The 57,671-nt window shown below is 58.9% G+C and carries 49 protein-coding genes, 2 tRNA genes and 1 other RNA gene (2 of these 52 cut by a window edge); 21 read left to right on the forward strand and 31 right to left on the reverse strand.

The window, feature by feature from the left end:
• From KVG88_RS10190 to rlmE, 8 genes are all read right to left on the reverse strand, one after another.
• Positions 1–19, reverse strand: a tRNA-Met gene (locus tag KVG88_RS10190) (it extends 58 nt beyond the left edge of the window).
• Between the two features lie 97 nt (positions 20–116).
• Positions 117–202 (reverse strand) — tRNA-Leu (locus KVG88_RS10195).
• Between the two features lie 22 nt (positions 203–224).
• Positions 225–608 carry a preprotein translocase subunit SecG gene (secG, locus tag KVG88_RS10200; protein WP_017336473.1) on the reverse strand — a complete coding sequence of 128 codons (384 nt, stop codon included), beginning with the start codon at positions 606–608 and terminating at the stop codon, positions 225–227.
• A gap of 4 nt (positions 609–612) precedes the next feature.
• Positions 613–1,368 carry a triose-phosphate isomerase gene (gene tpiA / locus KVG88_RS10205; RefSeq protein ID WP_217871251.1) on the reverse strand — a complete coding sequence of 252 codons (756 nt, stop codon included), beginning with the start codon at positions 1,366–1,368 and terminating at the stop codon, positions 613–615.
• Positions 1,369–1,434: 66 nt separating this feature from the next.
• Entirely contained in the window at positions 1,435–2,772 is a 1,338-nt protein-coding gene (glmM, locus tag KVG88_RS10210) for a phosphoglucosamine mutase (protein WP_150703938.1), read from the reverse strand.
• 16 nt (positions 2,773–2,788) lie between these two features.
• Positions 2,789–3,640: a dihydropteroate synthase gene (gene folP / locus KVG88_RS10215; RefSeq protein ID WP_217871252.1), complete on the reverse strand. Its 852-nt coding sequence runs from the start codon at positions 3,638–3,640 to the stop codon at positions 2,789–2,791.
• Positions 3,641–3,648: 8 nt separating this feature from the next.
• On the reverse strand, positions 3,649–5,559 hold the full coding sequence (ftsH, locus tag KVG88_RS10220; protein WP_217871253.1) for an ATP-dependent zinc metalloprotease FtsH: 1,911 nt from the start codon (positions 5,557–5,559) through the stop codon (positions 3,649–3,651).
• Positions 5,560–5,761: 202 nt separating this feature from the next.
• The gene (gene rlmE, locus KVG88_RS10225; RefSeq protein WP_150703935.1) at positions 5,762–6,391 is read right to left on the reverse strand and encodes a 23S rRNA (uridine(2552)-2'-O)-methyltransferase RlmE; all 630 of its coding nucleotides are present in this window, start codon (positions 6,389–6,391) and stop codon (positions 5,762–5,764) included.
• Positions 6,392–6,492: 101 nt separating this feature from the next.
• Here rlmE and KVG88_RS10230 point away from each other — a divergent pair, with 101 nt between their 5' ends.
• On the forward strand, positions 6,493–6,801 hold the full coding sequence (locus KVG88_RS10230; RefSeq protein WP_007942889.1) for a YhbY family RNA-binding protein: 309 nt from the start codon (positions 6,493–6,495) through the stop codon (positions 6,799–6,801).
• A gap of 9 nt (positions 6,802–6,810) precedes the next feature.
• On the opposite strand, the gene KVG88_RS10235 is transcribed toward KVG88_RS10230, so the two are convergent.
• From KVG88_RS10235 to grpE, 8 genes are all read right to left on the reverse strand, one after another.
• A complete protein-coding gene (locus KVG88_RS10235; protein WP_150703934.1) occupies positions 6,811–7,215 on the reverse strand; it encodes an MFS transporter in 405 nt (134 codons plus the stop codon).
• 28 nt (positions 7,216–7,243) lie between these two features.
• Positions 7,244–7,720 carry a transcription elongation factor GreA gene (gene greA / locus KVG88_RS10240; RefSeq protein WP_056728592.1) on the reverse strand — a complete coding sequence of 159 codons (477 nt, stop codon included), beginning with the start codon at positions 7,718–7,720 and terminating at the stop codon, positions 7,244–7,246.
• A 2-nt stretch (positions 7,721–7,722) separates the two neighbouring features.
• Positions 7,723–10,944, reverse strand: coding sequence for a carbamoyl-phosphate synthase large subunit (carB, locus tag KVG88_RS10245; RefSeq protein ID WP_217871254.1), 3,222 nt, complete (start codon positions 10,942–10,944; stop codon positions 7,723–7,725).
• Between the two features lie 118 nt (positions 10,945–11,062).
• The gene (carA, locus tag KVG88_RS10250) at positions 11,063–12,199 is read right to left on the reverse strand and encodes a glutamine-hydrolyzing carbamoyl-phosphate synthase small subunit (protein WP_150703932.1); all 1,137 of its coding nucleotides are present in this window, start codon (positions 12,197–12,199) and stop codon (positions 11,063–11,065) included.
• A gap of 259 nt (positions 12,200–12,458) precedes the next feature.
• Positions 12,459–13,262, reverse strand: coding sequence for a 4-hydroxy-tetrahydrodipicolinate reductase (gene dapB / locus KVG88_RS10255; RefSeq protein ID WP_217871255.1), 804 nt, complete (start codon positions 13,260–13,262; stop codon positions 12,459–12,461).
• A gap of 10 nt (positions 13,263–13,272) precedes the next feature.
• Positions 13,273–14,397 (reverse strand): molecular chaperone DnaJ, encoded by a 1,125-nt coding sequence (dnaJ, locus tag KVG88_RS10260; protein ID WP_150703930.1) that lies wholly within the window; start codon positions 14,395–14,397, stop codon positions 13,273–13,275.
• Positions 14,398–14,695: 298 nt separating this feature from the next.
• Positions 14,696–16,612: a molecular chaperone DnaK gene (dnaK, locus tag KVG88_RS10265; protein ID WP_150703929.1), complete on the reverse strand. Its 1,917-nt coding sequence runs from the start codon at positions 16,610–16,612 to the stop codon at positions 14,696–14,698.
• A gap of 102 nt (positions 16,613–16,714) precedes the next feature.
• Positions 16,715–17,281, reverse strand: a complete 567-nt coding sequence (gene grpE, locus KVG88_RS10270) for a nucleotide exchange factor GrpE (protein WP_150703928.1) — start codon at positions 17,279–17,281, stop codon at positions 16,715–16,717.
• Between the two features lie 240 nt (positions 17,282–17,521).
• On the opposite strand from grpE, the gene recN reads away from it, so the two are divergent.
• Entirely contained in the window at positions 17,522–19,195 is a 1,674-nt protein-coding gene (gene recN, locus KVG88_RS10275) for a DNA repair protein RecN (protein WP_217871256.1), read from the forward strand.
• A 73-nt stretch (positions 19,196–19,268) separates the two neighbouring features.
• On the opposite strand, the gene fur is transcribed toward recN, so the two are convergent.
• Complete coding sequence (gene fur / locus KVG88_RS10280; RefSeq protein ID WP_003197684.1) at positions 19,269–19,673, reverse strand: ferric iron uptake transcriptional regulator; 405 nt, start codon at positions 19,671–19,673, stop codon at positions 19,269–19,271.
• Positions 19,674–19,770: 97 nt separating this feature from the next.
• Between fur and KVG88_RS10285 the strand changes: the two genes are divergently transcribed.
• Entirely contained in the window at positions 19,771–20,298 is a 528-nt protein-coding gene (locus tag KVG88_RS10285) for an outer membrane protein assembly factor BamE (protein ID WP_217871257.1), read from the forward strand.
• A gap of 61 nt (positions 20,299–20,359) precedes the next feature.
• Here KVG88_RS10285 and KVG88_RS10290 read toward each other — a convergent pair whose 3' ends face one another.
• The 3 genes from KVG88_RS10290 to KVG88_RS10300 are packed head-to-tail and all read right to left on the reverse strand — an operon-like array spanning position 20,360 to position 22,512.
• Complete coding sequence (locus KVG88_RS10290) at positions 20,360–20,674, reverse strand: RnfH family protein (protein ID WP_217871258.1); 315 nt, start codon at positions 20,672–20,674, stop codon at positions 20,360–20,362.
• Positions 20,667–21,101, reverse strand: coding sequence for a type II toxin-antitoxin system RatA family toxin (locus KVG88_RS10295; RefSeq protein ID WP_150703924.1), 435 nt, complete (start codon positions 21,099–21,101; stop codon positions 20,667–20,669). Before KVG88_RS10295 ends, KVG88_RS10290 begins: the two co-directional genes overlap by 8 nt.
• Before the next feature lie 7 nt (positions 21,102–21,108).
• Positions 21,109–22,512, reverse strand: coding sequence for a sodium-dependent transporter (locus tag KVG88_RS10300; RefSeq protein ID WP_217871259.1), 1,404 nt, complete (start codon positions 22,510–22,512; stop codon positions 21,109–21,111).
• A gap of 118 nt (positions 22,513–22,630) precedes the next feature.
• On the opposite strand from KVG88_RS10300, the gene smpB reads away from it, so the two are divergent.
• Entirely contained in the window at positions 22,631–23,113 is a 483-nt protein-coding gene (gene smpB, locus KVG88_RS10305; protein WP_007933497.1) for an SsrA-binding protein SmpB, read from the forward strand.
• A gap of 119 nt (positions 23,114–23,232) precedes the next feature.
• Here the strand turns inward: smpB and KVG88_RS10310 are convergent, their stop codons facing one another.
• Positions 23,233–24,000, reverse strand: a complete 768-nt coding sequence (locus KVG88_RS10310; protein ID WP_150731769.1) for an FCD domain-containing protein — start codon at positions 23,998–24,000, stop codon at positions 23,233–23,235.
• A 262-nt stretch (positions 24,001–24,262) separates the two neighbouring features.
• Here KVG88_RS10310 and KVG88_RS10315 point away from each other — a divergent pair, with 262 nt between their 5' ends.
• The 7 genes from KVG88_RS10315 to ssrA all read left to right on the forward strand — a co-directional run bounded on the left by KVG88_RS10315 (position 24,263) and on the right by ssrA (position 32,822).
• A complete protein-coding gene (locus KVG88_RS10315) occupies positions 24,263–25,957 on the forward strand; it encodes a lactate permease LctP family transporter (protein ID WP_150703922.1) in 1,695 nt (564 codons plus the stop codon).
• 151 nt (positions 25,958–26,108) lie between these two features.
• Positions 26,109–26,933, forward strand: coding sequence for a (Fe-S)-binding protein (locus KVG88_RS10320; RefSeq protein ID WP_150703921.1), 825 nt, complete (start codon positions 26,109–26,111; stop codon positions 26,931–26,933).
• Positions 26,930–28,384 (forward strand): LutB/LldF family L-lactate oxidation iron-sulfur protein, encoded by a 1,455-nt coding sequence (locus tag KVG88_RS10325; RefSeq protein WP_217871260.1) that lies wholly within the window; start codon positions 26,930–26,932, stop codon positions 28,382–28,384. Before KVG88_RS10320 ends, KVG88_RS10325 begins: the two co-directional genes overlap by 4 nt.
• On the forward strand, positions 28,384–29,055 hold the full coding sequence (locus KVG88_RS10330; RefSeq protein ID WP_217871261.1) for a LutC/YkgG family protein: 672 nt from the start codon (positions 28,384–28,386) through the stop codon (positions 29,053–29,055). The genes KVG88_RS10325 and KVG88_RS10330 overlap by 1 nt, the downstream gene beginning before the upstream one ends.
• Complete coding sequence (locus KVG88_RS10335) at positions 29,052–31,862, forward strand: FAD-binding and (Fe-S)-binding domain-containing protein (protein ID WP_217871262.1); 2,811 nt, start codon at positions 29,052–29,054, stop codon at positions 31,860–31,862. Before KVG88_RS10330 ends, KVG88_RS10335 begins: the two co-directional genes overlap by 4 nt.
• Before the next feature lie 194 nt (positions 31,863–32,056).
• Positions 32,057–32,332, forward strand: coding sequence for a PA2433 domain-containing protein (locus KVG88_RS10340; RefSeq protein WP_150703917.1), 276 nt, complete (start codon positions 32,057–32,059; stop codon positions 32,330–32,332).
• Between the two features lie 95 nt (positions 32,333–32,427).
• Positions 32,428–32,822: a transfer-messenger RNA gene (gene ssrA / locus KVG88_RS10345) on the forward strand.
• Between the two features lie 90 nt (positions 32,823–32,912).
• Here the strand turns inward: ssrA and KVG88_RS10350 are convergent.
• Positions 32,913–34,049, reverse strand: a complete 1,137-nt coding sequence (locus KVG88_RS10350; RefSeq protein ID WP_217871263.1) for an alkene reductase — start codon at positions 34,047–34,049, stop codon at positions 32,913–32,915.
• Between the two features lie 94 nt (positions 34,050–34,143).
• On the opposite strand from KVG88_RS10350, the gene KVG88_RS10355 reads away from it, so the two are divergent.
• The gene (locus KVG88_RS10355; protein WP_217871264.1) at positions 34,144–34,521 is read left to right on the forward strand and encodes a winged helix-turn-helix transcriptional regulator; all 378 of its coding nucleotides are present in this window, start codon (positions 34,144–34,146) and stop codon (positions 34,519–34,521) included.
• 22 nt (positions 34,522–34,543) lie between these two features.
• Here the strand turns inward: KVG88_RS10355 and proC are convergent, their stop codons facing one another.
• The 8 genes from proC to KVG88_RS10395 form a co-directional block, all read right to left on the reverse strand.
• Positions 34,544–35,362, reverse strand: a complete 819-nt coding sequence (gene proC / locus KVG88_RS10360; RefSeq protein ID WP_217871265.1) for a pyrroline-5-carboxylate reductase — start codon at positions 35,360–35,362, stop codon at positions 34,544–34,546.
• Positions 35,363–35,373: 11 nt separating this feature from the next.
• Entirely contained in the window at positions 35,374–36,570 is a 1,197-nt protein-coding gene (rocD, locus tag KVG88_RS10365) for an ornithine--oxo-acid transaminase (protein WP_217871266.1), read from the reverse strand.
• 39 nt (positions 36,571–36,609) lie between these two features.
• The gene (locus KVG88_RS10370; RefSeq protein WP_217871267.1) at positions 36,610–37,728 is read right to left on the reverse strand and encodes a succinylglutamate desuccinylase/aspartoacylase family protein; all 1,119 of its coding nucleotides are present in this window, start codon (positions 37,726–37,728) and stop codon (positions 36,610–36,612) included.
• A gap of 195 nt (positions 37,729–37,923) precedes the next feature.
• Positions 37,924–39,174, reverse strand: coding sequence for an OprD family porin (locus KVG88_RS10375; protein WP_217871268.1), 1,251 nt, complete (start codon positions 39,172–39,174; stop codon positions 37,924–37,926).
• 125 nt (positions 39,175–39,299) lie between these two features.
• The gene (locus KVG88_RS10380) at positions 39,300–40,943 is read right to left on the reverse strand and encodes an ABC transporter ATP-binding protein (RefSeq protein ID WP_217871269.1); all 1,644 of its coding nucleotides are present in this window, start codon (positions 40,941–40,943) and stop codon (positions 39,300–39,302) included.
• A gap of 2 nt (positions 40,944–40,945) precedes the next feature.
• The gene (locus tag KVG88_RS10385; RefSeq protein ID WP_217871270.1) at positions 40,946–41,830 is read right to left on the reverse strand and encodes an ABC transporter permease; all 885 of its coding nucleotides are present in this window, start codon (positions 41,828–41,830) and stop codon (positions 40,946–40,948) included.
• Positions 41,827–42,768: an ABC transporter permease gene (locus KVG88_RS10390; RefSeq protein WP_217871271.1), complete on the reverse strand. Its 942-nt coding sequence runs from the start codon at positions 42,766–42,768 to the stop codon at positions 41,827–41,829. The genes KVG88_RS10385 and KVG88_RS10390 overlap by 4 nt, the downstream gene beginning before the upstream one ends.
• A gap of 2 nt (positions 42,769–42,770) precedes the next feature.
• On the reverse strand, positions 42,771–44,327 hold the full coding sequence (locus tag KVG88_RS10395; RefSeq protein WP_217871272.1) for an ABC transporter substrate-binding protein: 1,557 nt from the start codon (positions 44,325–44,327) through the stop codon (positions 42,771–42,773).
• A gap of 419 nt (positions 44,328–44,746) precedes the next feature.
• Here KVG88_RS10395 and KVG88_RS10400 point away from each other — a divergent pair, with 419 nt between their 5' ends.
• The 7 genes from KVG88_RS10400 (at position 44,747) to KVG88_RS10430 (ending at position 54,417) form a co-directional block, all read left to right on the forward strand.
• On the forward strand, positions 44,747–45,664 hold the full coding sequence (locus KVG88_RS10400; protein WP_217871273.1) for a LysR substrate-binding domain-containing protein: 918 nt from the start codon (positions 44,747–44,749) through the stop codon (positions 45,662–45,664).
• A gap of 53 nt (positions 45,665–45,717) precedes the next feature.
• Entirely contained in the window at positions 45,718–47,190 is a 1,473-nt protein-coding gene (locus KVG88_RS10405) for a serine hydrolase domain-containing protein (RefSeq protein ID WP_217871274.1), read from the forward strand.
• A gap of 34 nt (positions 47,191–47,224) precedes the next feature.
• Positions 47,225–48,115 (forward strand): LysR family transcriptional regulator, encoded by an 891-nt coding sequence (locus tag KVG88_RS10410; protein ID WP_217871275.1) that lies wholly within the window; start codon positions 47,225–47,227, stop codon positions 48,113–48,115.
• 148 nt (positions 48,116–48,263) lie between these two features.
• Complete coding sequence (gene acnA / locus KVG88_RS10415) at positions 48,264–50,942, forward strand: aconitate hydratase AcnA (protein WP_217871276.1); 2,679 nt, start codon at positions 48,264–48,266, stop codon at positions 50,940–50,942.
• Between the two features lie 272 nt (positions 50,943–51,214).
• Entirely contained in the window at positions 51,215–52,267 is a 1,053-nt protein-coding gene (locus KVG88_RS10420; protein WP_217871277.1) for a lactonase family protein, read from the forward strand.
• Positions 52,268–52,328: 61 nt separating this feature from the next.
• Positions 52,329–53,654 (forward strand): MFS transporter, encoded by a 1,326-nt coding sequence (locus KVG88_RS10425; protein WP_217871278.1) that lies wholly within the window; start codon positions 52,329–52,331, stop codon positions 53,652–53,654.
• Between the two features lie 37 nt (positions 53,655–53,691).
• Entirely contained in the window at positions 53,692–54,417 is a 726-nt protein-coding gene (locus KVG88_RS10430) for a transporter substrate-binding domain-containing protein (RefSeq protein ID WP_217871279.1), read from the forward strand.
• Positions 54,418–54,439: 22 nt separating this feature from the next.
• Here the strand turns inward: KVG88_RS10430 and KVG88_RS10435 are convergent, their stop codons facing one another.
• On the reverse strand, positions 54,440–55,357 hold the full coding sequence (locus KVG88_RS10435; protein WP_217871280.1) for a LysR substrate-binding domain-containing protein: 918 nt from the start codon (positions 55,355–55,357) through the stop codon (positions 54,440–54,442).
• A 387-nt stretch (positions 55,358–55,744) separates the two neighbouring features.
• Here KVG88_RS10435 and KVG88_RS10440 point away from each other — a divergent pair, with 387 nt between their 5' ends.
• Entirely contained in the window at positions 55,745–57,067 is a 1,323-nt protein-coding gene (locus tag KVG88_RS10440; protein ID WP_225933912.1) for an epoxide hydrolase family protein, read from the forward strand.
• A 378-nt stretch (positions 57,068–57,445) separates the two neighbouring features.
• On the forward strand, positions 57,446–57,671 hold the start of the coding sequence (locus KVG88_RS10445) for an Ohr family peroxiredoxin (RefSeq protein WP_217871281.1). The gene runs 227 nt beyond the window's last position; only the first 226 of its 453 coding nucleotides appear in the window; it begins with the start codon at positions 57,446–57,448; the stop codon falls past the right edge of the window.

The raw sequence follows: 57,671 nt of genomic DNA on the forward strand, positions 1-57,671 counted from the left end.
CAGACTGCTCCACCCCGCGACAAAGCTGGGGCGGAAGTATACGACCGATCCCCTACAGGGTCAATGTAACCTTCCACCTGCAAGAAAGCCCGCAACAGCGGGCTCTCCTGACTAATTGGTACCGAGAAGGGGACTCGAACCCCTACACCCTATGGGCACAACCACCTCAAGGTTGCGTGTCTACCAATTCCACCACCTCGGCAATACTACGTTTGAAACCCTTCTTACTTTTGCTCTTGAGCTGGAGGCACGTCAGTCGCTGGAGTAGCCGACTTTTGCTCTTGAAGCACCGGGACATCATCAGAAGCCGGTTGCTGCTTTGGAACTTCCAGCACCGCTGGGTTTGGGAGACCTACTTGAGTCAGCTGGTGAGCCTTCTCTTTAGCAAAGTAACCTAACCCCAAGCTGGTTATGAAAAAACCTGCGGCAAGTATAGCAGTAAACTTACTAAGAAAGGTAGAGGAACCTTGGCTTCCGAACACAGTATTTGAAGCACCTGCTCCGAAAGACGCGCCAGCGTCCGCACCTTTACCCTGCTGCAGCAATACGAGAGCAACTACGCCCAATGCACCCAGCAGATGAAAAACGACTACGACTGTTTCCAGCATTTTTTCAGTTTCCCGCGGCGCGACAAATCGCACCGAACTCATCTGCATTCAGGGAAGCCCCACCAATGAGGCCCCCATCGATATCCGGCATGCCGAACAGTTCGACCGCATTGGCCGCCTTCACGCTGCCGCCGTATAGAAGCCGCACACCTTGTGCGACTTCAGAATTCTTTGCCGCCAACTGAGCACGGATGGCTGCGTGCACATCCTGAGCCTGTTGCGGCGAAGCAGTCAGCCCGGTGCCAATGGCCCAGACCGGCTCGTAAGCAATTACTGCATTTGCAAACACACCGACACCCAACTCATCGATGATGCTACCCAGCTGACGCGAGACGACTTCAACAGTCTCCCCCGCTTCGCGCTGCTCGAGGGTTTCCCCTACACACAACACCGGGATCAAGCCACTTGCCTGTGCCGCTGCGAACTTGCGAATCAGCACTGCGTCCAGCTCACCCATAATCTGGCGGCGTTCGGAGTGCCCGACAAGTACCAGGGAACAACCTGCATCCACTAACTGACTTGGCGAGATCTCACCGGTCAGTGCACCTTGCCCGGCTTCCACTGCAGAGTTCTGCGCGCCGACCGAAATCGACTTTCCTTCCAGGCCATCAATCACTTGATTGATATGCAGGAAAGGCGGGAATACCGCGACATCAACACCGCTCGGCAAGGCCAAGTCACGAAGGCCGTTGATCAGCTCAGCGACGCTGGCGCGGGTACCGTGCATCTTCCAGTTACCAGCTACCATAGGGCGACGCATGCTGTACCTCGTCGGTCAAAGTGGGCGCAGATGTTACCCAACACAATCAAGGCTGGCAAGCCGAATTCAGGCAGAAACTTCAGTTACCAGTTTTGCCAGCTCTTCGGCATAACCTCGAACCTGCGTTTCGTCTTCGCCTTCGACCATGACACGCACCAACGGCTCTGTTCCCGACTTGCGCAACAGTACGCGACCACGCCCCGCCATCGCCTGGGTGACACGCTCGCTGGCTTCCTTGACCGACGGATGATCAAGCGGACTTGCGCCACCGCCAAACCGCACATTGATCAACACCTGAGGGCACTTGCGCAGCGCCTGACGCGACTGAGCCAGACTTTCGGAACGTGACTTGAGCGCCATCAGCACCTGCAGCGCGGCAATGATCGCATCACCCGTCGTGGTGTGATTGAAGCAAACGATATGCCCCGAGTTTTCGCCGCCGACCAGCCAATTACGTTCCAGCAGATCAGCGATCACATAACGGTCACCGACGTTGGCACGAACAAATGGAATCGCCAGGTCCGCCAGGGCCAATTCGAGCCCCAGGTTACTCATCAGCGTACCGACCACCCCACCTTGCAGCTTGTCGCGTTCATGCAGGTCACGGGCAATGATGTACAGCAACTCGTCGCCGTCGACGATAGCGCCGGTGTGATCGACCATCAGAACACGGTCACCGTCACCGTCGAACGCAATGCCCAGGTCGGCGTGCTCGGCCAGTACGGCCGCTTGCAGTTGACCCATGTGGGTCGAACCGCAATTTTCATTGATGTTCAAACCGTTGGGCTGCGCCGACAGAACGACGACATCCGCCCCCAGCTCACGGAAAACGCTAGGAGCCACCTTGTAAGTCGCGCCATGAGCACAATCGAGAACGATTTTAAGCCCGGCAAAACTGGTCCCCGTAGGCACACTGCTCTTGCAGAACTCGATATAGCGACCCGAAGCGTCGTTGATGCGCGTGACCTTGCCGATCTTGCTCGACTCAACCACTGTCATTGGCGTGTCCAGCAGCTCTTCAATCATCTGCTCGACTTCATCCGGCAGCTTGGTGCCCTTGCCGGAGAAGAACTTGATGCCGTTGTCGTCATGGGGATTGTGCGACGCACTGATGACGATGCCGGCTTCAGCATGGAAGGTGCGTGTCAGGTAGGCGATGGCCGGCGTCGGCATCGGCCCCAGGAGCATCACATCCGCGCCTGCCGACGTAAGGCCAGCCTCAAGCGCCGACTCAAACATGTAGCCGGAAATCCGCGTGTCTTTGCCGACCAGCACTTTGCAGGCGCCCATTTTGCGGAACGCCATGCCCGCAGCCCAACCGAGTTTGAGCATGAAGTCAGGAGTAATCGGGTATTCACCGACTCGACCACGAATGCCGTCAGTACCAAAGTATTTCCTAGTCATAAGCGCTCCATCATTCTTATTCGGCTGATTCCACTGCGGCGATCATCCTCACCACATCGACTGTTTCGGCTACATCATGGACGCGCAATATACGCGCACCCTTGTGCGAAGCCAGCGCCGCGAGCGCGAGACCGCCATACAGGCGCTCACCGACCGGGCGATTCAACGCCTGCCCTATCATGCTCTTTCGCGAAACCCCAACCAACAGGGGCCGCCCCAAGGCATGCAAAGCATCCATATGCTTGAATAAGCTTAGATTGTGCTGCAAGGTTTTTGCGAAGCCAAAACCCGGATCGAGAATGATTTTCTCAGCGGAAATGCCCACCGAAGCACATTGGGCCATCCGCTCGGCAAGAAACTCGCCCACTTCTTTGGCGACATCCTGGTAATGCGGGTTGTCCTGCATGTCGCCGGGCTCGCCCAGCATATGCATCAGGCAAACCGGCAACCCGGTGGCAGCGGCTGCATCCAGCGCACCATCGCGACGCAACGATCGAACATCGTTGATGAGCCCGGCACCCAACCGCGCGGTTTCACGCATGACGGCAGGGGTAGAGGTATCGACCGAGATAATCACATCAAGCTCGCGGTGAATCCGCTCGACTATCGGCGCGACACGCTCCAGCTCCTCCAGCGGCGAAACCGCCCGGGCGCCTGGCCGAGTCGACTCGCCACCGACGTCGATCAGCGTCGCACCGGCGACCACCATGGCCTCGGCATGGCGCAAGGCCGCATCGAGCTGGCTGTATTGGCCGCCATCAGAGAAAGAATCGGGGGTGACATTGAGAATGCCCATGACATGCGTCTGGGCCAAATCAAGAACCCGGTTGCCGCAAGGCAACCGGGTCGAGGACTGAACAGAAGTCATTTCAAACCTTAAACGTCAGCAGCCGGACCGCCGATTGGTGTTTCCGGACGCTCTTCCTGAACCACTGGAGGCGTGCCCGAAGTACCGGTGCCACCCGACCAGTCACGCGGCTCGCGAGGTGGACGACCTGCCATGATGTCGTCGATCTGATCGGCATCGATCGTCTCGTACTTCATCAGCGCATCAGCCATCGCGTCGAGCTTGTCGCGGTTATCCGTAAGAATCTGCTTGGCCGTGCCGTAGCACTGATCAATGATGCTGCGCACTTCGGAGTCGATCAGCTTGGCTGTCTCGCCGGAGAAGCTTGCACTCTGACCACCGCCGCCGCGACCGAGGAACACTTCACCCTCTTCTTCGGCGTACATCAATGGACCGAGCTTCTCGGAAAGACCCCACTTGGTCACCATGTTCCGCGCAATCTGGCTGGCACGCATGATGTCGTTGGAGGCACCCGTGGTGACGCCATCGAAGCCAAGGGTCATTTCTTCAGCGATACGGCCACCGTACAGCGAGCAGATCTGGCTGATCAAAGCACGCTTGGACAGGCTGTAGCGATCTTCTTCCGGCAGGAACATGGTCACACCCAGTGCACGACCGCGCGGGATGATGGAGACCTTGTACACCGGATCATGCTCAGGCACGACGCGACCAACGATAGCGTGGCCCGCCTCGTGATAAGCGGTGTTCTGCTTCTCTTTCTCGGACATGACCATGGATTTGCGCTCGGCGCCCATCATGATCTTGTCCTTGGCCAACTCAAACTCTTTCATCTCGACGATGCGCTTGCCGGCACGGGCAGCGAACAACGACGCTTCGTTGACCAGGTTGGCCAGGTCAGCACCCGAGAACCCCGGAGTACCACGAGCGATCACCGCTGGAGCGACGTCGTCACCCATTGGCACTTTGCGCATGTGGACTTTCAGAATCTGTTCGCGACCACGGATATCCGGCAGGCCGACCACAACCTGACGGTCGAAACGACCAGGACGCAGCAGCGCCGGGTCCAGTACGTCAGGACGGTTGGTGGCGGCGATCACGATGATGCCGTCATTCATTTCGAAGCCGTCCATCTCCACCAGCAACTGGTTGAGAGTCTGCTCGCGCTCGTCATGACCGCCGCCCATACCGGCACCACGGTGACGTCCGACGGCGTCGATTTCGTCGATGAAGATGATGCATGGCGCGTGCTTCTTGGCCTGTTCGAACATATCGCGAACGCGGCTGGCACCGACACCGACGAACATTTCGACGAAGTCGGAACCGGAAATGGTGAAGAACGGCACCTTGGCTTCGCCGGCAATCGCCTTGGCCAGCAAGGTTTTACCGGTACCCGGTGGACCCACCATCAGCACGCCGCGCGGAATGCGACCGCCCAGACGCTGGAACTTGCCCGGATCCCGCAGGAACTCGACCAGTTCACCGACTTCCTCTTTGGCTTCATCGCAACCAGCGACGTCAGCCAGAGTGGTTTTGACCTGATCTTCAGAGAGCAGGCGAGCCTTGCTCTTGCCGAAGCTCATTGGCCCGCCCTTGCCCCCTGCACCGCCTTGCATCTGGCGCATGAAGAACATGAACACGGCGATGATCACGAGGATCGGGAAGCTGGCGACCAGAAGCTGGGTCCAGATGCTTTGCTGTTCAGGTTGCTTGCCTTCGACCACGACGTGGTTATCCACCAGGTCGCCGATCAGACCGTTGTCCTGGATTGCCGGACGAATGGTCTTGAAGCTGTCGCCATCGTTGCGCTTACCGGTAATGACATAGCCATCAACGGCTACGCGCTCGACCTTGCCATCCTTGACCTGCTGGATGAAGTCGGAATAGTTGAGGGTCTGCGGCTCGTTAGGGCTGGAGAAGTTGTTCATCACCGTCACCAGGACTGCCGCGATGATCAACCACAGGATCAGATTCTTTGCCATATCGTTCAATTAACTACCCTCTGAAGCAAGCGCCGCTGCTGGCGCGCGCTTCGCATGATATTCACCGGCCTAACTTACTACATTACCGACAACTCTGGCAGGCGCCGTCTGTAACCCTTTGTGAAACACTTTCTACACAATATTCGCTTATGCACGCGAGGCGAAATACGAAAAACCTATCACCCCGCAAAAAAATTCCGTTTTATTCACTACTGCCGCGGTAGCCCCAAGCCAGCATGTATTGCTCACGGGAGCTGCCACGTGATGAGTCCGGCTTGATCATTTGGACCTTGTCGAATTTCTGACGAGCGTCCTTCACGTAAGCATCAAACCCCTCACCCTGAAACACCTTGATCACGAAATTACCACCCGGCTTGAGAATCCGAGTCGCCAGATCAAGCGCCAGCTCGCAAAGAAACATGGCTTTCGGCATGTCTACGGCAGGCGTACCACTCATATTGGGGGCCATATCGGAAATCACAAGGTCCACTTGCGAATTACCGACGGCTTCCAGGATTTGAGCCAGCACTTCGTCCTGGGTGAAGTCACCCTGGATGAAAGTCACGTCAGGAATGCTGTCCATTTCGAGGATGTCCGAGGCGATCAGGCGCCCCTGCCCGCCGATCAGTCGACTAGTGACCTGCGACCAGCCACCGGGCGCAGCACCCAGGTCGACAACGCTCATACCAGGACGGATCAGCTTGTATTTCTCCTGGACCTCCAGAAGCTTGTAACTCGCACGCGAGCGGTAGCCATCCTTCTGCGCCTGCTTCACATACGGGTCATTGACATGTCTTTTCAGCCAACCAAGGCTTGTCTTGGAACGCGCCATTGGGCACCTCGATGATAAGGGTCGTGATTAGTTGGGCGGATCCACGAACCCTCGGGTAAAATGGCCGCCATTTTACAGAATCCAGACGAAAGGGTCAGATTATGCCGCTCACTCAAGAGCAGAAGAAACAGTACAAATCCATTGGCCACCATCTGAAACCAGTTCTGATTGTGGCAGACAACGGTTTGACTGAAGGTGTACTAGCAGAACTTGAACGCGCTTTGGCGGATCACGAGCTGATCAAAATCAAGCTCAACATCCTCGATCGCGAATCGCGCCTGGCGTCCATTGCAGAACTGTGCAAGGTCGGTAAAGCGGATCTGGTACAGGTCATCGGCAAGATGGCGCTGATTTACCGCAAGAACTTCAGCGTCAACAAGCAGCTGTCGAACGTTCATCGCTTCAAGTGATGACAAGGGTTACGGGTGTGCTTCGCGCACCCTGCCACTCCATCCCGGCACCGGCTGCAATACCAGAACCAGCCCGGAAAAGCCCAACACCAGATAGCTGAACACCTGCCAACGCACGGCATCCGGCCAGCCAATGCGCACAGCGATGTACATCGCGCACGCATAAAGCGCCATCAACAGCAGTTGCCCACGAATATCGAGCCATAGACTGACAAGGCCCTCGGCCTGTATCAGCACCAAAGCCTGAAAAATCACACACGCTGCGGCAAAGCCGATCACCAGCGCATTCAGCATGCCTGCAATTTCGTCGATCAGCAGCGGTGCCAGACCAATACGCCCCAGCACCGGCAGCAGACCGATATGCAACAGCCACAAGCCGCCAACCCACAACATCTGGGCCAGCTGCCAAAGCATGGCGCCCGCTCGGAGCGGGCGCTTGCCGTTAGATGTGGCGAACTTCGACAATCTCGTACTCGATAACGCCACTTGGCGTTTTCACCGCGACCACATCGCCCTCTTCCTTGCCGATCAAGGCACGAGCCAGGGGCGAGCCGACGGAAATCTTGCCGAGTTTGAAGTCAGCCTCATCCTCACCCACGATGTGGTAAGTGACACTTTCATCAGTCTCGACATTGGCGATTTCGACGGTGGTGCCGAAGATAACCTTGCCAGTGTGAGGAATGGTCGTGACGTCGATGATGACCTGGTTCTGAATCCGGCCTTCGATGTCACGAATCCGCGCCTCGACCATGCCCTGCTGCTCGCGAGCAGCGTGGTATTCGGCGTTTTCCTTCAAGTCACCCAACTCGCGGGCCGTACCGATGTCCTGGCTGAGCTTCGGACGAACGACCTTGGTCAGGTGAGTGTGCTCTTCTTCCAGGGCGCGAGCGCCCTGAACGGTCATTGGGTACTTCGTTATGCTCATGCCTTCAATCCTGCGTGTAGATCCTGCAAGCGACGCACGGTCTTCTCGGGACCGAACTTCAATGCTTCGCAGATCGCTTCGCCAGCAGCAATGGTGGTGGTGCAGTAGATCTTGTGCTGCAGGGCATTGCGACGAATGGAATAGGAGTCAGCAATCGACTGACGACCTTCGGTGGTGTTGATGATCAGGGTGACTTCGTCATTCTTGATCATGTCAACCACGTGCGGACGACCCTCGGTCACCTTGTTCACGCGGCGCACTTTCAGGCCTGCAGCTTCAATCAGCTTGGCAGTACCGGCAGTGGCAACCACTTCGAAGCCCAAGTTGATCAGATCACGGGCCACGCCCGCAACCAGTGGCTTGTCGTCGTCACGTACGCTGATGAACGCAGTACCGCCGGTTGGCAGCACTTCGCTGGCACCCATCTGGGCCTTGGCGAACGCTTCACCGAAGGTATCGCCCACGCCCATCACTTCACCGGTCGACTTCATCTCTGGGCCGAGGATCGGGTCAACGCCAGGGAATTTGGCGAATGGGAACACCGCCTCTTTCACGCTATAGAAGTTCGGAATGATTTCTTTGGTGAAGCCGATTTCCTTCAGGGTTTTACCAGCCATGACGCGAGCTGCGATCATTGCCAGGGAAACACCGATGCACTTGGACACGAACGGCACGGTACGGGAAGCACGCGGGTTGACTTCGATGACGTAGATGTCGTCGCCTTGCAGCGCCAACTGAACGTTCATCAGGCCAATCACGCCCAGTTCCAGGGCCATTTTCTTGACCTGTTCGCGCATCTCGTCCTGGATGTGCGCGGGCAGCGAGTACGGCGGCAGCGAGCACGCGGAGTCACCGGAGTGAACGCCGGCCTGTTCGATGTGCTGCATGATCGCGCCGATCACGACGTCTTTGCCGTCGCAGACCGCATCCACGTCCATCTCGATGGCGCAGTTTAGGAAGTGGTCCAGCAGCACCGGGCTGTCGTTGGACACTTGAACCGCTTCACGCAGGTAGCGCTTGAGTTCTTCTTCTTCGTAAACGATTTCCATCGCACGGCCGCCCAACACGTAGGACGGACGCACCACCAGCGGGTAACCGATCTTGCTGGCGGCACGAATCGCTTCGTCTTCGCTGCGTACGGTGGCGTTTGGTGGCTGACGCAGGTTCAGGCGCTGGACCATCTGCTGGAAACGTTCACGGTCTTCAGCACGGTCGATGGCGTCAGGGCTGGTGCCGATGATCGGCACGCCAGCGGCTTCCAGGGCACGAGCCAGTTTCAGCGGAGTCTGGCCGCCGTACTGGACGATCACGCCTTTTGGCTTCTCGACGCGGACAATTTCCAGTACGTCTTCCAGGGTCACTGGCTCGAAGTACAGGCGATCGGAGGTGTCGTAGTCGGTGGAAACGGTTTCCGGGTTGCAGTTGACCATGATGGTCTCGTACCCGTCATCGCGCAGGGCCAGTGCCGCATGTACGCAGCAGTAGTCGAACTCGATGCCCTGGCCGATGCGGTTCGGACCGCCACCCAGGATCATGATCTTGTCGCGGCCCGACGGCGCGGCTTCGCACTCTTCCTCGTACGTCGAGTACAGGTAAGCAGTGTCAGTAGCGAACTCGGCAGCGCAGGTGTCGACGCGCTTGTAGACCGGGAAGATTTCCAGTTTGTGACGGTGAGCACGCAGGCTCTTCTCGGTCACACCCAGCAACTTGGCCAGGCGCATGTCGGAGAAGCCTTTGCGCTTGAGACGGAACATCAGGTCGCGGTCGATGCTGGTCAGACCCAGGGTCTTGACCTTCTCTTCTTCCTTGATCAGATCTTCCATCTGCACCAGGAACCATGGGTCGATCATGGTCATGCCGAAGATGTCTTCAACGCTCATGCCGGCGCGCATCGCGTCCGCCACGTACCAGATACGCTCGGCGCCCGGCACGGTCAGCTCGCGCTTGAGCACGCTCATGCTTTCCGGGTTGCTCAGGTCAACCTTCTCGTCCAGACCACAAACGCCCACTTCCAGGCCACGCAGAGCTTTCTGCAGGGATTCCTGGAAGGTGCGGCCGATGGCCATGACTTCACCAACCGACTTCATCTGAGTGGTCAGGCGCGCGTCAGCCTTGGCGAACTTCTCGAAAGCGAAGCGCGGCAGCTTGGTGACGACGTAGTCGATGGACGGTTCGAAGGACGCCGGGGTCTTGCCGCCGGTGATGTCGTTCGAGAGCTCGTCGAGGGTGTAGCCCACGGCCAGCTTGGCCGCGACTTTTGCGATCGGGAAACCGGTGGCTTTCGAAGCCAGTGCCGAGGAACGCGATACACGCGGGTTCATCTCGATCACGACCATGCGGCCGGTGTTCGGGCAGATACCGAACTGAACGTTGGAACCGCCGGTTTCCACGCCGATCTCGCGCAGTACCGCCAGGGAGGCGTTACGCAGGATCTGGTATTCCTTGTCGGTCAGGGTCTGTGCAGGAGCCACGGTGATCGAGTCACCGGTGTGCACGCCCATCGGGTCGAAGTTTTCGATGGAGCAGACGATGATGCAGTTGTCCTTTTTATCGCGGACAACCTCCATCTCGTATTCTTTCCAGCCGATCAGCGATTCGTCGATCAGCAGCTCTTTGGTCGGCGACAGGTCCAGACCACGGGCGCAGATTTCTTCGAACTCTTCACGGTTGTAAGCGATACCGCCACCGGTGCCGCCCATGGTGAAGGACGGACGGATGATGCATGGGAAGCCGAGCTTCTCGAGAACCGCATTGGCCTCTTCCATGCTGTGGGCGATACCGGAACGCGGGCACGCCAGGCCGATGGACTTCATCGCCTTGTCGAAACGCGAGCGGTCTTCAGCCTTGTCGATGGTGTCGGCGTTGGCACCGATCATCTCTACGCCGAACTTTTCCAGAACGCCTTCGCGCTCCAGGTCCAGGGCGCAGTTCAGGGCGGTTTGACCACCCATGGTCGGCAGCAGCGCGTCCGGACGCTCTTTCTCGATGATCTTGGCAACGGTCTGCCACTTGATCGGCTCGATGTAGGTGGCGTCGGCCATGGCCGGGTCGGTCATGATGGTGGCCGGGTTGGAGTTCACCAGGATGACGCGGTAGCCCTCTTCGCGCAGGGCTTTACAGGCCTGGGCGCCGGAGTAGTCGAATTCGCAGGCCTGGCCGATTACGATCGGGCCAGCGCCGAGAATCAGGATGCTTTTAATGTCTGTACGTTTTGGCATGGGTTTGTCACTCAAATCCGCAGGTCAGTCGGCAAGCCGTCTTGTTCAATCTGTGAAGCCTTGAGGGGGCCACCGGTGTCGGGACCACCCACAAGCTTTGCTACATCAGGGCGAGCGATCAGCGTCGCTTGGCCATCTCAGTGATGAAGCGATCGAACAATGGCGCTACGTCGTTCGGGCCAGGGCTGGCTTCCGGGTGACCCTGGAAGCTGAAGGCGCTCTTGTCGGTACGTTCGATCCCTTGCAGAGTGCCGTCGAACAGCGACTTGTGGATCGCGCGGACGTTGGCTGGCAGGGTCGCTTCGTCTACCGCAAAACCGTGGTTCTGGCTGGTGATCATGACCACACCGGTATCCAGATCCTGGACCGGGTGGTTGGCACCGTGGTGGCCGTGACCCATTTTCAGGGTCTTGGCGCCGGAGGCCAGGGCCAGCAGTTGGTGACCCAGGCAGATACCGAAAACCGGAATCTCGGTTTCCAGCACTTCCTTGATGGCCTGGATCGCGTAATCGCAAGGCTCCGGATCGCCAGGACCGTTGGACAGGAACACGCCGTCCGGCTTGAGCGCCAGAACGTCGGACGCTGGAGTCTGTGCAGGCACTACGGTCACACGGCAACCGCGCTCGACCAGCATGCGCAGGATGTTCACTTTGACGCCGTAGTCGTAGGCAACGACGTGGTACGGCAGCTCGGAAGCTTCGATGGTCGCGTGGCTGTCGGTTTTCAGATCCCAGACAGTCGAACGCCACTCGTAGGCGTCTTTGGTGCTGACGACTTTGGCCAGGTCCATGCCTTTCAGGCCAGGGAAACCCTGAGCAGCGGCGATGGCGGCTTCTTCGGAAATATTGTCACCGGCCATGATGCAGCCGTTCTGCGCGCCTTTCTCGCGCAGGATGCGCGTCAGGCGGCGGGTGTCGATACCGGCGATGGCCACAACGTTGTTGGCCTTCAGGTAATCGGACAGGGACATGGTGTTACGCCAGTTGCTCGCAACCAGTGGCAGGTCACGAATGACCAGGCCAGCCGACCAGACGCGGTTGGACTCGGCATCTTCCGGGGTAGTACCGGTGTTGCCGATGTGCGGGTAAGTCAGGGTAACGATCTGTTGGGCGTAGGAAGGATCGGTAAGGATTTCCTGATAGCCGGTCATTGCGGTGTTGAACACCACCTCACCAACGGTTTGACCGTCGGCTCCAATGGCTTCGCCGCGAAAAATGCTGCCATCAGCAAGGGCGAGTATGGCTGGCTTAGTCAAGAAGACCTCCCGTAAATAAAGCCTGAAAGGGCGATCGCAGGTTGTAAAAAAGCGGAGTGACGTATGGACACGTCACCCCGCTTCTTCACTGAATTATTCTGCGCGCTTTTAGTGGACACACTAAAGCTGTAGCTTACAGAAAAAGGCTTTTTTGGTCTACCGCCAATGAGCCTTAAAGGCTGGAGAATGCGACAGGACGTCGCTTGGCGGAACAAAACCGGGCTCAAACGCTGAGCGCGAGCCCGATTTCGGGTGCATCTTAACGCAGGTCGAGCACGTCTTGCATGTCATAAAGACCAGGTTCACGCCCGTCCAGCCACAACGCAGCACGTACCGCGCCCTTGGCGAAGGTCATGCGACTGGAAGCCTTGTGCGTGATCTCGACACGCTCGCCATCAGCGGCGAACAGCACGGTGTGATCACCGACGATGTCGCCAGCACGCACCGTCGCGAAACCGATGGTTTCACGATCACGCGCACCGGTTTGGCCTTCACGGCCGTACACCGCCACCTTCTTCAGGTCACGACCCAGCGCATCAGCGATGACTTCGCCCATGCGCACGGCAGTGCCGGACGGCGCATCGACTTTATGTCGATGGTGAGCTTCGGTGATTTCGATGTCGACATCGTCGCCCAGCACGCGAGCAGCGGTGTCGAGCAGCTTCAGGCACAGGTTTACACCCACGCTGAAGTTAGCCGCGAAGACGATCGGAATATCCTTGCCCGCCTCCGTCAGCAACTGCTTCTCTTCAACGCTGAAACCGGTGGTACCGATGATCATCGCCTTGCCGTGCTTACGGCAGAACGCGAGATTCTTCAGGGTCACCGTCGGGTGCGTGAAGTCGATCAGCACGTCGAACTCGTCGACTACACGGCCCAGATCGCCAGACAACGGCACACCGATCCGTCCCAGCGCAGCCAGCTCACCGGCATCGGCGCCGACCAGCGTGCTGTCCGGGCGATCCACCGCCGCCGTCAAACCGGCACCCGGCGTTTGCTGCACGGCTTCGATCAGGGTTTTGCCCATGCGCCCGGCGGCGCCCATCACTGCTATACGTCGCATGCCTGTCTCCTTACAAGTCGCCGAAGAAGCGCTTAACGCCTTCGAACCAGCCAGTGGTTTTCGGTGAGTGGCTGTTGTCGTCCGCCAGGGAACTGCGGAACTCTTCGAGCATTTCGCGCTGACGACGGCTTAGGTTGACCGGAGTCTCGACTGCCACACGGCACATCAGATCACCTGCACCACCGCCACGCACCGGCGCAACACCCTTGCCACGAACACGGAACTGCTTGCCGGTCTGAGTCCCTTCAGGGATTTTCAGCTTGACCCGACCATCAAGGGTCGGAATCTCCAGCTCGCCACCCAGCGCCGCATCGACAAAGCTGATCGGCACTTCGCAGAACAGGTGCTTGCCGTCGCGCTGGAAGATCGAGTGCTCGCGCACATTGATCACTACGTACAGGTCGCCAGTCGGGCCACCTTGAGCGCCCGCCTCGCCTTCGCCGGACAGGCGGATGCGGTCACCGGTATCGACACCGGCCGGCACTTTTACCGACAGGGTCTTGTACTCTTCGACACGACCTTCGCCGTGGCAGGAGTCGCACGGATCAGAAATGATCTTGCCCTGGCCATGGCAGCGCGGGCAGGTTTGCTGCACCGAGAAGAAGCCTTGCTGCATGCGCACCTGGCCGATACCGCCACAGGTTGGGCAAGTGACCGGCGAAGAACCTTTCTTGGCGCCCGAGCCGTCGCATGGCTTGCAGTTGACCAGCGTTGGAACGCGGATATTCACGGTCGTACCGCGCACCGCCTCTTCCAGGTCCAGCTCCAGGGTGTAGCGCAAATCGCTGCCGCGCTGAGCGCCGCCACGAGAACCACCGCGACCGCCACCGAAGAAGTCACTGAAGACATCGCCAAAGATGTCGGAGAAGTTCTGGCCGCCGAAACCGGCACCGCCGCCACCCATGCTTGGGTCGACACCGGCATGGCCGTACTGGTCGTACGCCGCACGCTTGCTGGAATCGGACAGCACTTCGTAGGCCTCGTTGGCCTCCTTGAACATCTCTTCCGACGCTTTGTCATCGGGATTACGGTCCGGGTGGTGCTTCATCGCCAGGCGACGGTAGGCCTTTTTCAGGTCCGCCTCGCTTGTGCCTCGCTCAACACCCAATACTTCGTAATAGTCACGCTTTGCCATAAGTCATTTGCACTCTTGAGGACGTTCGGCAAACCTCTCCTGAACCCTGCCGAACTCGTTGAGCCCCAATACAGGCCCGGACCCAACTCACGTCAATTCAACGATCCTGGTCTTTGTTTCGATCTGGCACTTGCGGCTCGGAAAGCAGGAGCATTCCCGGCCATGCCGCCAGCAAACGAACGCAGTCGCATGCTGTAAAAATTCGCGTATTCCAGACACGCCAACGCGGGAGCAAGCTCCCGCGCGGCGACATCCTACCAGTCACCGCCTGAAGGCAGTCAACCGGGCGACCAACAACTTACTTGTGGTCTTTTACTTCTTCGAACTCAGCATCGACAACATCGTCTGCCTTCTCGGCCGACTCACCTTGCGGTGCCGCGCCTTCAGCTGGCTGAGCCTGTTCGGCGTACATTTTCTGAGCCACTGGCGCGGAGACCTTCGACAGCTCTTCGACCTTGGCTTCGATAGCAGCCTTGTCGTCGCCTTTAACAGCGGTTTCCAGGGCTACTACTGCGGCTTCGATTGCAGTCTTCTCTTCAGCGCTCACTTTGTCGCCAGCATCAGCAACCATTTTGCGCGTCGAGTGAACCAGTGCATCACCCTGGTTACGGGCAGCGGCCAGCTCTTCGAACTTGCGGTCTTCCTCGGCGTTGGCCTCGGCATCACGCACCATGCGCTCGATCTCTTCGTCGGACAGACCGGAGTTGGCCTTGATCACGATCGACTGAGTCTTGCCAGTGGCCTTGTCTTTGGCGCCTACGTGCAGAATGCCGTTGGCGTCGATGTCGAAGGTCACTTCGATTTGTGGCACGCCACGTGGTGCTGGTGGAATCTCGGCCAGGTCGAACTTGCCCAGGGACTTGTTCTGTGCAGCCTGCTTACGCTCACCTTGCAGCACGTGAATGGTCACCGCGCCCTGGTTGTCGTCGGCAGTCGAGAACACTTGCGATTTCTTGGTAGGAATCGTGGTGTTTTTCTCGATCAGCGCAGTCATCACGCCGCCCATGGTTTCGATACCCAGGGTCAGCGGGCTGACGTCGAGCAGCAGAACGTCTTTCACGTCACCGGCCAGTACCGCGCCCTGGATGGCAGCACCCATGGCAACCGCTTCGTCCGGGTTCACGTCTTTACGAGCTTCTTTACCGAAGAACTCGGTCACCAGCTTCTGAACCAGTGGCATACGGGTCTGACCGCCGACCAGGATCACGTCGTTGATCGCGCCAACGTCGATACCGGAGTCTTTCAGCGCAATGCGGCAAGGCTCGATGGTACGTTGAACCAGGTCTTCAACCAGCGCTTCCAGCTTGGCGCGGGAGATCTTCACGTTCAGGTGCTTAGGACCAGTGGCGTCTGCAGTGATGTACGGCAGGTTCACGTCGGTCGACTGAGCGGAAGACAGCTCGATCTTGGCTTTTTCAGCGGCTTCTTTCAGGCGCTGCATGGCCAGCGGATCACCTTTGAGGTTCATGCCGCTTTCTTTCTTGAATTCGTCGACGAGGTAGTCGATCAGACGAATGTCGAAGTCTTCACCGCCCAGGAACGTATCGCCGTTGGTGGCCAATACTTCGAACTGGTGCTCGCCATCAACTTCAGCGATTTCGATCACGGAAACGTCGAAAGTACCACCGCCCAGGTCATAAACGATTACGGTGTGATCGCCCTTGGCCTTGTCCATACCGTAAGCCAGAGCAGCTGCGGTTGGTTCGTTGATGATACGTTTTACGTCCAGGCCCGCGATGCGGCCGGCGTCTTTGGTGGCTTGACGCTGGCTGTCGTTGAAGTAGGCCGGAACGGTGATCACCGCTTCGGTCACTGGCTCGCCGAGGTAGTCTTCGGCGGTTTTCTTCATCTTTTTCAGAATTTCAGCCGAGATTTGTGGCGGCGCCATTTTCTGGCCGTTCACTTCTACCCAAGCGTCGCCGTTGTCAGCCTTGGCGATCTTGTAAGGCACCATCTGGATGTCTTTCTGTACGACTTCTTCTTCGAAGCGACGACCGATCAGACGCTTCACCGCGTACAGGGTGTTGTGCGGATTGGTCACTGCCTGGCGCTTGGCGGACTGGCCAACCAGGATTTCGCCATCGTTGGCGTAAGCGATGATCGACGGCGTGGTACGCGCGCCCTCGGCGTTTTCGATAACTTTAGCTACGCCGTTTTCAAGTACGGAGACGCAGGAGTTGGTAGTCCCCAGGTCGATACCGATAATTTTGCCCATGTTCACTCTCCCGAAACTTTGGATTTGGTTGCCGCAGCAGTGGTGGCTAACTGCGGTAGCACTTAAACGCTTGACTTCTAAATGGGGGCCTTACGGCTAATTTCAAGCCTGCTCGTCAATCGACGGCGAAACCGGTGCCGGTGCCTTGCTGACCACGACCATTGCCGGGCGCAGCAGGCGACCATTGAGCTGGTAGCCCTTCTGGAACACTTTCAGCACGCTGTTCGGCTCGACGTCAGCGCTTTCCTGCATGGCCATTGCCTGATGAAGAACGGCGTTGAACGGTTCGCCATGCGGATCGATCGCTTCCAGCTGATAACGCTTCAGGGTGTCCTGGAACATTTTCAGGGTCAGCTCGATGCCTTCGCGCATTGGACGGATGCTTTCGTCGTCCGGATTGGACAACTCAAGGCCACGTTCCAGGCTGTCGATGATCGGCAGCAGGTCGCCGGCGAATTTTTCCAGCGCAAATTTGTGGGCCTTTTCTACATCCTGCTCGGCGCGACGGCGGACGTTCTGCAGATCGGCGGCTACACGCAAAGCCTGATCCTGCGCACCTGCCAGTTGCTCTTCGAGCACTTGCACACGAGCCGCCAGGTCATCACCCGAAGCCTGAGGAGCCTGATCGGCGTCTTGATTTTGCGTATCCACTGTCTGTTCGTCAGCCATAGAATTCTCCTTTCAATATCGTCCGCGAGCTCGACTCGCGCTTCTGCCCAGCTATATGGGGCCGCAAAATCCGGCTTCAAGGGGCTGGATGTGATTAACCCTACAAAAAGCTGTGCATTGGTATTCCTTGCGGCGCTAACGATTTCGTCGGATCAAGCGAATCAAGCTAAGCGAGGGCATTGTCAGCCAGAAACAAAACACTGTATAAATAACCAGACCTAAAGCCTGGGAGCGGCCTCTATGCTGGTGCACCTGTCCGTACATAACTACGCCATCGTTGAACATCTCGATCTCGAACTCGATCGCGGAATGAGCGTGATCACAGGGGAAACCGGCGCCGGCAAATCGATCATGCTCGACGCCCTGGGCCTGACCTTGGGCGATCGTGCTGACAGCGGCGTGGTGCGTCCCGGCGCAGACAAGGCCGATATCCTGGCAACCTTCGACTTGGCTGATATCCCGGAAGCCAGCACCTGGCTGGCCGAGCGCGACCTAGAGAACGACGGTCCGTGCATCCTGCGCCGGGTCATCACAGCCGAAGGACGTTCGCGCGGCTACATCAATGGCACGCCCTGCCCGCTGGGCGACCTCAAGGCGCTGGGCGAGCTGCTGATCGATATCCACAGCCAGCACGAACACCAATCCCTGCTCAAGACCGACACCCACCGCCGCCTGCTCGACGAGTACGCCGGGGCCACCGATCTTGCCCGACAGGTCCAACTGGCTGCCCAGCGCTGGCGCCAGACTCGCCAGGAGCTCGAACGCCTCTCCAATTCCGGCGATGAGCAACGCGCCCGCCATCAACTGCTCAGCTATCAGCTTGAAGAGCTGGAAAACCTTGGCCTTGGCGACAATGAGCTGGAACAGCTGGAACAGGAACACAAGAACCTGACCAATGCCGAAACCTTGCTGGGCATCTGCCGGCAAGTGGTCGAGCAATGCAGCGAAAGTGATTCCGGTAATGTCCTGAATGCCCTCACCGCCAGCCTCAACCGCCTGTCGAGCGTGAACAACTCGATTGGCGCATTAGGTGAAGCCAGCAGCCTGTTGACCAGTGCGCAGATTCAGGTTGAAGAGGCCGTCGGCGAGCTGAACCGCTTCCTTGATAATTTCGATGCCGACCCGGCGCGGCTTCAATATCTGGAAGAACGTCTCGACGCGATTTACACCATGGCGCGCAAACATCGCATTCAACCGACCGAAGTCGCGGAGATGCAACAGCGCCTGCTGGATGAAATCGAAACCCTGAACGCCAACGACGAATCCATCGAGCGCTTGAGCGACGAACTGGCGTCCTATGCCCGTCACTATCAGGAAAAGGCCAGGGAGCTGAGCGACTTGCGCCACCAGGCATCAAACAGCCTGGCCAGCGCCGTGGAACAGGAAATCCAGCGACTGGGCATGCCCGGTGGCCGTTTCACCATCGAGCTACGCCCGAACAGTGGCGATGAATTGCTGCCCAACGGACTTGAACAGGTTGAACTGCTGGTCAGCGCCAACCCTGGCCAGCCTTTAAAAGCCCTGGCGAAGGTGGCATCGGGCGGTGAGCTGTCGCGGATCAGCCTGGCCATTCAGGTGATCACTGCACAAACCTCTCGCGTGCCGACGCTGGTGTTCGACGAAGTGGACGTGGGTATCGGCGGTCCGACTGCCGAGATCGTCGGCCAATTACTGCGTCGACTTGGCGAACGCGGACAGGTGCTGACGGTGACCCACCTGCCACAAGTGGCGGCACAAGGTCATCAGCATTTATTTGTGCACAAGGTTCGCGGGGAGGACGCCACTCGGACTGCCGTCTCCAAATTAAGCAAGAATGATCGTGTCGAAGAAGTCGCCCGGATGCTGGGCGGCATCGATCTGACCAAGGAATCCCTGGCTCACGCCAAGAAAATGGTCGTTACCGCAAAAGTTTAAGCAAATCAGAAAGCACGAAGGCGACCCTGGGGTCGCCTTCGTTCGTTTCGCGAACCAGGTTCGCGCGACATGCTTACTTTTTCTTGCGCACGTACAGCACCAGATTGTGATCAACCATCTCGAAGCCGTACTTATCGACGATGGCTTTCTGCAGGCGCTCGATTTCTTCGTCGAAGAATTCGATCACTTCGCTGGTTTCGACGTTGACCATATGGTCGTGATGCTTGCCGTCGTCCAGCTCGAAGACCGCATGGCCTCCGTCGAAGTTATGCCGCACCACAAGGCCAGCTGCCTCGAACTGGGTCAGTACACGGTAAACCGTGGCCAGACCGACGTCCTCGCCAGCCTCCATCAGCGCCTTATAAACATCTTCAGCACTCATGTGGCGTTGCTCGGCGGAATCGAGCATTTGCAGAATTTTGACCCGTGGCAGGGTCACTTTGAGGCCGGCTTTGCGTAGTTCGCTATTTTCAACCATGGTCAGCTTTCTCGCGATGCTGCTTCGCAGCTTCTCTTAATGCGGGTATGATCGGCGTTTACGTTGTCCCAGCCAAGATAGTGGAAGTCGCCCACCGATGCAAAACACCAAGCTCTTGCTAACCAGTTTCACCTTTGTGGGACTGCTCGCACTCGCCGGTTGTTCATTCCCCGGGGTTTACAAAATCGACATCCAGCAGGGCAATGTCGTCACGCAGGACATGATAGACCAGTTACGCCCGGGAATGACCCGAAAGCAAGTACGGTTTATCATGGGTAACCCTCTGCTGACCGACACGTTCCATGCCGATCGCTGGGATTACCTGTACAGCCTGCAACCAGGGGGCGGTGAACGCCAACAGGAACGCATTAGCGTTATCTTCAACCCAAATGACCAGCTTGTCAGCCTCTCTGGCGATTTCATGCCAGGCGTGAGCCGCGACGAAGCTATTCTCGGCAAGGACAGTGGCACCACAGTCACTGAACCGGCACAAAACGTCGAGAAGCCAAAGCCGGAAAAACCGGTCAAGCCAGGTTCGTTGCTGGATCAGATTCAAAAGGACGTCGACGGTGTAGAAACCGTTCCGGTCCCGACGCCAGAACCACTGGACACCACGCCGCAATAATTTGCGACGCAATAAAAAACCCGGCATGTCCGGGTTTTTTATTGCCTGCACTTTTTGCCATTCACTGATTCCGGGCTTTGGCCTCGGCAGCTTTGGCAGCCCGCAGTCGCCGGACTTCCTTCGGATCAGCCAGTAGCGGCCGGTAAATCTCGATTCGATCGCCCGACTGAACGGCTCGCGTGTCGGGATCGGCAATCACCTTGCCGAAAATCCCCACAGGGCACTCAGCCAAATTCAGCTCGGAAAACTGCTGACCGATGCCGGACTCCAACAATGCGCCACGAATGGTCGTCCCTGCCGGCACCGAGACCGTCAGGAGCACCTGACGATCTACAGCGGCGTACACCACCTCGACCTCGATCATCGCCTCAACCATGCATTTGCTTGGCGCGCTGGCAAAACGCATCCACCAGCGTATTGGCGGCCTGATTGAACAAAGGCCCCAGCGTCGCACGAATAATCGGCCCCGCGTAATCAAATGACAGGTCCAGGCTGATCTTGCAGGCTTTCTCACCCAATGGCTTGAACACCCAGACGCCATGCAATTGGGTGAACGGCCCCTCTTCTAGGTTCATCTCGATCGACTGACCGGGCACCAGGGTATTGCGCGTCACGAAATGCTGGCTGAGCCCGCCTTTAGCCACACCAACGCTGGCGCGCATGTGCTCGGAAGAACTCTCCAGAACCTCGGCCGAGGAACACCACGGCAGGAATTCCGGATACCGCGCCACGTCATTGACCAGGTCATAAAGCGCTTGCGCCGGATACGGCAGCAAGGCTGAACGTGAAATATGTGTCGTCATGTCAGCATCACTTCCAGAGCTGGGCGGCAAACACTACGAGAATGCCGATGGGCGCCACATAGCGCATCAAGAACAAGGACAAAGAGAACAATGCCGGGTTACGGATCGACAGCTCATCACGTACGGCTTCACGCCCCATCACCCAGCCTGCAAACACCACGAAACACAATCCACCGAGTGGCAGCATGATCCGCGAGGTGAAGAAATCGATCACGCCGAAGAAGTCGAGGCCGCCTGCCGCTCCCCATTGGTAGAGGCTGAACCCCCCGCCTTCGTTCACGAAAAACTTGGCTTCCTTCCAGATATTGAAGGAAAACACCGTGCCCAGGCCGACAAACCAGCAGGAGAATGCCAGCCAGAATGTCACCCAGGCACGTCTGATTTTTGTCCGTTCAACCAGATAAGCCACCATTGGCTCAAGCAGGGAAATCGCCGAACTCCAGGCTGCCACTGCCACCAGAACAAAGAACACGACGCCCATCAATTGACCGAAGGCTACGTTGCCGAAGGCAAACGGCAGGCTAACGAACATCAGGCCCGGACCTTCGCTTGGGTTCAGGCCCGCGGCGAACACAATTGGAAACAGCGCCAGGCCGGCCACCAGCGAAACAAAGGTATCGAGCAACGCCACGCCGACGACCGTGCCGGATATCGATGAATTCTTCGGCATGTACGCGCCGTAAATCATGATCGAGCCCACGCCGACACTCAGCGAGAAGAAAGCATGCCCCATCGCTGGCAACAAGCCGTCCATGACCTTTTCCGGGTGGAAGTCGAACATGAAGTGCACGCCCTCCATGAAATGCCCGGTGGTCATGCTGTAGCCCAGCAGTACAAGGACCATCACAAACAGCAACGGCATCATGATCCGCAAGCTGCGCTCAAGCCCGGCCACTACGCCCTTGGCGATCACCACTGCCGACAGCAGCATGAAAATCGTGTGCCAAAGTGTCAGCCGCCACGGATCGGCGATCACCGCGCCAAAGTAAGCGCCCACCTGATCAGGCGTCGCGCCCTGGAAGTCGCCACGGCCCATGTCGATGATGTAATCCAGCGACCAGCCGCCGACCACACTATAGAAAGACAGGATCAGCAACGCCGTGATCATCCCGGCGAATGCGCCCCACGACCACTTGGCGGAATGCCCCGCCTCCACCGCCAGTACCTTCAAGGCATTGGCCGGGCTCTGCCGGGCGCGCCGGCCGATCAGGGTTTCCGCGAGCATGACCGGCACACCGATCAGCGCGATACAGGCCAGGAACATCAGCACGAAGGCGCCGCCGCCATAGACGCCGACCATGTAGGGGAATTTCCAGATACTACCCAAGCCCACGGCCGAACCGGTCGCGGCGAGTATGAAGACCCAGCGGCTAGCCCAACTGCCGTGGACAGAAACCTTGTCTGTCGACATCGTTATCACGCCCAAGCGTTCGAAAAAGAGCGCGCATTGTCCGGGATTCAATCAACCTGCTCAAGCACGCAGCAACACCGTAGCCGACTCGCGTGCAACTCCCTATAATGCCGCCCCTATGGCTAAACAGAAGAAACACCCAACAGGGACCATCGCGCAAAATAAAAAGGCGCGACACGATTACTTCATCGAGCATAAGTTCGAGGCTGGTCTGGTCCTGGCCGGCTGGGAAGTAAAAAGTCTGCGGGCAAGCAAGCTGCAGCTGGTGGACAGCTATGTGCTGCTCAAGGATGGCGAAGCCTGGCTGCTCGGCAGTCACATCACGCCTCTGACGACGGCCAGCACCCACGTCATCGCTGATCCTGTCCGCACCCGTAAACTGCTGCTCAACCGGCGCGAACTCGAGAAGCTCGCTGCTGCGGTACAGCAGAAGGGTTACGCCTGCGTGTGCCTGTCCTGGTATTGGAGCAAGCACATGGTCAAGTGCGAGATCGCACTGGGCAAGGGCAAGAAGGAATACGACAAGCGCGATACCGAGCGCGAACGTGACGCCGGTCGCGAGTTGCAGCGCGCGGTGCGTAACAAGGGCAAGGAAGACTGATCTTCCTGCCTGAGTTTATCAGCGCCAGTGAAAGGATCGCAGCCTTCGGCAGCTCCTACAGGGTCAAGTAAACCTTTGTAGGAGCTTCCGAAGGCTGCGATCTTTTGCGTTTAAATCGATCACATCCCCTTGCGCCTCTCCGCCCGAGCTACGCGTTGCACTTCCTGGCGCACCTCCTCCAGCACCTCCTGCACATACAGAATGTGTCGGCTGGAGACTTCCCGCGCCTGTTCCGCCCGCCCCTCGATAATCGCCTGATACAACTCTCGGTGCTGCGTGATCAGCATGTCGCGGGTTTCAGTGCGCTGCTTGTACATGCCGCCGATGTTGGTCACCACGTTACGCTTGAGCAAATCAAACAGCCCGCGAATGGTGTGCAGCAACACCGCGTTATGGCTGGCCTCGGCGATTGCCAGATGGAATTTCGCATCCGCCGCGCCCTCTTCCGCCCGGCTCACCTCATCGTGACGCGAATAGCAGTCCTGCAACTCGTTGAAGGCAGCGGTCAGCCGCTCGCGGTCGACGTCCGTGGCACGCAATGCCGCGTAATAGGCACAAGACGCCTCCAAGGTGTGCCGGAATTCCAACAGGTCGCGCTGAGCCTCGGGATTACTCTCCAGCAATTGCAGTAGCGGATCACTGAACGTCGTGCCCAACGACTCCACCACATAATTGCCGCCGCCCTGCCGACTGACCAGCAAGCCCTTGGCCGTCAGCTTTTGAATGGCCTCACGCAGCGAGGGGCGCGAGACGCCGAACTGCTCGGCCAGCGCACGCTCTGCCGGCAAGCGCTCGCCAGCTTTCAACGTGCCCTCGAGGATCATGCCCTCAAGCTGCTCGACAATATCGTCAGACAAACGGCGCTGACGAATCTGATCAAACCCCATAACTCACCTTCTCCACGATCCGACGGCGCGCCGGCGCTCTATTCTGGCCCATTGCCGCGGCATCAGCACCTGCCAAACAGCACTTGCTCAAACACAGCACCCACCTTGGCGGACCTCGTATTCGACAAAAGTTTTAGGGCGGCAAATTGACACACCGCCTACAAGGCTTTTACCCTAGCCAACAGCGATTGTAAATTGGTATTACCAATTAACCAAGAACGCTGATCAGTGCCTGACCAACAACAATTAGGGGCCACCCCATATGCAAACCTGGCAACAGCTCTACAGCCCGCTCGGCAGCCTCGGTTTATCCGCGCTCGCGGCCGTCATTCCCATCGTGTTTTTCTTCCTGGCCCTGGCCGTGTTCCGTCTCAAAGGACACGTCGCCGGCAGCATCACGCTGGCCTTGTCGATCCTGGTCGCAATCTTTGCCTTCCAGATGCCGGTCGACATGGCCTTCGCCGCAGCGGGCTATGGCTTCGCTTATGGCCTGTGGCCGATTGCGTGGATCATCGTGGCGGCGGTTTTCCTCTACAAACTGACGGTCAAGAGTGGCCAGTTCGAAGTGATCCGCAGCTCGGTGCTGTCGATTACCGACGACCAGCGCCTGCAAGTGTTGCTGATCGGTTTCTGCTTCGGTGCCTTCCTCGAAGGTGCGGCCGGTTTTGGTGCACCCGTGGCAATCACTGCCGCGTTGCTGGTGGGCTTGGGCTTCAACCCGCTATACGCCGCAGGCCTGTGCCTGATCGCGAACACCGCGCCAGTAGCCTTCGGCGCCTTGGGGATTCCGATCATCGTCGCCGGGCAAGTCACCGGCATCGACGCGTTCAAGATTGGCGCCATGACCGGTCGCCAACTGCCGCTGCTGTCGCTGTTCGTACCATTCTGGCTGGTGTTCATGATGGATGGCCTGCGCGGCGTCCGTGAAACCTGGCCGGCAGCGTTGGTCGCCGGCTTGAGCTTCGCCGTGACCCAATACTTCACCTCGAACTTCATCGGCCCTGAGCTGCCGGACATCACCTCGGCTCTGGCCAGCCTGATCTCCCTGACCTTGTTCCTGAAAGTCTGGCAGCCGAAACGCGCCGCCGGCCAGCACATTGCCGGTGCCGTCTCGGCCTCCGTAGTTACCGCCAGCGCCGGTGGTTTCGGCCAGAAACGCAGCACCGTGGCATCGCCTTACAGTCTCGGGGAAATCTTCAAAGCCTGGTCGCCGTTCCTGATCCTGACCGTACTGGTCACCATCTGGACCCTGAAACCGTTCAAGGCGATGTTTGCCGCCGGCGGTTCGATGTACAGCTTCGTGTTCAACTTCGCCATCCCGCACCTGGACCAGATGGTGATCAAGGTCGCGCCGATTGTGGCTAACCCGACTGCCATTCCGGCGGTGTTCAAGCTCGACCCGATTTCCGCGACCGGCACGGCGATTTTCTTCTCCGCACTGATCTCGATGCTGGTGTTGAAGATCAATCTCAAAACTGGTCTTACCACTTTGAGAGAGACCTTCTACGAACTGCGCTGGCCGATTCTCTCCATCGGCATGGTGCTGGCGTTCGCCTTCGTCACCAACTACTCGGGCATGTCTTCGACTATGGCCCTGGTGCTGGCCGGCACTGGCGCAGCGTTCCCGTTCTTCTCGCCGTTCCTCGGTTGGCTGGGCGTGTTCCTGACCGGTTCCGATACCTCGTCCAACGCGCTGTTCAGTTCGCTGCAAGCCACTACCGCCCACCAAATCGGTGTCAACGACACCTTGCTGGTGGCGGCGAACACCAGCGGTGGTGTGACCGGCAAGATGATCTCACCACAATCGATCGCCGTGGCCTGCGCCGCGACCGGGCTGGTGGGCAAGGAATCGGACCTGTTCCGCTTCACCCTCAAGCACAGCCTGTTCTTCGCAACCATTGTCGGCCTGATCACATTGGCCCAGGCCTACTGGTTCACCGGCATGCTGGTGCACTAAGGGCTACAACCGACACGGAAAAAACCGACGCCGGACGACGATTCCGGCGTCAGCTATTCACAACCCGGTCTGTAAGGCTGCTGAAAGGATCTCACTCTATATTCAGCAGCCTCAGCGGACGGATAACCGGGACAACCCGGAGACACGCCTGATGAGCGAGCTTTTTTACAACGCCGTGCCGAATGCGACCCGTGTCGCCCCGCCACTGCCCGGGCCTCGGCAATACCCCAATGAGAAACCGCAACGGGTGTACCTGTTCGGAACCTGCGTCGTGGACTTGTTCTACCCGCAAGCCGGAATGGACGCGATCCATTTGCTGGAACGCGAAGGCATCCGTGTCGAGTATCCGCAAGGACAAAGCTGCTGCGGGCAACCGGCCTACACCTCCGGTTATACCGAGCAGGCCAGGACCGTGGCGCGCTCGCAACTGGCGTTGTTCGCCGAGGATTATCCGGTGGTGGTGCCGTCGGGTTCCTGCGCCGGCATGTTGCGCGAGCACTATGCCGACTTGTTCAAGGACGAGCCGGACACCTTGAAACAGGTCCAGGCGCTGGCTGCCCGGACTTATGAGTTGGCCGAATTCCTGTTGTTTGTCTGCAAGGTGCAGCTCAGGGACAATGGTGAACCGGTAAAGGTAGCGTTGCATACGTCATGCTCGGCACGCCGTGAAATGAACACCCACCTGCACGGCCGCGAATTGTTGGCGCAGTTGAGCAACGTGGAGCGCGTCGACCACAGCCATGAAAGTGAATGCTGTGGCTTTGGTGGGACTTTCAGCGTCCGTATGCCGGACATTTCCGGCGCGATGGTGGCTGACAAGACCCGGTCGTTGAAGGAATCCGGTGCGCACAAGGTACTCAGTGCCGACTGCGGTTGCCTGATGAACATCAATGGCTCGCTGGAAAAACAGCAGGAAGCGTTACGCGGTCAGCATCTGGCCAGCTTCCTCTGGCAGCGTACCGGAGGTGCCCAATGAGCGCCCCCGAGATTATTCCTACGGTCGCCGTGGAAGAAGATTTCCGCACCCGGGCTCACGAAGCCTTGGGTGATGCGCAATTGCGAGGCAACTTCCGCAAGGCGATGGATTCATTGATGACCAAGCGGGCAGCGGCTTTCAGCGATGCCCACGAAAGAGAACATTTGCGCGCGCTGGGCAATGCTGTCCGCGCCCGTGCGTTATCCAAGTTGCCCGAGCTGCTCGAACAACTTGAACAGAACCTGACCCGCAACGGTGTGACAGTGCACTGGGCGGAAACGGTGGACGAGGCCAATGGCATCGTCCTCTCGATCATCCGCGCTCACGAGGGGCGGCAAGTGATCAAGGGTAAATCGATGGTCAGCGAAGAAATGGAAATGAACCATGTCCTCGCTGAACAGGGCATTGAATGCCTGGAATCGGACATGGGCGAGTACATCGTCCAGCTCGACCACGAGAAGCCTTCACACATAATCATGCCGGCGATCCACAAGAACGCCGGTCAGGTCGCGTCCTTGTTCCACGACAAACTTGGCGTGGAATACACAAAGGACGTAGACCAACTCATTCAGATCGGTCGCAGGGTCCTGCGGCAGAAATTCTTTGAAGCGGACATCGGCGTCTCCGGTGTCAACTTCGCCGTGGCCGAAACCGGCACCCTGCTGCTGGTGGAAAACGAAGGCAACGGCCGCATGACCACCACGGTTCCGCCCGTGCATATTGCCGTCACCGGTATCGAAAAAGTCGTGGAAAACCTGCGCGACGTGGTGCCGCTGCTGTCGCTGCTGACCCGCTCGGCCTTGGGCATTCCGATCACCACCTACGTCAACATGATCTCCGGCCCGCGCAAGGAGCATGAACTCGACGGCCCGCGGGAAGTGCACCTGGTACTGCTCGACAATGGCCGCAGCCAGGCCTTTGCCGATAGCGAATTACGTCAGACTCTGAACTGTATTCGCTGCGGCGCCTGTATGAATCATTGCCCTGTGTACACCCGAATCGGCGGCCACGCCTATGGGGAGGTTTACCCCGGCCCTATCGGAAAAATCATCACCCCGCACATGGTCGGCCTGGCCAAAGTCCCGGATCACCCGAGCGCCTCTTCGCTGTGCGGTGCCTGCGGCGAAGTATGCCCGGTGAAAATCCCGATTCCTTCGTTGCTGCGCCGTTTGCGCGAAGAGAACGTCAAAGCGCCGGACAGTAAAGATCAGGTGATGCGCGGCCAGGGCAGCAAGTATTCGCGCAAAGAGCGTTTCATCTGGAACGCCTGGGCCAGGCTCAACAGTTCACCGACGCTGTATCGCCTGTTCGGTCTGGCCGCGACGCGCCTGCGTGCACTGACACCCAGCAATGTCGGCCCGTGGACGCAAAACCACAGCGCGCCGAAACCCGCTGCCCGCTCATTGCATGACATGGCCCGCGAGCATCTGGCCAAACAGGGAGATCGTTAATGGGCGCCAAGCAAAATATCCTCGCCAAACTGCGCAAAAGCCTGACAGGCACCACACCGGTGGCTGACAACTTTGATGTCGATCTGGTGACCCAGCCTTACACCTACACGCCGGAACAACGCATCCCGCAACTGCGCAAACTGATGGAAGCGGTGCACACGGAAATCCATCTGACCTCGGGTGACGGTTGGCCTGAACTGCTCGGGCAGTTGCTCAAGGATCGCCAGTTACCGAGTCTGTTGATCGCGCCGAGCACACCTCACGGGCAGCGTGTCGCACAGTATTGGGAGAACAATCCCGACCTGCCGACGCTCAAGGCCTATGACCGTCCGATCGAGGAATGGAAAGCCGAGCTGTTCAACGACACCCCGGCGAGCCTGACCACAACCCTCGGCGCAATCGCCGCGACCGGTAGCCTGATCATCTGGCCGACGCGGGAAGAGCCGCGCATGATGAGCCTCGCGCCACCGGTGCATTTCGCTCTGCTGAAGGCCAGTGAAATTCGCGACAACTTTTATCAGGTGCAGCAGGAGTTCGAATGGGCGCAAGGCATGCCGACCAACGCCTTGCTGGTATCAGGCCCGTCGAAAACTGCTGACATTGAACAAGTGCTGGCCTACGGCGCCCACGGTCCGAAAGACCTGGTGGTGCTGATTCTGGAGGACCAATGAGTCTACCGGCCGCTTTCCTGCGTGATGCGCAGCAACTGATTCCACCGGAGCGGCGTTTCGACGATCCGCTGTCGACGTTAGCCTTCGGCACCGACGCCAGTTTCTATCGGCTGATTCCGCAACTGGTGATCCGCGTCGAATCCGAAGATGAAGTGGTGGCGCTGTTGAAACTGGCACAGCGCGATCAGGTGCCGGTGACCTTCCGCGCCGCCGGCACCAGCCTCTCCGGCCAGGCCATCAGCGACTCAGTGCTGATCGTACTGGGGGATAATTGGAACGGTCGCGAAATCCGTGGCCAAGGCACGCAGATTCGTCTGCAACCCGGCGTGATCGGCGCGCAGGCCAATGCCTGGCTGGCGCCGTTCGGGCGCAAGATCGGTCCGGACCCGGCCTCGATCAACGCCTGCAAAATCGGCGGCATCGTCGCCAACAACGCGAGCGGAATGTGCTGCGGCACGGCGCAAAATACCTATCACACCCTGGCCGGCATTCGACTGGTGCTGGCTGATGGCAGCCGTCTCGATACCGAAGATGCTTCCAGTGTCGCGGCTTTTCGCCAAAGCCATGGTGAGCTGCTGGAACGTCTGGCGACATTGGGCCGCGAGACGCGGGCAAACGCTGAACTCGCCGCCAAAATTCGCCACAAATACCGTCTGAAAAATACCACCGGCCTGTCACTCAACGCCCTGGTGGATTACGACGAGCCTGTGGATATCTTGAGCCACTTGTTGGTGGGTTCCGAAGGTACTCTTGGTTTCATCAGTGCGGTGACTTACGACACGGTGATCGACCACCCGAACAAAGCCTCGGCGTTGATCGTGTTCCCCGACGTCGAGACGTGCTGCAACGCAGTCACCGTGCTGAAAAGCCAACCGGTGTCCGCCGTGGAACTGCTGGACCGCCGCAGCCTGCGCTCGGTACAAAGCAAACCCGGCATGCCCGCTTTCGTACAGCATCTGTCGAACAATGCCTGCGCCTTGCTGATCGAATCCCGCGCGGCGTCGTCCACATTACTGCACGAACAACTGGTGCAGATCATGGCGTCACTGGCGTCTTTCACGGTGGAGAAGCAAGTCGACTTCACTGAAGACCCGCTGGAAAACGCCCGGCTCTGGGCAATCCGCAAGGACACCTTCCCCGCCGTTGGCGCAGTGCGCAAAACCGGGACCACGGTGATCATCGAAGACGTGACCTTCCCGGTGGAACAACTGGCCATCGGTGTGAACCGGTTGATCGAGTTATTCGACAAACATCACTACGACGAGGCGATCCTTTTCGGACACGCTCTGGAAGGCAATCTGCACTTCGTCTTCACCCAAGGTTTCAACAACCCGGAAGAAGTCGCACGCTACCAGGCGTTCATGGATGACGTCGCGCAGTTGGTCGCGGTGGAATTCGGCGGTTCGCTCAAGGCTGAACACGGCACCGGGCGCAACATGGCGCCTTTTGTCGAGCTGGAATGGGGCAGCGACGCCTACCAGTTGATGTGGCAGCTCAAACGACTGCTCGACCCCAACGGCATTCTCAACCCGGACGTGGTGCTCAGCGAAGACCCGCAGATCCATCTCAAGCATCTCAAGCCGCTGCCGGCCGCCGACGAGATTGTGGATAAGTGCATCGAATGCGGCTTCTGCGAACCTGTCTGCCCGTCGAAAGGACTGACCCTGAGCCCGCGCCAGCGCATTGTGATCTGGCGTGACATCCAGGCGAAGAAGCGCGCCGGGGTCGATACCCGCGAGCTAGAAGCTGCATACGAATACCAAGGCATCGACACCTGTGCCGCGACCGGTCTGTGTGCGCAACGCTGCCCCGTGGGAATCAATACCGGCGAGTTGGTGAAAAAGCTTCGCGGCCAGCACGCCACTCACACGAAAACCGCCAACTGGCTGGAAGGCAATTTCGCCACGGCGTTGCAGGGCGCGCGTTTCACCCTGCACGTCGCCAATGGTGCGCGGATGTTGCTGGGCGCACCACGATTGGCGAAGTTATCGGCGACGTTGACGCGCTTGTCCAAAGGTCAGGTCCCACAGTGGACCAACGCCATGCCACAACCGGAAAAAGCCATCCGTTTCAGTCCCACGGTGACCGATGAGCGCCCGCGCGTGGTCTATCTGGCCGCGTGTGTTTCACGCGCCATGGGCCCGGCGGCCGGCGACAAGGAGCAAATGTCGCTGTACGACAAAACCCGGGGGCTGCTGGAAAAGGCCGGTTATCAGGTGGTCTTCCCGGACAATCTGGACAACCTCTGCTGCGGCCAGCCGTTCGCTTCCAAAGGCTATGCCGAACAGGCCGAACACAAACGCCAGGAATTGATCGGCGCTCTGCTCCACGCCAGCCGTGGCGGGCTCGATCCGATCTACTGCGACACCAGCCCCTGCACCCTGCGCCTGACGCAAGATCTGGGCGATGTGCGCCTGGACCTCTACGACCCGGTGCGTTTCATCCGGACGCATCTGATGGATCGACTGGACTTCACCCCGCAGGACACGCCGATTGCGGTGCATGTCACGTGCAGCACCCAGCACCTTGGCGAAAGCCAGGCGCTGATCGATCTGGCGCGCAAGTGCAGCAACAACGTGGTCATCCCCGAAGGCATTCACTGCTGCGGTTTTGCCGGCGACAAGGGCTTCACCACGCCGGAACTGAACGCGCACTCACTGCGCACCTTGAAAGACGCGGTGCAGTATTGCAGCGAAGGTATTTCCACCAGCCGCACCTGTGAAATTGGCCTGAGCCAGCACGGCGGGATCGATTATCACGGGCTGGTGTATCTGGTGGATCGGGTGACGCAAGCTCGCCCGGCTTAAGGGCGAGGGATTGAAAAGGGGCATTTTTTGCCCCTTTTTACTCTGCATCGTCATCATCCACCTGCAAAAAAAAACCGAATTCCTGCGCGCGGCTATAGTCATTTATCTAGGCCCTTTGAAAAGGGCTTATAACCACCTCGGCCAGCGGCCCCCTTTACCGGCAGCACCGAGCCCTCATGCGCAAGGAGATACTCATGAAGCACTCTGCAATTGCTGGATTGTTCATCGCTGCAGCAATGTTGGCGTCGCCGGTGTTTGCGGCGGATAAGGATCTGTGTGCCGCGAATATTCAACAAATAAGCGATTTCGTGGACAGTGCGCCCTCCCTCCCTGAAGGCACAATGGACACCGTAAAAGCTGCACTGACCAAAGCGAAAGCCTCTCAGGCAGCCGGGAACGATAAGGATTGCGTCGAAGTCACCTCCGGCATCATCACCAAAATGCAAATTCGTAACCCAACCCGGAACTGATCCCTGGCAGGGCCAACCTTCGGGTTGGCCTTCCGCGCCACATTGACGTAGACTGTGCAGGCTTGTTGCTCATCTGATTCACGAGCAATGAGTTCGGGGCCGTTTAGGATTCGACGCCGGTTGCGAAACTTTAGGTGCATGCCGAGTTGGTAACAGAACTCGTAAATCCACTGTTGCAACTACTTATAGTTGCCAATGACAAATACTACGGGGAAGAATCTATCGCTGCGTAAGCAGCCTTAGACCTTTACCTTCTGGTACCTTCGGGTCCAGCAATCACCAGGGGATGTCTGTAAACCCAAAGTGATTGTCATATAGAACAGAATCGCCGTGCAGTACGTTGTGGACGAAGCGGCTAAAACTTACACAACTCGCCCAAAGCACCCTGCCCGTCGGGTCGCTGAGGGTTAACTTAATAGACACGGCTACGCATGTAGTACCGACAGCGGAGTACTGGCGGACGGGGGTTCAAATCCCCCCGGCTCCACCAAATAGAAAAAAGACGTCCTCGGACGTCTTTTTTTATGCCTGAAATTCAGCAAAACCTCAGCATTCATGTTCCGCGATTCCGCCCGCAACACTACCGCTCAGGATACGCAGCAAAATCCGTGTAACCCCTTTCCCCACGCCGGGTGTAATACGTTGATCGGTCCGCTTCCGCCAACGGCCAGTCATGCTTGAGGCGCGCGGCCAGGTCCGGGTTTGCGATGTAGGGTCTGCCGAAGGCGATCAGGTCGACTAACCCGGTGTCGAGCGCATCCTGCGCGCTCTGGCGGTCAGTGAATCCGCCGCACCAGATGATTTTGCCGGGAAACGCCGCTCGGACCTTGGCCAGCAGGGCGTGGTCGAGGTGGCGCGATTTGAACTCGGCAACCTCCATATTCGCTTCCGGCATCAGTTCGTAGACCAGATGCAGGTAGGCGACGCCGAGGCGCCCCAATTTATCGGCAACGTACAGCAAGGTTTCCTCGGTCAGAGGATTCGCTGGAATACCGTTGAACTTGCCGAACGGTGACAGGCGGACACCCACGCGTCCAGGCCCCAACTCACGCAATGCCGCTTCAACGACTTCCATCAGGAAGCGTGTACGGTTTTCTACGCTGCCGCCGCCGAAGCAATCGGTGCGCGTGTTGAGTACCGAGTTCATGAACTGCTCGAACAGATAACCGTTGGCTGCGTGGATTTCGACTCCGTCAAATCCAGCCTCCCGCGCCTGGACACAGGCTTGGGTAACGGTGCCGACCAAGGCAAACACTTCTTCCGTCCTCAGGCGTCTTGGCTGGCCTGCGGGCATATAGCCCAACGTGCCATCCGGGCCGTGGGCAAACACCTGCGAATCCGCCCTTTCCTCGGTAACGCCCCAGGGCGCTTCGCTGTTGGGCATGAGCGATGGATGGGCCATTCTGCCGACGTGCCAGAGTTGCGAGAATATCGTGCCTCCTTTGCGGTGAACCTCATCGTTCACCAGACGCCAGCCCTGCCGCTGGTCTTGCGTGTAGATACCGGGCGTCATCGCGTAGCCGTTGCTGGATGGCGCAACGTCAGTTGCCTCGGTCACGATCAGGCCGGCGCTGGCCCGCCGCCCGTAGTAGGTGGCCATCAACTCATTCGGGATGTCCCCCTCGGACGTCCGTGTGCGAGTCATCGGCGCCATGACGATGCGGTTCGTCAGCGCAACGGTGCCGCCAACCAATTGGGAATCAAACAGGTCTATCATGGATTTTCCTTCAGGTCGGTTCGGAACGAATCGGAAGGAAAATGTACTTTTCGATAGTCGCCCCCTCTACACACCGTTTGGTCAGTAATCACAAATGAAGACGATCAATAGACTCCCCGGCTTGCCAGTCGAACGTGCGCTAGGTGTCCTTTCCGGACGCTGGAAAGCGGTCATCCTTCATGTGCTGCTGGACGGCCCGCAACGCACCTGTGATCTGGAAAAGCGCATAGCCGGTATTACCCAGAAGGTGTTGATTGAGCAACTGCGAGCGCTTGAGGAACATGGAATGGTCAGCCGGCAACCCAGCGCCGTGGACCGCCAGGGCATCGAATACCTGCTCACCCCGCTTGGCGAAAGCCTGCGGCCCATCCTGGATTCTCTGATCGAATGGGGTAGCCATCACGCCACGGCGCTCGACGACGCCGACAGGCTGCTGCCATGCGAAGCTGTCGTTCGAGATCGCACTGCCTGACCGAGCCCGCATGCCCTCGGATCTATGCACCCAGTTGCTGCGCAAGTTCCGCCGAGCGCAGGGCCGCCGCCGTCAGCGCCCTCTCCACCAGTGCTTCAAACCCACCCGCCTGGAAGGACTTGATCGCGGCCTCCGTGGTCCCTCCTGGCGACGTCACCCGGCGGCGCAATTCACAGACGTCGACATCGCTGCCCAGCGCCATGTGAGCAGCGCCTATCGCAGTGTGCAGTGTCAGTTGCGCAGCCGTTTCCCGAGTTAGCCCGAGCTGTTCCCCGGCGCGGGTCATGGCTTCGATCAACAGAAAGAAATACGCCGGCCCGCTGCCGGACACGGCCGTCACGGCATCGAGTTGACGCTCCTCCTCAAGCCACACTGCCAGGCCGACGGCCGACAACAATTGCTCGGCGTCGCTGCGTTGCCTGGCACTCACAAAGGCATTGGCATACAGCCCGCTGACTCCCTGACGCATCACCGCCGGTGTGTTCGGCATGCAGCGCACGACAGGCCGGTCGCCCAGCCATCCGGCGAGACTGGCGCAGGTTATGCCGGCGGCGACCGACACCACCAATTGCTGAGGCAGAAGGTGTGGGCGCAATGCTGCGCAGACCGACTTGATCACTTGCGGCTTGACCGCCAGCACCACCACATCGGTACCCTCGATGGCGTCGGCGTTGTCGGCAAAGGTGTGGATGCCCTGATCGGCACGGATCTGCGCGCGTTTTTCCGGCCTCGGGCAACTGGCGCGGATGAATGAGGCGTCCAGCCCTTGCGCCCGCAGGCCGCCAATCAGGCTGGCGGCCATGTTGCCGGCGCCGATGAAGGCAATTCGGCTATTGCTCATGGGGTTTCCCGTCAACGCAGCTGATTGAATACGCGCTCGATACAGGTCAAACCCCACTCAAGTTCGTCGAGGGTGATACAAAGCGGTGGCGCCACACGCAAGACATTTTCGTGGGTCTCACGGGTCAGTACGCCTTCGCGCAGCAGCGCCTCGCAGTAAGGTTTCGCCGGGCGATTCAACTCGATACCGACCCACAAGCCGCGACCACGCACCTCTTGAATCGCCGGATAGTTGAAACCTTGCAGACGACTTTTCAGGTGGTCACCCAGACGCGCACTGTTTTCAATCAGGCCCTCTTCGTCCAACACCTTCAAGGCCTCAAGTCCAATGGCCGCTGCCAGCGGATTGCCGCCGAACGTCGAGCCGTGGCTGCCGGGGTCGAACTGATCGAGAATCTCACGCCCGGCGACAAACGCCGACACCGGCATGATTCCGCCGCCCAGGGCCTTGCCGAGAATCAACGCATCGGGACGGATCTCTTCGTGCTCGAAGGCGAACCACTTGCCAGTGCGCCCGAGGCCAGACTGAATTTCGTCGAGGATCAGCAGCGTATTGGTCTCATCACACAGCTTGCGCAACTCGCGCAGGAAACCCGCAGGCGGCACACGAATGCCCGCCTCGCCCTGAATTGGCTCGATCAGCACGGCACAGGTTCGTTCGGTGATAGCATCGCGAAAACTGGCGATGTCGCCAAAGCGCGCCTGTTTGAAGCCGTCACAAAACGGACCGAAGTCGGCCTTGTAGGATGGCTCGGAAGAGAAGCCGACGATGGTCGACGTACGGCCATGGAAGTTGTTGTCCGCGACCACGATTTCCGCGCGATTGGCTTCGATGCCCTTGACCCGGTAACCCCAGCGCCGCGCCGCTTTGATCGCTGTTTCGACAGCTTCGGCGCCGCTATTCATCGGCAATGCGCCGGAGAATCCGGTCACCCGCGACAGCTCTTCCAGAAAGGTACCCAGCGGCTGGCTGTAGAAGGCCCGGGACACCACGCTGATCTTATCGATCTGAGCCACCGCCGCCTGTCGAATACGCGGATGCACGTGACCGTGACTGACCGCCGAATACGCCGACATCATGTCCAGGTAGCGCGTGCCATTTTCATCGGTTGCCCAAACGCCTTCACCTTGAACCAGCACCACCGGCAGCGGTGAATAGTTATTGGCACAGAAGCGGTTTTCCAGCTCGATCGTATCTACAGAGTTCATCGTTGACTTCCCGAAACATTGAATGCGGATGCGGTGCCTTCAGGCACCCAAAAGCTTGCCGGTACGGATCGGCACCGGGCCGGAAACCCGCCCCAGCGGATCACCCGGTTTGACGTAGCGAATCTCGCGGCGCATGTAGAGCACGCCGGTGTTGTGGCTGCAGAGGGTGGTCGTTTCGCCGCTCGAAGGGTCAACGATGTCGAACAGCGCCTGACCGGCCTGAACATGGCTGCCAACCGGAACGCGATGCACGAGAATGCCGGCCGTGCGGGCATAAAATTGTTCGCTGCCGGACAACGGCGTGGCCGGATTGAGCAACGGCGGCAGGGGCGACGGCGTACCGTCGATGGCGCCGCGATGGATCAGGTACTCAATGATCGCGGCAGCGTCCTGCTCGGCCAGTTCATAGGAAACGTCACGCTGCCCACGGTGTTCCACCGTCACGGCGATCGTGCCATTGGGAATCGGCAATGCTTCACCGACGCGTGCTTGCAGGCTCGTCCACAGCAGGCACAACGCTTCATCGAAGGAGTAACCCTGTGAGTCGTTGGCCAACAGCGAAACCTGCGCGCCCAGGTAACGCGACAACGGTTCCACTTCGTTCCAGATCTCTTCGCCGGTGTACAGGTGCATAGCCGCTTCACGGGAGCAATGCAGATCGAGCACCACGTCGGCATCGTGAGCCAGCAACATCAACGTACGTTGCAACGAGGTGTATTCATCCACAGGGTCCCAGGCCGTCAGACACTCGCGCCAAGCTGTGCGAATCACTTCGAGGTTGTGGTTGATGTCCTGCCCCAAGAGACCTTCGACTTTCTGCGCGATCTCCTGATGATGAACCGGAAAATGGCGGTTGTAGTTGCGCCCACTGCCCAACTCGAAACGTCCACTCAGCGCCCCCATGACGTACTGGCTCAGCCCCGGCGGATTGGCCACGGCCACCAGAACGATTTCGTCCTTCAGCCGGTTGGCTTTTTCCAGGGCGACCAGGTGGCGGCGCAGGAGTGTCGCCACCAACATGGCGGGGATTTCATCAGCGTGCAGCGCGGCCTGGATGTAAATCTTGCGGCCCTGTCCGGTCGGTCCGTAATGCTCGCTGTCGATGTGCCTGCTGCTGCCGTGTGTCGCCTGAAGCAGTGGGTGTTCGCGATGTTCCATAAGGTAAAACTCTCGAGTTCAAAAGTAGGACGGCCACTGGGTCAATCATAAAGAGAGGCTCTAAATCGCCGTAAGGGCGGTCCCGGCTATCCCGATCGGTCAAATCGATCAGGCAGAGAAAAATGGTTCATCACCACTGGCGACACCACCGTCAGCCAGCGGCGAAAACGCTGATGACGGCGGCATCGGCAGCGACTACCAAAGGGCCAGGGTGTAGCCGAGGATGAGGCGGTTTTCGTTGGTGTCGTTGTAGTAGTTGCCGTTGTTCTGCGCGTTGCGCCAGCGCACCGACACACCTTTCAGCGGCCCGCCCTGCACGGCGTAGGAGATGTCGAGATCGCGTTCCCACTCACGGCCCTCGCCAGCGAAGCCGATGATTTCGGCTTGGTCGCCTTTGGCGTAGCGCGTGGAGAACAGCAGACCCGGCACACCGAGTGCGGCGAAGTCGTAGTCATAGCGCGCATGCCAGGCACGCTCATTGGTTTGCGAGAAGTTGCCCAATTGATACTCGGTGAAGAGGTACGTGACCGCGCCGTCGACATAGGTAAACGGCGTGCTGCCCATCTGCTTCTGATAACCGCCGCCGATGCTGTGCCCGTTCCAGTTCCAGGTCAGGCGTGTGCTCAGGGCTCGGTTGTCGACCTTGCCGGCCAGACCGGAACCATCCTTGTCGGCATCGAAGTAACGCACGTCGGTTTTCACCGTCCCGGCACCGAGGGCAAAGCTGTTTTTCAGGCCGACATACTGTTGGCCATAGAGGTTTTCCAGTTGAGCGTAGTGGTAGCTCACGACGGTGTTCGGGGTGAGCTTGTAGTCACCGCCCGCGTAGCGGAACTGGTCGCTGGTGGCGCTTTTGTAAGCCTTGTTCTGCGCCGTCAGACGCATGTCTTCGTAGTCGGTCGAGTCCCGCTCCTTGAACTGATCGAGCTGGCCGAGGCTGACTGTCAGGTCCTTGATGTCGCTGGAAATGAGCTGAGCACCGTTGAACGATTGCGGGAACAGGCGACTGGTGTTGGGTTGCAGAGTAGGCAGGTTCGGCACCAGATAACCCAGGCGCAATTCGCTCTTGGCCAGACGCGCCTTGCCGGTCACGCCGAGCTTGGAATAGTCATCGTAGGCACGTTTGTCGCTGCCGCGATTCAGCAAGCCTGTACCGGAACGATCAGGACTGGAGTCGAGCTTGATCCCCAGCATGCCGACAGTGTCCACACCAAAACCCACGACGCCCTCGGTAAACCCGGACTTCACATCGAGGGTAAAACCTTGCGCCCACTCTTCACGCTTGGACTGGGTGGACTCTTCGCGATAGTCACGATTGAAGTAGTAGTTCTTCATGTCCAGCGTTGCACTGCTGTCCTTGAAGAAATCAGCCTGGGCCATGCCCGGGATGCAGCCGGTACCGACGACGCTCAAGCCGGTCATTAATTGAGTCAGGGATTTTTTCATGTTGTTAGCTCCTGGCAGATCAATGGTTGAGGGAGTGTTTTTGTTGTTTTTCAGGCATGGCTTCGCCGTTCGCGCAAATCATTGATTTGCGCGTCGGTGTCGCGTTTGCCTGGTTAGATCACGACTTAAAGCACTGCGGGGACGGGGCTGGGTCGTATGCGATAACCGCCGCCTTCAAGTTTTTCCAGAGGGCTGGCCGCGGCCAGCAGTTTTCGCGTGTAAGGGTGTTGCGGGCGATCGAAGATCTCATCGCGCGCGCCCATCTCGACCACTTTGCCCTGACTCATCACCGCGACCCGATGGGCAATGCGCTCGACCGCCGCCAGGTCGTGGGAGATGAACAGACAGGCAAAGCCGTACTGCGCCTGTAGCCGCTCGAACAGCTCGAGAATCTGTTTCTGGATGGTCATGTCCAGCGCCGAAATCGGTTCGTCAGCGATCACCAATCGAGGGTGCCGCACTAACGCACGCCCAATCGCGACGCGCTGGCGCTGACCACCCGAAAGCTGATGCGGGAAACGGTCGACGAAGTGATCGGCCAGACCGACATCGATCAAGGTTTTGCGTACGCGTTCACGCCGTTGTTCCGCGTTGAGGCTGTGCTCGTGACGCAGAGGCTCGGCGAGGATTTCGCCGATTTTCATCCGTGGATCGAGGGAGGAAAACGGATCCTGGAAAATCATCTGGCATTGCAGGCGATGTTCGCGGTTGCCCTTCTTGAGGATATCGACCCCTTCAAAACGAATGGCCCCTTCACACGGATTGACCAACCCGACCACCGCACGGCCGAGGGTGGTCTTGCCCGAACCGCTGCCACCCACCAGCGCCAGGGTTTCACCCGGTGCGATGGTCAGGCTGGCCGAATGCACGACTCGCTTGTATTGGCTGCGCCCCCAAAAACTGCGCGGCCCCGGATGCTCGATGCAGACACCCTCCACTTCCAGCAACGGGCGCTCGCTCGGTGGCAGCGGCACCAGATCACCGCGCCGGGGCAAGGCCTCCAGCAACTGACGGGTGTACTCAGCCTGCGGCGCCAGCAGGATGCGTTCGATGTTGCCCTGCTCCACGGCGCGACCGTCGCGCATGACCACCACTTTGTGGGCGTAGCGCGCCACCAGCGACAGGTCGTGACTGATGAACAGGATCGCGGTATTTTCCTCACGAGTGAGCTCGAGCATCAGCTTGAGCACGTCCAGTTGCGCCAGACAGTCGAGCGCGGTGGTCGGTTCGTCGGCGATCAACAGCGCCGGTCGCAGCAACATCACCGAGGCCAGCATGATGCGTTGGCGCATCCCGCCGGAGAACTCGTGGGGATAAGCCGCGAGACAACGCTCGGCGTCGGCGATGCCGATGTGGCCAAGCATCTTCAGGCTGCGCTCACGGATTTCCTCTTCGCTCAGGTCGGTGTGCAGGCGCAAACCTTCAGCCATTTGCTGGCCGATGGTCAGCGACGGGTTCAGCGAAACCATCGGTTCCTGGAACACCATGCCGATCTTCGCACCGCGGATCTGGCGCAGCGCCTCCGGCGTCAAAGCATTGAGGTCCAGCCCCTGAAAACGTACCGCGCCACCACACTGCTCCAGCGGTGGCGGCAGCAGGCCGATCGCCGCGCGCGCCGCCATGGTCTTGCCGCTGCCGGACTCGCCCACCAGCGCAACGATTTCACCAGGGGCGATCGTGAAGCTCAGATCGTCCACGGCCAACGAGCCTTCCGGGCCGACCCGAATCTTCAGGTTTTCCACGGCCAACAAAATATCGGATGCCGCCATGATCACTTCCTCATCCGCGGGTCGAGGCGATCGCGCAGGGCATCGCCGGAAAGGTTGAAGGCCAGCAACGACAGGGCAATCAGAACGCCGGGAAACAACCCGAGCCAACTGGCGGTGGCGATGTAAGGACGGCTCGCCGCGAGCATGTTGCCCCAGGTGGCGGCCGGTGGCGGGACACCGAGGCCGAGGAAGCTCAGGGAGCTTTCAGCGAGGATGGCCCAGCCGAACATGCTGGTGGCCAACACGCAGATCGGCGCCACGCAGTTGGGTGCGATGTGACGCAGCATGGTGTACAGCTCCGAGTTGCCGATCACGCGGGACGCCTCGACGAATTCTTTCTCACGCAACGACAACACCGTGCCGCGCACCACGCGCACCACCGACGGCGTATAGGCCAGGCTCAGCGCGAGGACAATGCCGTACAGGCTCGGGCCGATGATCGCCATCAAGCCAAGCGCCAGCAGGATGCCGGGGAATGCCAGCAAGGCGTCGTTGATCATCATCAGGATACGATCGACCCAACCGCGCATGAATCCCGCGAGCAACCCGAGGAAAGTACCGGCGATGACGGCCAGACTGACCGTCAGCCAACTGATCCAGAGACTGGTGTGCGCACCGATCATCAGGCGGCTGAGCACGTCGCGTCCGTATTCGTCAGTTCCCAACAAGTGCTGGAGCGAGGGCGCTTGCAAACGTGCCATCAGGTTCAGCACCAGGGGATCGGACGGCGTCCAGACCAGGCCCAGCAGCGCCATGATCAGCAACAGAATGAGCAACCCACCACCGATCATGCCGTTCAACGGCAACCGGCCCCGCGCACGCCGACGCGGTGTAGCGACCGGCGGAACGGGAACGGTATAGGGAGGAGTAGAGACGGGCTTGTTCATAGCTTGACCCTTGGATCGAAGAGCGGATAAAGAAGATCGACCAGCAAGTTGACGAGCACGTAGACGAAGGTCACCAGCAACAGGCAGCCCTGCAACACCGGGTAGTCCCGCGCATAAATCGAATCGACCATCAGGCGACCGAGGCCCGGCAAGGTGAACACGGTTTCCAGCACCGCAATGCCGCCGAGCAGGTTGCCGAGGATCAAACCGATCAACGTCAACGTGGGCGCAAACGCATTGCGCAGGGCGTGGCGCCACAACACCGCCCGCTCGGAAAGTCCCTTGGCCCGCGCATGGGTGATGTACTCCAGGCGCAGCACTTCGACGGCACTGGCGCGGGCCATGCGGGTGATGGCGCCAAGCTCGACCAGGGTCAGCGTGACAATCGGCAGGACGATATAGCTGAGCGCCTGCCACGGGTTATCGCCGAAGGCGACATAACCCACCACCGGCAACCAGCCCAACTTGATCCCGAAACCGTACAGCAGCAGAAGTCCCAACCAGAAGCTGGGGATCGACAGCAGCAAGGTCGCACCGGCGACCACACCGAAATCGAGGCCGCTGTTCTGTTTCCACGCCGACAACAAACCCAACGGCACGGCAATCAGCGCCGCCATCAGCACCGACACCAGCACGATGCTGGCGCTCACGCTGAAACGGTCGAGCAGCAGCGGCAAGACCGCCTGATTGGTGGTGATGGAGAAACCCAGGTCACCACTGAGCACCGCTTTGAGCCAGATCACGAATTGCATGACCATCGGCTGATCCAGGCCGAGTGCCTCGCGGGTGGCGGCCAGGCTCTGGGCGTCGGCCATATCGCCGAGCATCAGCAGCGCCGGATCACCCGGCACCATGCGGATGATGGCGAATACCATCAGCGAGATGAGCAGCAACGTGGGCAGCGACATGGCCAGCCGCTGCAATATGAAACGCATCATGTTCAGGGTCTCCCGGCTTGCAGATTGACGGTCCACAGGCGCGGCTTGGACACCGGCCACGGACGCAGTCCCTGCACGTAATCACGGTGCGCCGAGATTGAGTTGCCGTTGTACATCACGATCAGCGGCACATCCTTGATCATCTGTTGATGCAGTTGATCGAACAGCGCCTGACGCTTGGCCGGATCGGATTCGCGCATGGCCTCGGCCAACCACTGCCGGGCCTGCGGGTTGTCCCAGACCTTGCGCGGCTCCTTGTCCTTGTCGCCGGTGACCGAGTCGAAACTCAGTGCCGGGTCCAGGCGCTCGGAGTAAGGGAACGCCATCATCTGGAAGTTACCGGTCTGATAACGCTCAAGCTGAGTCCCCCATTCCAGGGTTTCCAGCTCAAGGTTGATCCCGCTTTCCTTGGCCATGGCTTGGGCGAACACGCCCATGTCGAAGATCGAGGGATAGCGCTTGTTCACCAGCAGTTTGATCGGCTGGCCTTTGTAGCCGGCCTCGGCGAGCAGGCGACGGGCCTTCACCGGGTCATAGCCATAACCTTTGTCCTCCACCGCCTGATGGTATTTGCTGCCCACTGCCACCATCGAAGCGTTGGCCTTGGAGCGGTTGTCGGTCAAAGCGGCGACGATTTGCGAGGTGTCCAGCGAATAGGCAATTGCCTCGCGCAAACGCACATCTTTAAGAAGCGGGTCGCGGGTCTGGAACAGCAAGGCGCTGATCGACATGGTGCCGCTGGACGAAATCTTCACCCCGGACACCGCCGCCAACTCGTTGGCATCCAGCGGCGTGACATCGATCAACAGGTCGACGTTTTTCGACAACAGCGCAGCCTTGGCCGCCGCTGGATCGGGAATGACCATCAGTTTGATTCGATCGAGCTTCGTCGATTTGTTGCCGGTATAGCCATCGGGCCCGGCCTCTTCGCGCGGCGTGTAACCGGCGAAACGCAGCAGTTCGATCGACTGCGCCGGTTTCCACTCACCCAGCTTGAAAGGCCCGGTGCCGATCGGTGCTTTCCAGGCGTCGGCCACGACCGAGTCAGGGTGCACGATGCCACTGCCACCACATTCAGGCAGCGCCGTGCTCGCGAGAAAAAGACCGCTTGGCTTGTCGAGTGTGAACACCACGGTCAGCGGATCTGGGGCGGAGATATCAACCACTTTAGTGCCGCCGCTGCCATCAAACGCGCCGATGCAACGCCATTGGGTTTTCGGGTCCAGGTATCGGCGCCAGGTCCACAACACTTCTGCCGACGTCAGCGGCGCGCCGTTCTGAAACTTCACGCCTTCGCGCAGATGGAAGGTGTAGCGCAAGCCGTCTTCGGAGACCTGCACATCTTTCGCCAGCAACGGCCCGACGCTGGCATCTTCGCGAAAGGCCACCAGGCCTTCGGTCAGATGCAGGATCACCGCATCGGAGTTGGTGTCACGGTTAACACCCGGCTCGGTGCTGCGGATGTCTGCGTTCAAGGCCACGGTCAGCGTGCTATCTGCCCAAGCGTTGGCTGTCAGTACCGCAGAGAGGCCGCCGGCCAGAAGAAAAGCTTTGTTCATATCAAGAACCTTTAACTGTCGGCCCGGACGTTGGCAGGACCTCAAGACAAAGGCGCGGCCGGGCACAGGGTGATTTTTCTTGTTTTAGCTCCTCCAGACACAGGTCCGGTGGTGGCTTTTTGTTTGCTGTGTTTTTGTTTTGAATTCGTTGATGGGGCGGATCTTAGGGGGACGGTGAGCGCGTTGAGAAGAACGTATCAGACGATCGTGTTCGGCATTTCCGGCCGCCCCACCACCCATTCATCGAGTTTGCGAATCAAGTGCCCGCCACACGGGGCTTTGCGGGGCCATACTGTGTTTTCGTGATTCACATTGACCGATCACGATCACTTCAATGGATAGGTTTTGAGGGCATCTGTTCGGATAAGCTTCGGTCAAATCGATCATCACCTGCCCACTTACCCCGAGGTTGTTGCCCCATGACGCTGGTTCACCTTCGTGCCTTTTGCTCGGTCGTCGAGAAAGGCAGTTTTCGTTCGGCGGCACGGCAATTGGGTGTTGCCCAGAGCACACTGACGCAATCGATCCAAAGCCTTGAAAAAGAGCTGGGGGTCATTCTCCTGGCTCGCTCCAACCAGGGCATCAACCTGACCCCGGCCGGCAAAAGCTTCCTGACCCGGGCGCGTTCGATCACCATGGACTGCGATCGTGCGTTGCAGGACATCCAGCAATGGAAAGGCGAACCCGAGGGGCAGATCGCTTTGGGTGTCACCGCAGAACCGTTGGCCGAACTGCTGATGCCGGTCTTCAGCAGCTTCACCCGCAAGTTTCCCAAGGTGCAGGTTCACGTCGCCAGCGGCTCGACGAAAATGCTGATCGAGAAAATCCGCGACGGCCGCCTCGACTTCGTCATGTGCCCGTTGGCCCCGAACGTCACCGATATCGACCTGACGATCGAACGACTCTACAGTTCGGATGCCAGCATCATTGCCCGCAAGGGACACCCCCAGGCGCAGGCCCGTTCGGTGCGCGAGTTGACTGACTGCCAGTGGATCAGCGTACGCCCGGCCGGCGTGGTGGGTGGTGCCGAGAACCGCTTGATCGAGTTGTTCAGGGCTGAAGGCCTGCCACCGCCGAAGATCGCCATTACCGCGGATTCGTTGCTGGAAATCCTGCACATCGTCTCCGAGTCGGATTACCTGACCATCGAACCGCGCATGCTGCCCGGCATGAAACTGTTTTCGTCATCGCTGATCACCATCCCGATCCGCGAGCCGCTGGCCTCGCGCGACGTCTGCCTGATCAGCCGTCGAAGCTCGCCGTTCACCCAGGTCACGCAGGAACTGACCAGCATGCTGATTTCCTATTCGCGCCTGGTCCATCGAGCCAAAGGCTGACCCCGCGCTCGCCGCTCGTTCAACCCCGTACACCCCACAAGAGATTTTTCTTCATGCCTGCGCTGCCTTCGTCGTTGTCCGCCGCCCCACTCTCAACAGCCCATGACGGACTGCTCCGTGCGGCGGCCAGCGAAACCGGGATCGATCCTGATCGCATCGTCGCTTTTCTCGATGACGTCGATAACGCCGGGCTGGATCTGCACGGCATGATCCTGCACCGCCACGGCAAAGTCGTGGCTGAAGGCTGGAAGTGGCCTTACGCTTCAGAGCGCCCGCGAATCCTGCACTCGGTGGCGAAAAGTTTTACGGCGTGCGCCATTGGTTTGGCCGTCGATGAAGGCTTGCTGCGGCTCAGCGATACGGTCATCTCGTTCTTTCCGCAACACCTGCCGGCGCACATCGATCCGCGCTTGCCGAGCATGACGGTCGAGCACCTGCTGACGATGCGCACCGGCCATCAAGCCAACACGTCAGGATCGGTCTGGCGCGGCATCGACAGCAGCTGGATCACCGAGTTTTTCAAGATTCCACTGGTTCACGAGCCTGGCGGACAGTACGTCTACACCAGTGCGGCCAGCTACATGCTGTCGGCTATCGTGACCCAGGTCACCGGCCAGACCATGCATGAGTATCTGCGCCCGCGCCTGTTCGAACCGCTGGGCATCACTGATGAACATTGGGCAATTGGCCCCGACGGGATCAACCCCGGCGGCAACGGTTTGACCGCCACGCCGGCGTCCATGCTCAAGTTGGGTATCCTCCATGCTCAAGACGGGATCTGGGAAGGCCAGCGCATTTTGTCCAGCGAGTGGGTGCAGGCCGCGACTCGCCCGCAAGGCGGACCCGACAGCAAGTACGGTTACCACTGGGCAATCAAGCCTCAGGGTGCCTACTGTGCCGTCGGCGTGTTCGTGCAAATGGCGATCGTTTTTCCGGCCTTCGGCGCGACGCTGGCACTGGTCGGCGCCATGAAGAACTCGGCACACATCATTCCGCACATCGAGCGGCATTTTCCGGCGGCGTTTCTCGACAGCACTGAACCGGCGGATGACGCGGACAAGCGTCTGCTGCAACGCCTCAGTGCCATGCGCGAGGTCCCGACGCTTGAATCCGCTACCACCGCGCCGTTCACCACGCCGGTCACCTTCGACTTCCAGGACAACGAGCTCGGCGTCACTCGACTCAGCTTTGCTTTTGAAGCAGACACGCTAACCATAGACCTGACCGACGGTACGGGCGCTCACCGTATCGTCAGCGGGTTGAATCGCTGGCATCAGGGCACCACCGACATGCCGGGCAGCGAATTGCATCATGGCTATACCTTCAAGGACGAAGCCGTGATTGCCGGTGCACGCTGGCTCGACCAGAGAACCCTGGAGATGCAGTGGATCTATGTCGCCAGTGCCTTCCGTGACACCATCCGCTGCACCTTTACAGAGGATGGCGTGACCTGGGAGCGCTCGGTCAACGTGAACAGTGGTGCACTGGCTCATCCAGCGCTACAGGGTCGCCGACGGAAAACCTGAGCCCCAGAGGCACTTGATTTAAGGACTTCTCCCATTGCGATACGACCTCACAAGCCTTGAGCTTTTCATCACCGTCGCGCAGGAGCGTAACCTGACCCGGGCAGCGCGGATCCAGCATCTGGCGGTCTCGGCTGTCAGCAAGCGCATCACGGAGCTGGAGTCGCAGGTCGGCTCGCCGCTGTTGGTGCGCAATGCCCGAGGCGTCGAATTGACTCCGGCCGGCCAGTCGATGCTCTTCTACGCCCGCCAGCTCAAGCAGACGGTCGAACAACTCGACAACGAATTGGGTGAGTACGCATCGGGCGTGAAAGGCCATGTCCGCATCCACGCCATCACCTCGGCGCTGTCACAATTCTTGCCCGACGACGTCGGCCGTTTTGTTGCCTTGTACCCTCAGATCAAATTCGATATCGAAGAGCGCGTAGGCTCGGCGGTCATCCGTGCAGTGGCAGATGGGCGAGCCGACCTGGGGATAATCGCGATGCAAACCGCCTCCCAGGGATTGGAAACCCTGCCCTATCGCCATGATGAGCTGGCGTTGGTGGTTCCCGCAGGTCACGTTCTCTCCAGCCGCAAATCCATCAAGTTCAGGGAGGTCCTGGAGCATGAATTTGTCGGCCCGCATCTGGAAAGCTCGGTACACGCATTGCTCACCAGCGAAGCTGAAAAGCTCGGCATGACGATCAAGCTGCGAATCCGCATCAGCAGCTTCGACTGCATGTGCCGGATGGTGTCATCGGGGTTGGGCCTGGCGGTGCTGCCACGCAGCGTCGTCAACCAATACACGCGCAGCCACAAGTTGAAGGCGGTGACCCTGGATGAGCCATGGGCAAAGCGCTCGCTGCTGCTGGCATTCAAGAAATATGACGCGGCCACACCGACGTTGAAAACCCTGATCGACCATTTGCGATTGCCCAACGAATAACCCCGCGAGCGTTCTCCGATGGAGAACGCTGCTGTGGCGATTGATCAATTTTCCTTCGCTCGGAGTGCACCTACTATCGGCCCATCAGCGGTATCGTCGGGATCGTTTCCGGCTGCCGTTACAACTATAAAAGCCGAGCGATACAAGCATGACCGAGCCTGCCCGTGACCTTCTCAATCATCTGGTCATCGACAACGAGCGATTCGCCTATGTCGATTTGCACAAGATGCTGTCGCCTGCACAAGTAGCGAAGTTGCCTTACTCGATACGCATCCTCCTGGAAAACGTCGCGCGGTGCTCGCCGCAAGCGCTGCCCTCGGTGCTGGCGCGTGCCATCGGTCAGGGCCCTAACTGCGAAGTGCCATTCCAGCCCAACCGCCTGATGTTCCATGACACCACTTGCCTGCCGGCACTGGCTGACTTCGCCTGCATGCGGGATGTGGTGGCGGAGCTGGGCGGCGATCCGAAAGCGATGAATCCGCTGATCCCTGCCGTGCTGACGATTGACCATTCGGTGATCGTCGAGCGTTACGCAGAGGCCGATGCCGTCGAACAGAATCTGGACATCGATTTTCGCCGCAACAGCGAGCGCTACCGCTTCATCAAGTGGGCACAGAAGAGCCTCGACAACTTCGGCGTTATCCCTCCAGGCACGGGCATCATCCACCAGATGAACATGGAAGCGCTCGCGCAGGTGGTGTGGGAAACACCGATGGAAAACGGCCAACGAATGCTCCATCCCGATGACATGGTCGCGACCGACAGTCACACCCCGATGATCAATGCCATCGGCGTGTTGGGCTGGGGCGTGGGTGGTCTTGAAGGCCAGGCAGCGATGGTCGGCGAACCCGTTCCGATCAGCTTTCCCCAGGTGATTGGCATCCGGGTGAGCAACCGCATGCGGCCGGGTGTCACGGCCACCGATCTGTCGCTGCATGTCGCCGAAATCCTGCGCAAGCGCTCGGTCGTGGGCAAGTTCGTCGAGTTCTTCGGGCCCGGTCTTTCCACACTGAGCTGGGCGGCGCGCGGGACTGTTTCCAACATGGCGCCTGAGTATGGCGCCACAGTGGTGTTCTTCCCGTTCGACACTGAAACGCTGTCGTACCTGGAGCTGAGCGGACGATCGCCGGCGCTGCGCAAAAAAGTCGTGAGCTACATGAGCGCGCAACCGTTATGGCGCCGTGATGATCTGGCCGAGCCGCAGTTTGACGAGTTGATCGAACTGGATCTTGCCGACATTGAACCGAGTGTCGCAGGGCCGCATCAGCCTCATCAGCGGCAAAGCCTGGCGAATGCCGCAGCGTCCTTTCGCAACGAGGTCATGGGCGGAAAAAACCTGATCGCGGGCCCGGCGGAACAACATTTCTTCGAGCCCTCGTTTCATCAGCCGATCACCCACGGCGCCGTGGTGATGGCGGCCATCACCAGTTGCACCAACACCGCGAACCCTTCGCAGATGATTCAGGCCGGTCTACTAGCACGCAAGGCCCGCGAGCTGGGGCTCAAGCGCAAACCTTGGGTGAAGACCTCGTTGTCACCCGGCTCACAGGTGGTGGCGGATTATCTGGCCGAGGCCCGTCTGCTCGAAGATTTCTCGGCGCTCGGTTTTGACTTGGCGGGGTTCGGTTGCATGACCTGCATCGGCAACTCAGGGAAGCTGGAAGAACATGTTGAAGTGTTCGCCGATCAAGGCCTGAAAGGCGTGGTGGTGCTTTCCGGCAACCGTAACTTCGAAGGCCGGGTCAATCCGAAAGTGCCGGCGGGTTATCTGGCATCGCCGGCGCTCTGCGTCGCCTATGCCATCGCCGGGACCATTGATATCGACCTTGAATCGCAGCCGTTGGGCCAAAGCCACAATGGTGAGCCGGTTTACCTGCGGGACCTGATGCCCAGCGACACAGAAGTCGCGGCTCAAGTCATCAAGGTGGTCAAACCAGAGTTTTTCCAGCAGCGCCTGGCGACAGTCTGGGACGGTACCCACCATTGGCAAGCGCTGTCTGCCGAAGGCAGCGTGCAATTTCCCTGGAGCCCTGATTCAACCTACCTGCGTCGTCCTGAATACCTGGCGGGGATCAAGGCCGAGCCGAACACCAGCCTGGCGATCAGCGGCGCACGGATCTTGATGGTGCTGGGCGACAACATCACCACCGACCACATTTCCCCAGCCGGCGCTATCCCGGCCAAAAGCCTGGCAGGTCAGTGGTTGCTGGAGCGCGGAGAGGATCCTCAAGACCTCAATCAGTACTCCACACGGCGCAGTAATCATGAAGTGATGCTGCGCGGTGCATTCACCAACAAGACCGTCAAGAACCTGCTTTTGGGTGACGAACAACCGGGGCAAGGTGGCTGGGCCTGGAACGCCGATCACAGCGAATGCCTGCCTCTGTACCAGGCTTCGAAAAGCTACACGGATCGACAGACGTCGATGGTGATGTTCGCCGGGATCAACTATGGCGCGGGATCAAGCCGTGACTGGGCGGCCAAGGCTCAAGCGTTGCTGGGCGTCAAAGCCGTCGTTGCCCGGAGCATCGAACGCATCCATCGCAGCAACCTGATCGGAATGGGCGTCATCCCGTTGCAGTTCAAGCCCGGCATGAGCGTTGAGGACCTGCAGTTGCAAGGGACTGAACGCCTCGACTTTCTGGGGCTGGACGATCTCGCGGTCGGCGATAACAGCGTGACGCTGATCATCCACCGGACAACAGGCGATCTACAGCATGTCGAGTTGGCCGTGCGTATCGATTCGCTCCAGGAAATTCGCTACCTCATAAACGGCGGTGTACTGCCCTTCGTGATTCGCAAGGTGGTGGCGCGTACCCGACACTGATTCAACCGCCCGGTTCGCAAGGGCCGGGCATTTGTGATCAACAATAATAAGGATCAGCAATCATGCATGGCGACGATAAAAGCGCAGGCGAGCGCGAGTCTGAAATTCAGTCTTGCGCTTCACTCTTCAATGGTGCGAACCGTCGCACGTTGCTCAAACAGATAGGCACGGTGGCGGGCGTCTCGATACTGAGTTCAATGCTGCCAACGGGCCTGTCCAGTGCGGCTGAACCTTCCAACAAAAAATTATCGGCTACCCGGAGAACAACCCCTATGTACGCGTACGTCGGGTCTCGCACCACCCGTGAACGAAATGCTCGCGGCGAAGGCATCAGCGTCTACCAAGTGGATCAGGAGAAAGGCACGCTGACCCTAGTCCAGGTGGTCAAGGACCTGGTCAATCCATCGTTCCTCGCGCTGAATCGGGCGTGCGACCGGCTGTATACCGTGCATGGCGACAAGAGCGATGTCAGCGCCTTCAGTATCGACAAAGCCACCGGGAAACTGACGTTCATCAACCAGCAAAGCTGCGAGGGCAAAAATCCGGTTCACCTCGCACTGGATCCCAGCGAGCGTTTCCTGGTGGTGTCGAACCACATCGGCGGCTCGCTGGCGGTGTTGAATGTTGGCGAAGACGGCGCGCTGGGCTCGCTGAATCAACTGCTGAAGCTCGAAGGTCCGATGGGCCCCCACCGCGTGGAGCAACCGTTCTCAAAACCGCATTTCAACCCCTTCGATCACTCGGGCAACTTTGTGTTGGTCCCTGATAAAGGGCTGGATCGTGTGTTCAGTTTTCGCTTCGACAACGGCAAGCTTGTCCCTGCGACCCAACCGTTCGTCACGACTCGCGAAGGCGCGGGCCCACGGCATTTGGCGCTGCATCCGAGCGCGCCGTTTGCCTACGTCGTCAACGAACTGGATTCATCGGTGACCACCTACCGCTTTGACGCCGGCAACGGCTCGCTGACACCGCTGCAAGTGCTGCCATCGCTACCCTCGACCTTCACCGGCAACAGCCGCGCATCGGAGATTGAAGTCGACCGCAGCGGGCGATTCCTCTACGCGTCCAACCGTGGCTATGACAGCGTCGCCGCGTTCTCCATCGATCAAGGCACTGGCCTGTTGAGCCCGGTCGAGTTCATGCCCACCGATGGCAAGACACCGCGCTTCTTCACGCTGACGCCCAACGAGCGATTCCTCTTCGCACTCAATGAGGACAGCGACACCATTATTTCGATGGCCGTGGATCCGAAAAAAGGCGGGCTGAGCAAGACCGGTTTCTCGGTCTCTACCGGTAGCCCGGTGTGTATGGTTTTTTCTGCCTGATCACTGACGGAACTACAAAAACTAAAGAAGCAGGCAACAGCCTGCTTCCCGTGAGGTTGCCATGAACAAGAACAATTCCGTGGACGAATCGGCGATCGTCCGCAAGATCACGCTGCGCATCATTCCTTTCGTTTTCCTGCTGTACATCGTTTCGTATCTGGACCGGGCCAACATCGGATATGCCGCCCTGCAAATGAACAAGGAACTCGCGCTATCAAGCGAGGCCTTTGGCTTCATCTCGGGCATTTTCTTCATCGGTTATTTCCTCTTCGAAGTGCCGAGCAACGTCATGCTCAACAAATTCGGCGCCCGGGTCTGGATCGCCCGCATCCTGGTGACGTGGGGCTGCATCGCGGCGGCGACTGCATTCGCGCAATCAGCCAATCAGCTCTATGTGCTGCGCTTTTTCCTGGGCGTCGCCGAAGCGGGGTTCTTTCCCGGCATCATCGTCTACCTGACCTTCTGGTTTCGCGCCAAGGAACTTGCGACCACCGTTGCACTGTTCACCGCAGCGATTCCCGTCAGCTACATCATCGGCGCGCCGCTGAGCACCTGGATCATGGACAACATCAGCTGGATGAACTGGAGCGGCTGGCGCTGGATGCTGTTCCTGGAAGGTATTCCAGCGGTCATTCTCGGCATCGCCTGTTTCTTTTTCCTGACCGACAAACCGGAACAGGCCAAGTGGCTCAAACCCCATGAGAAGGACTGGTTGCTGGCTGAGCTTGAGCGCGACCGTCAAAACCGCAAGAACGTGAAAAGTTTGAGCGTGGTGAAAACCATGACCAACCCCAAGGTGCTGTACCTGTCGTTCATTTACTTCGTCTACCAATGTGGCAGCCTGGGCGTTGGCTACTGGATGCCGCAGATCATCAAAAGCTTTTCCGAGTCGCTGACCCACACACAGATTGGCTTGATCGCCATGCTGCCTTACATCGTTGCCACCGCCGCCATGATCCTCTGGTCGCGCAGTTCCGACCGACGCAACGAGCGCAAGCTGCATTCGGCGATACCGCTGTTGGTTGCCGCTCTGGGGTTGGTGGGTGCGGGGCTGCTGCAGAACCCCTATGTGGCAATGGCGATGATCTGCCTTGCGCTGTCAGGCCTGTACAGTTTCAAATCGCCGTTCTGGGCATTGCCAACGTTGTTCCTCGATCGGACGACAGCCGCAGTCTCCATTGCTGTCATCAACTCGATCGGCAACCTGGGCGGTTTCGTTGGCCCGTCCTTGATCGGTATGGTGAAAGGCAATAGCCAAAGCGCCGCCAATGGCCTGTTGTTCCTCAGCACACTGTTGCTGGCCGGGTTCCTGATGACGTTCTTTATGCGAGTCACCAACAACGACACTTCGCCAGTCGTCAACGCCGCCAGCCGAGAAGCGCACTGACGTGCTTCACCTGCAAACCCATACGTTGGAGTACGCGATGAGTTCAATCACACCGCTGGTCATCAATGATCTGGCCCCTGAAGGCGTTCTTCGTGCCGCGATCAATTTCGGCAATCCGGTACTCGCCCAGCGAGGGCCGGACGGGTCGCCAAAAGGCGTGTCCGTGGCCTTGGCAAAGGCGCTTGCCACCGAATTGGGTGCGCAACTGGAAATGATCACGTTCGACGCGGCGGGCAAGGTGTTTGCCGCGCTGGAAACCGGGGAGTGGAACATCGCGTTCCTGGCCATCGAGCCGGTCCGCGAAGAGCAGATCGCATTCAGCGAACCCTACGTGATCATCGAGGGCACTTATCTGGTCGCCACTGACTCCCCGTATGTGAGCGTTGCCGATCTCGATCAACCCGGCTTGAAACTCGCCGTCGGCAAGGGCGCCGCGTACGACCTTTTCCTATCCCGCACACTGAAGCATGCACAGTTGGAACGCGCAGAAACCTCAGCCGCGGCCGTGGATTTGTTCCATGAGTCGGGACTGGATGCCGCGGCGGGCGTCAGGCAGCCACTGCAAAAAGCCGCCGAAGCCAACAGCTGTCATCGAGTGCTGGAAGACGCTTTCACTTCGATCCGCCAGGCGATGGCCGTCCCTCGGGAGCGTGAAGCAGGCGCCGCCTATGTGAGGGATTTCGTGAAGCGCAAGAAAGACGAAGGATTCGTCCAGGCGGCATTGGTGGCTAACGGTCAGGATGATGTGAATGTTGCGCCCTGAGCTGTGATGTTAGCGCCGGATTTCATCCCCTGGCGCGGTGACGCAAGCGCGAGTAAGAGATCAGCATGCTGGTCAGCTCTTGTGTGACCTGGGTGAAGGGTGACACTCGACGGCTGACCAGGCACACCTCATTCGACTCCAACGGCTCACGAATCGAAATGCTGATCAGCGACGAGGAAAACAGCTTCATGCCGGGCAGCATCCCGGGCTCAATGGTCAGATAGTCCGTCTCGGAAATGATGTGCAGGATTTCCAGCAGCGATTCGGTGGTGATCGCGATCTTTGGTGGCGGCAATCCCTGGGCTCTGAACAGCTCGACCAGATGATTTTCCGCACTGCCGACGACTCCGGCCGGCCGGACACTGATCCACTGGCAATCGGCTAAATCATGAACTGAGCGAGCACCTGCCAGAGGATGCCCCTTGCGCGCAATCACGCTGGATTTCGAACTGTAGAGCCGCTCGATCTGCAGGTCGATATCGCAGACGTTGGGGCTCAAGGGGCACATCACGAAATCGAGCCGGCCAGCGCGAATCATCTCGATTAGCATCTTCGTCTTGCCACTGGCGACGTGTAGCTGCACCTTTGGAAATCGGCGGGTAAAACTGCTGAAGACCGGCATCAGGCACGCCGCCAACGGCTCCACGGTGACACCCAATGCGATCTGCCCTTCGGGCATGCCATTCCACTGTCGGACGTCTTGTACCGCGCGATCGCAATCCAGAATGATCGAACGCGCCCGGGGCAGGAAAACCTTGCCGGCCAGGGTCACGCTGATGCCTTGATTGGAGCGCACCAGCAAGGTGACCCCCAGTTCTTTTTCCAGGCTTTGAATCGACTCTGTCAACGTGCTTTGCGCCGCGTCCAGCTCTCGTGCCGCCGAACGGAAACTGCCCATGTCGACCACCGAGCAGAAGGCCCGCAGCTGGATCAGCTTCATGAAGCACGGCCTCTGGGGCGGCTATAGGTACGGTCGCTGAGGACCGGGACTTTTTCGATTTTGCTCATGGGTGCTTTCTCAAAACTCATAAACTGTATGCGATTTAATCGCACGCGAGACATAAATATTCAAGCAAAGTGCTGATGATGTCAAAGCTCGTGTTAAGTCTTGGCGACGAGTGGTGGCGCAAGCGCGATGAGCGGAAAAGCCGAAGATGATCGCTTTTTCCGTTCTATTCGGCACCTAACCTCGCCTATAAAATCAGGCCCGTCAGATAGTTACTGTCATTTGTACTATTTGAACTTCGATAATCCCATGAATAGTTATAACTAATAGCAGTTTCTATTAAAGGAGCTCTACGTGTGACTTCGCGCCTGAGGAACCTGCATGCCCAAAAACATCAAACAACTTTCCCTGAGCAGACGTAAATTTTGCGGCGCTGCTGCCGTGACATGCGCGGCTGCACCGCTAGGGCTACTCGGCTTCTCAATCAAGACTGACGCTATGACCAATAATCAAAAAACCATAAATAGTGCTTCCACTGAAATACGTCCATTTCATTTCAGCGCTCCGGACTCAGAACTTTCAGAGTTGCGCAGACGCCTACAAGCAACAAGATGGCCGGACAAGGAAATAGTTAATGACTCCTCGCAAGGCGTACAACTTGCGACGATCCAGAAACTGGCCAGACATTGGGCGACAAAGTACGACTGGCGAGTAATCGAATCAAAAATAAACGCCCTTCCAAACTTCATCACCCGGATTGATGGCCTGGATATACATTTCATCCATATCCGCTCCAAACACGAAAATGCGCTGCCGCTGCTCATGGCGCACGGTTGGCCTGGATCGGTGATCGAGCTGATGAAAGTCATCGGCCCGCTTACCGATCCTGAGGCGCACGGTGGCAGCGCCGCCGATGCGTTCAGTTTGGTCATTCCATCGATGCCGGGTTACGGCTTCTCGGAGAAACCGACCGAGGCCGGTTGGAATCCCGTACGTATCGCCGATGCCTACATCGAGTTGATGAAGCGCCTCGGCTACACCCGGTATGGCGCGCAGGGTGGCGATTGGGGCGCTATCGTCGTCGACCTGATGGCGGTAAAGGCACCACCTGGCCTGATCGGTATTCACTCGAACATGCCTGGCGTGATCCCGCCTGAACTGGATGCGGCGTTGTTCCGCGGCGACCCGGTCCCGAGTGGTCTTTCCGGGGAGGAGAAACTGGCGGCCGATCAACTCGCCAACACCTACAAGCACATCGGCTACGCAATCATGATGGGCGACAGGCCTCAGTCGCTTACCGGCATCACCGACTCACCCGTAGGTTTGGCAGCGTTCATGCTCGATCACGACCCTAAAAGCTACGAGATGATTGCGCGCTCCATCGACGGACATCCTGAAGGCCTCACACCTGATGACGTCCTCGACAACATCACGCTGTTCTGGCTGACCAAGACCGCCATTTCGTCGGCTCGGCTCTATTGGGAAAACAAGTCGACATTCTTCGCCGTCAAGGGCGTCAACATCCCGGTGGCGGTCAGTGTGTTTCCCGATGAACTGTATACGGCGCCGAGAAGTTGGTCGCAGCAGGCCTATCCCAAGCTTGTGCATTACAACAGGCTTCCCAAAGGCGGGCACTTTGCTGCGTGGGAGCAGCCGACGCTTTTCTCGCAGGAAGTCAGGGCCGGGTTCAAGACCCTGCGCTAAGCGCGCCAGCTCTTAGCATCGAAGACCTGATTCCTGTGGGTTGAGGATCAAGTGGGCGGGTGGGCCAATCCACCCGCCTCTACCGTTCGTCGTCGAGGCGAAAAATAATCTTTGACATCGTTGGGGCTTTGGTAGAATATTCATTCATCGTATGCGATCTAATCGAAAGCGACAAACAACATAAACCCTGTTGCCGTTTGGAGATTCAACCATGAACACCGCAAGCACCTACACCCTGTTCATCACTACCGCTCGCGCTGCCCAAGGTCACAACGGCAACAACTGGATCAAAGCAGCAGCCTGATAAATCGTTTTTCTACACTCGTCATATCGTATGCGATGTAATCGCACAAACTACAAACCTTAAGGAGTCATCCCATGAGCAAGATCGAAAAAGTACTGGCCACCGGCAAGACCCACACCACCTACAGCAGCGCAGGCAAAACCTCGCGCGGTCATAACGGCACCCTCGACATCGAGCTGTCGTCCCCAGGTTCCGCGCAGCCTGCCCATGTGTTTGCCGCTACCCAGCCGCACCCGAAAGCCGAGCAATTGTTCGCCGGAGCATGGTCGGCCTGCTACACCGCAGCGGTTGGCCTGGTTG

This window comes from Pseudomonas azerbaijanoccidentalis, assembly GCF_019145495.1.
In the GTDB taxonomy this organism is placed as follows: Bacteria; Pseudomonadota; Gammaproteobacteria; order Pseudomonadales; family Pseudomonadaceae; genus Aquipseudomonas; species Aquipseudomonas azerbaijanoccidentalis.

Coding starts and splice junctions, on each gene's coding strand:
- KVG88_RS10385 (WP_217871270.1), bottom strand. CDS start 41,830: ATGAACAAGCCCGTCTCTACTCCTCCCTATACCGTTCCCGTTCCGCCG.
- KVG88_RS10380 (WP_217871269.1), bottom strand. CDS start 40,943: ATGGCGGCATCCGATATTTTGTTGGCCGTGGAAAACCTGAAGATTCGG.
- KVG88_RS10425 (WP_217871278.1), top strand. CDS start 52,329: ATGAACAAGAACAATTCCGTGGACGAATCGGCGATCGTCCGCAAGATC.
- KVG88_RS10350 (WP_217871263.1), bottom strand. CDS start 34,049: ATGATAGACCTGTTTGATTCCCAATTGGTTGGCGGCACCGTTGCGCTG.
- tpiA (WP_217871251.1), bottom strand. CDS start 1,368: ATGCGTCGCCCTATGGTAGCTGGTAACTGGAAGATGCACGGTACCCGC.
- KVG88_RS10300 (WP_217871259.1), bottom strand. CDS start 22,512: ATGTCGACAGACAAGGTTTCTGTCCACGGCAGTTGGGCTAGCCGCTGG.
- dapB (WP_217871255.1), bottom strand. CDS start 13,262: ATGCGACGTATAGCAGTGATGGGCGCCGCCGGGCGCATGGGCAAAACC.
- KVG88_RS10335 (WP_217871262.1), top strand. CDS start 29,052: ATGAGTCTACCGGCCGCTTTCCTGCGTGATGCGCAGCAACTGATTCCA.
- KVG88_RS10315 (WP_150703922.1), top strand. CDS start 24,263: ATGCAAACCTGGCAACAGCTCTACAGCCCGCTCGGCAGCCTCGGTTTA.
- KVG88_RS10405 (WP_217871274.1), top strand. CDS start 45,718: ATGCCTGCGCTGCCTTCGTCGTTGTCCGCCGCCCCACTCTCAACAGCC.
- carB (WP_217871254.1), bottom strand. CDS start 10,944: ATGCCAAAACGTACAGACATTAAAAGCATCCTGATTCTCGGCGCTGGC.
- KVG88_RS10395 (WP_217871272.1), bottom strand. CDS start 44,327: ATGAACAAAGCTTTTCTTCTGGCCGGCGGCCTCTCTGCGGTACTGACA.
- KVG88_RS10310 (WP_150731769.1), bottom strand. CDS start 24,000: ATGGGGTTTGATCAGATTCGTCAGCGCCGTTTGTCTGACGATATTGTC.
- grpE (WP_150703928.1), bottom strand. CDS start 17,281: ATGGCTGACGAACAGACAGTGGATACGCAAAATCAAGACGCCGATCAG.
- smpB (WP_007933497.1), top strand. CDS start 22,631: ATGGCTAAACAGAAGAAACACCCAACAGGGACCATCGCGCAAAATAAA.
- KVG88_RS10235 (WP_150703934.1), bottom strand. CDS start 7,215: ATGCTTTGGCAGCTGGCCCAGATGTTGTGGGTTGGCGGCTTGTGGCTG.
- acnA (WP_217871276.1), top strand. CDS start 48,264: ATGACCGAGCCTGCCCGTGACCTTCTCAATCATCTGGTCATCGACAAC.
- KVG88_RS10370 (WP_217871267.1), bottom strand. CDS start 37,728: ATGGAACATCGCGAACACCCACTGCTTCAGGCGACACACGGCAGCAGC.
- KVG88_RS10390 (WP_217871271.1), bottom strand. CDS start 42,768: ATGATGCGTTTCATATTGCAGCGGCTGGCCATGTCGCTGCCCACGTTG.
- KVG88_RS10285 (WP_217871257.1), top strand. CDS start 19,771: ATGCAAAACACCAAGCTCTTGCTAACCAGTTTCACCTTTGTGGGACTG.
- ftsH (WP_217871253.1), bottom strand. CDS start 5,559: ATGGCAAAGAATCTGATCCTGTGGTTGATCATCGCGGCAGTCCTGGTG.
- KVG88_RS10355 (WP_217871264.1), top strand. CDS start 34,144: ATGAAGACGATCAATAGACTCCCCGGCTTGCCAGTCGAACGTGCGCTA.
- KVG88_RS10430 (WP_217871279.1), top strand. CDS start 53,692: ATGAGTTCAATCACACCGCTGGTCATCAATGATCTGGCCCCTGAAGGC.
- recN (WP_217871256.1), top strand. CDS start 17,522: ATGCTGGTGCACCTGTCCGTACATAACTACGCCATCGTTGAACATCTC.
- KVG88_RS10290 (WP_217871258.1), bottom strand. CDS start 20,674: ATGGTTGAGGCGATGATCGAGGTCGAGGTGGTGTACGCCGCTGTAGAT.
- KVG88_RS10340 (WP_150703917.1), top strand. CDS start 32,057: ATGAAGCACTCTGCAATTGCTGGATTGTTCATCGCTGCAGCAATGTTG.
- rocD (WP_217871266.1), bottom strand. CDS start 36,570: ATGAACTCTGTAGATACGATCGAGCTGGAAAACCGCTTCTGTGCCAAT.
- KVG88_RS10400 (WP_217871273.1), top strand. CDS start 44,747: ATGACGCTGGTTCACCTTCGTGCCTTTTGCTCGGTCGTCGAGAAAGGC.
- folP (WP_217871252.1), bottom strand. CDS start 3,640: ATGACTTCTGTTCAGTCCTCGACCCGGTTGCCTTGCGGCAACCGGGTT.
- rlmE (WP_150703935.1), bottom strand. CDS start 6,391: ATGGCGCGTTCCAAGACAAGCCTTGGTTGGCTGAAAAGACATGTCAAT.
- KVG88_RS10420 (WP_217871277.1), top strand. CDS start 51,215: ATGTACGCGTACGTCGGGTCTCGCACCACCCGTGAACGAAATGCTCGC.
- proC (WP_217871265.1), bottom strand. CDS start 35,362: ATGAGCAATAGCCGAATTGCCTTCATCGGCGCCGGCAACATGGCCGCC.
- fur (WP_003197684.1), bottom strand. CDS start 19,673: ATGGTTGAAAATAGCGAACTACGCAAAGCCGGCCTCAAAGTGACCCTG.
- glmM (WP_150703938.1), bottom strand. CDS start 2,772: ATGACTAGGAAATACTTTGGTACTGACGGCATTCGTGGTCGAGTCGGT.
- KVG88_RS10435 (WP_217871280.1), bottom strand. CDS start 55,357: ATGAAGCTGATCCAGCTGCGGGCCTTCTGCTCGGTGGTCGACATGGGC.
- KVG88_RS10440 (WP_225933912.1), top strand. CDS start 55,745: ATGCCCAAAAACATCAAACAACTTTCCCTGAGCAGACGTAAATTTTGC.
- KVG88_RS10320 (WP_150703921.1), top strand. CDS start 26,109: ATGAGCGAGCTTTTTTACAACGCCGTGCCGAATGCGACCCGTGTCGCC.
- KVG88_RS10230 (WP_007942889.1), top strand. CDS start 6,493: ATGCCGCTCACTCAAGAGCAGAAGAAACAGTACAAATCCATTGGCCAC.
- dnaK (WP_150703929.1), bottom strand. CDS start 16,612: ATGGGCAAAATTATCGGTATCGACCTGGGGACTACCAACTCCTGCGTC.
- KVG88_RS10375 (WP_217871268.1), bottom strand. CDS start 39,174: ATGAAAAAATCCCTGACTCAATTAATGACCGGCTTGAGCGTCGTCGGT.
- KVG88_RS10330 (WP_217871261.1), top strand. CDS start 28,384: ATGGGCGCCAAGCAAAATATCCTCGCCAAACTGCGCAAAAGCCTGACA.
- secG (WP_017336473.1), bottom strand. CDS start 608: ATGCTGGAAACAGTCGTAGTCGTTTTTCATCTGCTGGGTGCATTGGGC.
- KVG88_RS10295 (WP_150703924.1), bottom strand. CDS start 21,101: ATGACGACACATATTTCACGTTCAGCCTTGCTGCCGTATCCGGCGCAA.
- dnaJ (WP_150703930.1), bottom strand. CDS start 14,397: ATGGCAAAGCGTGACTATTACGAAGTATTGGGTGTTGAGCGAGGCACA.
- KVG88_RS10325 (WP_217871260.1), top strand. CDS start 26,930: ATGAGCGCCCCCGAGATTATTCCTACGGTCGCCGTGGAAGAAGATTTC.